Here is a 55,902-nt window from a genome sequence, read left to right as displayed (position 1 = left end):
GAGCTGGGGGCGAACCCTCTTCGAGATCTCGCAGCACCTGCGCAACGGCTGGGCCACCGGCGTCAACGTCGTGCAGATCAACGGCGGCGTGAGCCTCAACCGTCGCCCGGGCACCGCGGCGGCGACCGCCGTCGGCATCGCGCAGAAGGGCGGCGGCAGCGCCACGCTGCTGCCGAGCCCCGCGATCCTCGAGCGCCTCGAGACGAAGCACGCGATCGAGGCCGACCGCGTGGTCGCCGGCGTCATCGACCTCGCCCGCTCCGCCGACGCCTACGTGTTCAGCGCGGGCGCGGCCGATCACAGCTCGGTGCACGTCGAGAGCGGCTACCTCTCCGAGACCGACGTCGACCTGCTCGTGGCCAAGGGCGCCGTCGGCGACGTCGTCGGCCGCTACATCGACTCCGACGGCAACATCGTCGACCCCGCCCTCGATGCGCGAACGGTCGGGCTCACGCTCGACGAGCTGCGCGAGGCAACCCTCGGCATCGCCGTGATCGCAGGCCGTGCCAAGCACGCGGTCGCCGACGCGGTCGTGCGCAGCGGCCTCTGCTCGGTGCTCGTCACCGACGAGGCCACCGCCCTCCACCTCCTCGACGGCTGACGCTCGCGCCCACGCGCACGCAGCCGACCGTCGTTCACCGAAACACCGAAAGCCAGGTCCCCACCATGACAGGCACATCACTCATCTCCGCGAGGGAGCGGGCGCTCGCCGTGCTCGGCGGCGAACCCGACGACGCGACGCTGCGCAGGTACCTGCACGGCATCCCGGGCGTCGACGCGGTCGGCCTCGAGCAGCGTGCGGCCGGTCTCGGCACGCGCAGCATCAAGACGACCTCCAAGCAGTGGGCGCTCGACCGCATCATCGAACTGATCGACCTCACGACGCTCGAGGGCGCAGACACCCCCGGCAAGGTGCGCTCGCTCGTCGCGAAGGCGATGACCCCGGATCCGGCCGACCCCACCACGCCGCGCGTCGCGGCGGTCTGCGTCTACGGCGACATGGTGCCCTACGCCGTCCAGGCGCTCGGCGCCGCGCACGGCGACCCCGACGACGGACTCATCTCGGTCGCGGCCGTGGCCACGGCCTTCCCGAGCGGCCGTGCGTCGCTCGAGATCAAGCTGGCCGACACGGCCGAGGCGGTCGCCGCCGGTGCAGACGAGATCGACATGGTCATCGACCGCGGTGCGTTCCTCGCCGGCCGCTACGGCCTCGTCTTCGACCAGATCGCCGCCGTGAAGGAGGCCTGCCGCCGCAGCGACGGCACGAGCGCCAGCCTCAAGGTGATCCTCGAGACCGGCGAGCTCGTCACGTACGACAACGTGCGCCGGGCGTCGTGGCTCTCGATCCTCGCGGGCGGCGACTTCATCAAGACCTCCACCGGCAAGGTGCCGTCGGCGGCGACCCTGCCCGTGACGCTGCTCATGCTCGAGGTCGTGCGCGACTGGCACCTCGCGACCGGCCAGCGCATCGGCGTGAAGCCCGCGGGCGGCATCCGCACCTCGAAGGACGCGATCAAGTACCTCGTGACCGTCGCCGAGACCGTGGGCGAGGAGTGGCTCGTGCCGCACCTGTTCCGCTTCGGCGCCTCGAGCCTGCTGAACGACGTGCTGCTGCAGCGCCAGAAGCTGGCCACCTCGCACTACTCCGGCCCCGACTACGTCACGATCGACTGAGACGAGCAACGCATGAGCTTCCTCGAATACGCACCGGCCCCCGAATCTACGGCGGTCCTCAACCTGCGCGAGCAGTACGGCCTCTTCATCGACGGCGAGTTCGTCGACGGCCGCGGCACGCCGTTCCAGACCATCTCTCCCGCGACCGAGGCCCGCATCGCGATGATCTCGAACGCGAACGAGGCGGATGTCTCCGACGCCGTCGCCGCCGCCCGTCGCGCCTACGACCGCACCTGGTCGCGCATGAGCGGGCGCGACCGCGGCAAGTACCTGTTCCGCATCGCGCGGCTCGTGCAGGAGCGCGCCCGCGAGCTCGCCGTGGCCGAGTCCCTCGACAACGGCAAGCCCATCAAGGAGTCCCGCGACGTCGACGTTCCGCTCGTCGCGGCCTGGTTCTTCTACTACGCGGGCTGGGCCGACAAGCTCGATCACGCCGGACTCGGCGCGAACCCGCGCGCGCTCGGCGTGGCCGCGCAGGTCATCCCGTGGAACTTCCCGCTGCTGATGCTCGCGTGGAAGATCGCGCCCGCGCTCGCGGCCGGCAACACGGTCGTGCTGAAGCCGGCCGAGACCACGCCGCTCACGGCGCTCATCTTCGCCGAGATCCTGCAGCAGGCCGACCTGCCGCCCGGCGTCGTGAACATCGTCACCGGCGCCGGCGACACGGGCGCGGCACTCGTCGCGCACGAGGGCGTCGACAAGGTGGCGTTCACCGGCTCGACGGCGGTCGGCCGTGCCATCGCGAAGCAGATCGCGGGCACCGACAAGAAGGCCACCCTCGAGCTCGGCGGCAAGGCCGCGAACATCGTGTTCGACGACGCGCCGATCGACCAGGCGATCGAGGGCATCGTCAACGGCATCTTCTTCAACCAGGGCCACGTCTGCTGCGCCGGCTCGCGCCTGCTCGTGCAGGAGAACATCCACGACGAGGTCGTCGACCGGCTGAAGAACCGCCTGTCGACCCTGCGACTCGGCGACCCGCTCGACAAGAACACCGACATCGGCGCCATCAACTCGCGCGAGCAGCTCGAACGCATCCGCGAGCTCTCAGACCTCGGCGAGGCTGAGGGTGCCGAGCGCTGGACCGCGCCGTGCGAGATCCCCGAGAACGGGTTCTGGTTCGCCCCGACGATCTTCACGGGCGTGCAGACCTCGAGCCGCATCGCGCGCGACGAGATCTTCGGCCCGGTGCTCTCGGTGCTCACGTTCCGCACGCCGGCCGAGGCCATCGCCAAGGCGAACAACACGCCCTACGGCCTCTCGGCGGGCATCTGGAGCGACAAGGGCAGCCGCATCCTCGCGGTCGCCGACCAGCTTCGCGCCGGCGTCATCTGGGCGAACACGTTCAACCGGTTCGACCCGGCCTCGCCGTTCGGCGGCTACAAGGAGTCCGGCTACGGCCGCGAGGGCGGCCGCCACGGCCTCGCCGCGTACCTCGCACCGGCGCCGATCGGTGGGCAGGCCTCGGTCGCCCGTTCCGCATCGCGGGCCGCGGTCGAGGCATCCGGTGCGGATGCCACGGCCGTCGGGGCGGAGCCGACGGCCCGTCGCACCCGTGCGACCCGAACAGCCAAGGCCGCGACGAAGGGATCGAAGCGATGAGCCGCCTCGCCGTGCCGAAGACGTACAAGCTCTACATCGGCGGCGCCTTCCCGCGCAGCGAGTCCGGCCGCACCTACGAGGTGCGCTCCGCGACCGGCGCGTTCCTCGCGAACGCCGCGAAGGGCTCCCGCAAGGACGCCCGCGACGCGGTGGTCGCCGCACGATCCGCGGTCGGCGGATGGGCGGGCGCCACCGCCTACAACCGCGGCCAGGTGCTCTACCGCATCGCCGAGCTGCTCGAGGGTCGTCGCGCCCAGTTCATCGCCGAGATCGAGGAGGCCGAGGGCGTCACGCGCGCCGCGGCATCCGCCCAGGTCGACGAGGCGATCGACCGCTGGGTCTGGTACGCCGGCTGGGCCGACAAGTTCGCCCAGGTCGCGGGCAACGCGAACCCGGTCGCGGGGCCGTACTTCAACATCTCGGTGCCAGAGCCGACCGGCGTCGTCGCGATCATCGCGCCGCAGGGCTCGTCGCTGCTCGGATTCGTCTCCGCCGTCGCGCCGGCGCTCGTCGCGGGCAACGCGGTGGTCGTGGTCGCGAGCGAGCGGTTCCCGCTGTCGGCGATCAGCCTCGCCGAGGTGCTCGCCACGAGCGACGTGCCGAAGGGCGTCGTCAACGTGCTCACCGGCTCGCCGGCCGAGATCGCCCCGTGGCTCGCGAGCCACGCCGACGTCAACGCGCTCGACCTCGTCGGCGCCGGCGACCTCGACTGGGTCGACCTCGAGATCGCCGCGGCCGACACGCTGAAGCGCGTGCTGCGGCCCGAGCAGGGTCCGGATGCCGCGGCGCCGGCGCTCGGTCGCATCTCGGCGTTCACCGAGACGAAGACGGTCTGGCACACGAAGAGCATGAAGTAGCGGGCTCGTGTCCGGACGCGACGGTGCCTCCGACGAGCGGGGCCGGCTCGAGTCCGACCCGTTCGACTACCGGCTCACGGGCCGCGGCGGCGTGATCGTGTATCGCGGCGGCCGGCCCGTGATGACGGTGGGCGGCCACGACGCCGCCCGGCTCATCGATGCGCTGCAACGTGCAGACGATTCCCGGGTGCAGCACCTGTTGGCGAGGGCGAGCGGCAACTATCGTCGGGGGAACGAGCGCGGCTGACCGCCGAGCATCTCGACGCGAGGGGGCATCGTGCGAATCCTCGTGACGGGGGCGACCGGGTACATCGGTGGCCGGCTGGTGCCGCGCCTGCTCGCGGCGGGGCATGAGGTGCGCGTTCTCGTGCGCCGGCCCGAACGCCTGCGCGACGTGCCGTGGGCCGCCTCGCTCGACGTCGTCGCCGGTGATCTCGCCGATGCTGCGGCGGTCGACGCCGCGATGTCCGGCATCGAGGCGGTGTACTACCTCGTGCACTCGATGGGCGCGCGCGGCGACTTCGAGGAGGCCGAGCTCGCGATCGCGCGCAACGTCGGCGACGCGGCGTTCCGGCACGGCGTGCGCCGCATCGTGTACCTCGGCGGCCTGCACCCCGAGGGGCGGCCGCTGTCGAGGCACCTGCGCTCGCGCGCCGCGGTCGGCGAGATCCTGCTGGGCTCCGGCGTGCCGACGATCGTGCTGCAGGCGGGCGTCGTCATCGGATCCGGTTCGACGTCGTTCGAGATGATCCGGCACCTGACCGAGGTGCTGCCGTACATGCCGGCCCCGCGCTGGGTGCGCAGCTTCATCCAGCCGATCGCGGTGCGCGACGTGCTGCACTACCTGATCGCGGCGATCGAGGTCCCGTCAGACGTGAATCGGGCGTTCGACATCGGCGGACCCGACGTGTACCGCTACGGCCAGCTCATGAACGGCTACGCGGTCGAGGCCGGCCTGCGGCAGCGGCCGATCGCCGCACTGCCGGTGCTGACGCCTTGGCTGGCGGGCCAGTGGGTCAACCTCGTGACGCCGATCCCGCGCCGCCTCGCGGTGCCCATCATCGAGTCGCTGCAGTTCGACTGCGTCGTGCACGACCACGACATCGACGCCGTGATCCCGCCGCCCGCCGAGGGGCTGCTGCCCTATCGCACCGCGGTCCGCCTGGCGCTCGACCGCGAGCGCGAGGGCGAGGTCGAGACGAGCTGGCGCAACGCCGAGGTCGCCGGCGCGCCCAGCGATCCGCTGCCGAGCGACCCCGACTGGTCGGGGCACACGGTCTACGTCGACGAGCGCGAGCGCGAGACGTCTGCGACGCCCGCGGCGCTGTGGCGGGTCGTCGAGGGCGTGGGCGGCGAGAACGGCTGGTACTCGTTCCCGCTCGCGTGGGCGCTGCGCGGGTGGATCGACAAGCTCACGGGGGGCGTCGGCCTCCGCCGCGGCCGCCTCGATCCCGAGACGCTCCATGTCGGCGACGCGGTCGACTTCTGGCGGGTCGAGGCCATCGAGCGCGGCGCGTTCCTGCGGCTGCGGGCCGAGATGCGGGTGCCGGGCCGGGCCTGGCTCGAGCTGTCGGCGTCCGATGCGCCGGGTGGCTCGCGCTACCGGCAGCGTGCCGTGTTCTTCCCGAAGGGCCTGCCGGGCCGGCTGTACTGGTGGGGGATCCTGCCGTTCCACGGGGTGATCTTCGCCGGCATGGCGAACCGCATCACGGCCGAGGCCGAGGCCGACGAACGCGAGTGACGCGGCATCCGATGCCCGGCGACGCACCCGCCGAAAAAAGGTAACGAAACGGTAACGCTCTTTGCTAGAGTGACGGGCACCGCCGCGCAAAGCCGCGCGAACGGTGGAAAGGCCCGAACCCGTGACTCGCACCATCCGTGCGATCGCCCCGACGATCGCGCTGCGTCAAGACGACCCGAACGACCTCGACGCCCACACGACGAACCCGACCGCATCGCCCGGTGACGCGCCCGGCGCCCGACTGCCGGGCCGGCTCCTGCACCGCCTCGCGCACCCGCCGAGGCGCCCGGTCCGCGTGCTGCTCGGCGCGGTCGGCGTGGCGACGGTCTCGCTGCTGCTCATCATCACCGGCATCCCGACGAGCGCCACGGCCCGCGACGTCTTCGGCGCGCTCCGCGGCCCCGGAGAGCCGGCGTTCATCGTCGGGCACCGCGGCGATCGCGCCTCCGCGCCCGAGAACACGATGACCTCGCTCGAGCTCGCCATGGACCGCCTCGCCTACGTCGAGACCGACGTGCAGCTCAGCCGCGACGGCGTGCCGATGCTCTTCCACGACACCGACCTCGAGCGCATCACGGGCGACCACCGCTCGGTCGGCGACCTCGACGCCGCCGACCTGCGCCGGCTCGACGTCGGCGCCTGGTACGGCGCCGAGTTCGCAGGGGAGCGGATGCCGACGCTCGACGCGTTCTTCACGGCCCTGGCCGAGCGACCCGACGCCAGGGCGCTCGTCGAACTCAAGGCCGACTGGACGGCCGACGAGGTGCGCACGGTCGTGGATCGCATCGAGCGCCACGGCCTGCGCGGGCGCGTGGTGCTGCAGAGCTTCAGCCTCGAGACGCTCTTCGCCCTGCAGCGGGTGTCGCCGTCGACGCCGCGCATCATGCTGATCCGCGAGTTGCCGGCCGACCCGGTGCCGCTCGCGCAACGACTGGGACTCGTCGGCTTCGGCACGACCGCGGCATCCGTCACCGCGCAGCCGCAGGCGCTCGAGGCACTGCACGAGGCCGAGGTCGCGGTGCTCTGCTACACGCTCAACTCGCACGAGCGCTGGCAGGAGGTCGGCGCGCTCGGCGTCGACGGCATCATCACCGACGAGCCGAGCGAGCTCGACGAGTGGCTCGCCGTGACTGCGCCCGGCACCTGAGGTCTCGCGCACCGGCCGGGGGAGTGCCGGCCGGGGGAGTGCCGGCCGGGGGAGCGCCCGTCAGGCGAGCGCCGCGGCGATCGCCGCGATGTCGGCCGGCCCGGTGCGGCAGCATCCGCCGATCAGGTTCGCACCCGCGTCGCGCCAGCTGCGCACGAGGCCCACGTCGAAGCCGGCGGTGCCGTGCCAGGTGCGCGCGACCGCATCCCAGGCCTCGCCGCTGTTCGGGTAGGCCACGACGGGCTTGTCGGTCACCGAGCGGGCGATCTCGACGGCGCCCCGCACCTGGTCGGGCGGGCAGCAGTTGACGCCGACGGCGATCACGTCGGCGGATGCCGCAGCGAGCCCGAACGCGTCGGCGAGCGGCTCGCCCGTGCGCAGGCGCTCGCCGTCGGGCGTCACCGAGACCCAGGCGCGGATGCCGGCGCCCTCGAGTTCGAGCACGAGCGCCTCGACCTCGCGGAGCGAGGGGATCGTCTCGACGGCGATGAGGTCGGCGCCCGCATCGGCCAGCAGCCGCAGCCGGTCGTGGTGCCAGGCTCGCAGCTCGGCGACGTCGAGGCCGTCGTCGCCGCGGTACTCCGAGCCGTCGGCGAGCGAGGCGCCGTATGGCCCGATCGAGGCGGCGACCCAGCCATGACCTGCCTCGTCGCGGGCGCGCGCGGCGAGTTCGACGCTGCGGGCGAGCATGCGCCGCGCCTCACGGGCGTCGCGGCCGGCCGCCGCGAAGCCGGACTCGGACACCTGGTACGACGCCGTGACGGCGACGTCTGCACCCGCCTCGAAGTAGTCGCGGTGTGCGGCGAGGATCGCGTCGGGCTGCTCGAGAAGGGTCTGCGCGCTCCAGAGTGGAGCCGTGACATCCGCCCCTCGATCGGTGAGCAGCGTGCCGAGCCCGCCGTCGACGACGAGGGGACGGCTCGTGAGCAGGCTCAGGAGCGCCGCATCACCCACGGTTGTTCGACAGCTCGAAGATGCGGATCAGCTCCGCGACCGCGGCCTCGCGCTGCTCGCCGCCCGCCTCGTACATCTCGCTCACGTGCGTGCGCAGGTGGTTCTCGACGAGCAGCTTGTTGAGCGACCCGAGCGACTTCTGCACGGCGAGCGAGAGCGTGATGATGTCGACGCAGTAGTCCTCGTTCTCGATCATCTTCTCGATGCCGCGCAGCTGGCCCTCGATGATCTTCGTGCGGTGCAGGGCGCGCTTCTTGATGTCCTCGATCACCCTTCCATCGTAATCCCCGCGCGCAGGTACCCCGGGGGGTACCGGTTACGCTGTGCGCCCGATCGACCAGGGTCGACCCGAGGCGCTAGCGTTGGCGCATGACGACGAGCCTGCTCCGCGGTGCCGCGGCAGCGATGCTCGCACTGCTCGTCGCGGTCGCGCCCGCCGCGGTGGCGACCGCCGTGCCGGTGGACGCGGCATCCGCCTCGGCCGTTCCCGCACCGGTCGCGCTGGTTCCCGCCGGCGTCGACGACTTCACGTTCCAGTCCTTCGACGCGGACTACGAGCTCGGCCGCGGCGAGGGCGGCCGCTCGGTGCTCGACACGACCGAGACGCTCGTCGCACTGTTCCCCGAGTTCGACCAGAACCGCGGCATCCGCCGTGCGATCCCGCTCGACTACGACGGTCACCCCGTCGACGTCCAGGTGCAGTCGGTGACGGATGCCGCGGGTCAGCCGCGCGCGTTCGACACCGAAGAGGACGACGACGGCGAGTTCCTGCTCGTCACGATCGCCGGCTCCGACTACGTGCACGGCGAGCAGACGTACGTCATCTCGTACCGCCAGCACAATGTCACCCTCCAGCCGGACGACGCCGCGATCGACGAGTTCTACTGGGATGTCAACGGCACCGGGTGGGCGCAGCCGTTCGGGGTCGTGCGTGCCGAGCTGCGGGTCGACGCGGCGCTCGCCGCGGCCTTCGCAGGGGATGCCGCGTGCTACCGCGGCGGTGCCGGTGCCGGCACGCCGTGCGAGACGCTGCAGGTCGGCGAGACGGACGAGCAGCCCCTGCTCGTCGCACAGTCGACCGGCATCGGCCCGTACGAGAACCTCACGATCTCCGTCGCCTTCGAGCCCGGCACGTTCGTGCCTCGCGACGAGGCGTTCGCATCGTCGCCGGCCGCGATCACCTCGGCCGTCTGCGCGTTCATCGCCTTCGTGCTGTTCGTGCTCGCGCTCGTGCTGCGCCTGACCCGGTGGCGCAGCGCGCCGCGGGGCACGATCATCGCGCAGTACGAGCCGCCCGAAGGCGTCAGCGCACTGACCGCCGCCGACCTCGTCGGCCAGCCGTCGCGGGGCGTCACGGCGACGATCCTCGAGCGCGCGGTCGCCGGCGAGGTGCGCATCGTCGATCGCGGCGGCACGCAGTACTCCGTGCAGTTCACGGGCGGCCCGCTCGGCGACCTCGACGCGCAGTCCGTCGTGCGCGCCCTCTTCAGCGACCACCCGACCATCGGCCAGGAACGTTCGTTGAGTTCGAAGTCGACGACGCTCGGGCAGCGCCTGCTCTCGATCCGCAAGGCGGTCGCGAGTCGCGCCGTCAGCTCCGGCCTCAGGCGGAGCCCGGCGCTGGGAGGCCGCATCCTCATCGCGGTCTTCGCGTTCGCCGCCGCCGTGCTCGGCTTCATCGCGGCGGTCGTCGCGCTCGAGCAGGTCATGGGCGGGCTCTGGCCGCTGCTCGCGCTCATCGCGGGCGTGCTGTTCGCGCTCGCCGCCGGCGTCGCGGTCGCGGGGGTGAGGCCGCTCACGGTCGAGGGCCGGCGCGTGCGCGACCACCTCGAAGGCCTGCGCCTCTTCATCCGCCTCGCGGAGGCCGACCGCATCCGCATGCTGCAGAGCCCGAGCGGTGCGCTGCGCGACCCCCTTCGCGGTCCGGTGCCGACGTCGACGGATGCCGCGACGACCGCCGCGGCATCCGTCACCGCGACCGACCCCGCCGAGGTGCTGCGACTGACCGAGCGACTACTGCCGTACGCGGCGCTCTTCGGCCTCGAGAAGCAGTGGCTGCGCGAGCTCGCCTCCCTCTACGAGGTGAGCGGACGGGAGCCCGGCTGGTACGCGGGCACCTCGGCGTTCGACGCGGCCCGGTTCTCGGTCGCCGTCTCGTCGTTCACCACGACGTCGACCACCTCGTGGTCGGGCTCGTCGTCGAGTTCGTCGTCGTCGGGCTCCGGTGGCGGCGGCTCGTCGGGCGGCGGTGGCGGCGGTGGTGGCGGCGGCGGTGTCTGAGGCGAGGTCCGAGGCGGAGGTCCGGGCTCATGGGTGACTGGTTCTGGGCCGCGGTCGCCGGCCTCGTCGCGGGCGGCGCGCTGCTCGTCGGCGCCGTCATCGCCTGGAAGGTCAAGGTGCCGACGACGATCGTCGCCTCGGTCATGGCGTTCGGCTCGGGAGTGCTCATCTCGGCACTCGCCTTCGACCTCGTACTCGAGGCGCAGGGCGAGGGCGGGTTCTGGCCCACCGTCGGCGGCTTCGCGGTCGGCGCGATCGTCTACGTGTTCGCGAACAACCTGCTCGACCGGCTCGACCAGCGCAACCGGCGCGGCTCGGGCGAGAACTCCGGAACGGGCATCGGCATCGCGCTCGGCGCCCTGCTCGACGGCATCCCCGAATCGGCCGTGCTCGGCCTCAGCATGGTCGGCGGCAACGGCGTGAGCGTGCCCGTGCTCGTGGCCATCATCATCTCCAACGTGCCCGAGGGGCTCTCGAGCACCGCGGCGCTGAAGGACGAGGGCCGTTCGGCGCGGTACGTGTTCCTCCTCTGGACGGGCATCGCCCTCGCGAGCGCCCTCGCCTCGCTGCTCGGTTTCGTGCTGCTCGACGGCGCGAGCGGCGGCACCACCGCGTTCATCACGGCGCTCGCGGCCGGCGCGATCCTCGCCATGATCTGCGACACGATGATCCCCGAGGCGTTCCGCACGACCCATGCCTACACGGGGCTGCTCGCGACCTCGGGCTTCCTCCTCAGCTACGCCGTGCACGTGGCCGGCTGAGCGTTTCCGCGCGTGTTCTCGCGGCATCCGGCGCTCTGCGGCTAGAATGGGGTCTGCGCCCAGGCGAACCCCGTTCTTCGTCCGACCATGCGAGCTCCGCCCGCATGCTGCTCGGACAGTGTTTCCCCTCGAGCAGTGCTCCTCCTCGAGCAATGGTTCGCCCGTACCGCACCCGGCCGCATCACGCGATGCGCCGAGCGGTGCCGGCCATCGCGATCGGTGACGGGCAGGCGCCCAGAGACGAGCCCCGATACCCCGGAGGATCATGGCCCAGACGAGGCAGCGTCAGCGAACGCGTTCGCGCGACGACGACGCACCCATCATCCCGATCCTCGCCCGCAAGGTGCGCGAGGTCGAGCAGAAGGCCCAGAAGGGCAAGCTCGGGCCGACGAACCGCACGAAGTTCCAGGTCATCGCGCTCCTCATGCGCGAGGAGCGCGCGCGGGTGAAGACCGACTCCGACGTGCCCGACAGCTCGCGCCCCGAGCTGCTGAAGCGCCTCGACGGCATCGCGCAGATCCTCGCGAAGACCGCGGCGCGCGACACGAGCCTCATCACGCTGCTCGAACCGGATGCCTCGATCTCCACGGTCGCGCAGCGCTTCCGTCGCGACTGGCTGCTCGAGTCGGGTGCGGAGCTCAGCCCCGACGAGCTCATCATCACCCGCGAGGCCGAGGTCAAGCCCGTGCTCGCCGAGAACCAGGTGATCCCGGCCTCGGTGCGATCGCGCCAGCTCGCGAACCCGTTCCTCGCGCCCGACCTCTCGACGCCGCCTCCGCCCCCGGCGCCCGTGCGCCGCCTCGCGAACTGGGAGCTGCTCGGCCCGCTCTTCAAGGCGTTCGAGCAGGGCTCCGGCGGCCAGGCGGCCACCATGGAACTGCCAGAGGCGCCGAAGATCGACCGGCTCGCGCCGCGCGGCCTCGAGCTCATGAAGCACCAGGCCCGATTCATCGAGTCCGCTCGCGAGGGGCACCGCACGTTCCTGCTCGCCGACGAGCCCGGACTCGGCAAGACCGCGCAGTCGGTGCTCGCGGCATCCGTCTCCGATGCCTACCCGCTGCTCGCGGTCGTGCCCAACGTCGTGAAGATGAACTGGGCCCGCGAGGTCGAACGGTGGACCCCGCACCGTCGCGCGACGGTGATCCACGGCGACGGCGACACGCTCGACGCGTTCGCCGACGTCGTCGTCGTCAACTACGACGTGCTCGACCGGCACATGGCCTGGCTGTCGACCCTCGGGTTCCGCGGCATGGTCGTCGACGAGGCCCACTTCATCAAGAACCTGCAGTCGCAGCGCTCGAAGAACGTGCTGGCGCTGGCCGACCGCATCCGCCGTGCCACGCCCGGCGGCGACCCGCTGCTGCTCGCCCTCACGGGTACCCCGCTCATCAACGACGTCGACGACTTCCGCGCGATCTGGCAGTTCCTCGGCTGGATCGACGGCGACAAGCCGTCGCCGAGGCTCCTCGGCCTGCTCGAGGAGAACGGCCTCACGCCCGCCGAGGCCGGCTTCTACGCCGCCGCGCGCCGCACGGTCATCGACCTCGGCATCGTGCGCCGCCGCAAGGTCGACGTCGCGGCCGACCTGCCGGCCAAGCGCATCGCCGACCTGCCCGTCGAACTCGACGACGAGCTCGGCCGCTCGGTTCGGGCCGCGGAGCGCGAGCTCGGCAACCGCCTCGTCGGCCGCTTCCGCGCGCTCGTCGAGGCTCGCCACCTGCGCGTCGGCGACCTCGACGACGAGCAGCGCGACCAGTACATCCGGGCCGTCGCGAGCGCCGAGCTCGAGGAGTCGAAGTCCGCGAAGTCGGGCGAGAACGTCTTCACGATGGTGCGCCGCATCGGCCAGGCCAAGGCGGGGCTCGCGGCCGACTACGCCGCCCAGCTCGCCCGCTCGGTCGGCAAGGTCGTCTTCTTCGCCAAGCACATCGACGTCATGGACCAGGCCGAGTCGGCGCTCGCCGCGCGCGACCTGCGCACCGTGTCGCTCCGCGGCGACCAGACCGCGCTGCAGCGCCAGGCCGCGATCGACGCCTTCAACAACGATCCGGATGTCGCGGTGGCGGTCTGCTCGCTCACGGCAGCCGGCGTCGGCGTGAACCTGCAGGCCGCATCGAACGTCGTGCTCGCCGAGCTCAGCTGGACCGCGGCCGAGCAGACGCAGGCCATCGACCGCGTGCACCGCATCGGCCAGGACGAGCCGGTCACCGCGTGGCGCATCATCGCCGCGCACACGATCGACGCGCGCATCGCCGAGCTCATCGACTCCAAGCAGGGTCTCGCCGCCCGCGCACTCGACGGCCAGGACGTCGAGCCGGGCTCGGCCGACTCGGTGCAACTCGACGCCCTGCAGCACCTGCTGCGCGCCGCGCTCGACGGGGCGCTGTAGTCGTCGGCGTTCGGTAGCGGCAGGGCGCCGTCGGCGTCAGGTTGTCGTCAGCGTCAGGCCCGCCGCTCGACGAGTTCGGCGAGCTGGCGGGTAACGGTGCCCCACCCGTCGTGGAAGCCGAGCTGATCGTGCCGGTCGCGATCGGCGGCCGTGCCGTGCATGGCGGTCGCGGTGTACTCGGTGCCGTCGGGGTGGTCGCGCATGCGGATCACGGCGGTCACGAACGACGCCTCGGCCGGCCGCCAGCCCGCGACGAGCGCGTCGGTCCACACGATGCGCTCGAGGTCGTCGACCGCGAGGAAGCACGCGGAGATGTGCGGGCCGAACTCGGCGCCGTCCTGGCTGAACTCGGTGCGGAACGCCCCGCCGGGGCGCAGGTCCATCTCGAGCACGCGGCAGACCTCGGGCGCCGGCACCCACCACTGCTCGAAGGCGCGCGGGTCGGTCCAGGCATTCCAGACCGCGCGGCGCGGGGCTCGGATGATGCGCGAGACGGTCAGGTCGAGTTCGGGGTGCGTCGTGTCGGTCATGCGGGGGAGTCCTCGTCGTTGGTCGTGGCGGTGCCGGCGTTGCCTGCGGTGCTGGCGGTGCCTGCGGTGCCGGCGGCGGTGGCGTGAGCGGTGGTCGTGGTCTCTGCGGGGTCGTCGGCGGCGGTGACGAATCGGTCGAGCCGATCGGTGCGGCCCTCCCAGAGGATTCGCTGCTCATCGAGCCAGGTCTCGATCACGTCGAACCGCTCGCGCTCGAGCACGCACGTGCGCACGCGACCGGTCTTGCGCGTGCTCACCCATCCCGTCTGCTCGAGGTAGCGGATGTGCTTCATGAACGACGGCAGCGCCATGTCGAACGGTGCCGCCAGCTCACCGATGCTCGCCGGCCCCGCACCGAGTCGTCGGACGACGGCGCGCCGGGTCGGATCGGCGAGGGCCTGGAACGTCCCGTCGAGCCCTGAATACTGAGCCATATGGCTAAGTTATACCGTTCCGAACAGGAAGTCGAGGTTCGCTAGACTTCCCGGAGTCGTGCCCCGATGAAGCGGCTCCAGCGACGTTCACCCCAAGCACCAAGGAGTCCCAGGCGTCATGAAGATCGGAATCCTCACCTCTGGCGGCGACTGCCCTGGACTGAACGCGGTCATCCGCGGATCCGTGCTGAAGGGCGTCATCTCGTACGACACCGAGTTCGTCGGCTTTCGCAACGGTTGGCGCGGCGTCGTCGAAGAGGACATCGTGCCCATCGTGCGTCACGACGTGCGCGGCCTCGCGAAGCAGGGCGGCACGATCCTCGGCTCCAGCCGCACCAACCCGTTCGAGGGCGAGGGCGGCGGCCCCGAGAAGATCCAGGCGATGCTCGACCGCAACGGCATCGACGCCATCGTCGCGATCGGCGGCGAGGGCACGCTCACCGCAGCGCGCCGCCTCTACGACGAGGGCGGCATCAAGGTCATCGGCGTGCCGAAGACGATCGACAACGACCTCGCGGCCACCGACTACTCGTTCGGCTTCGACACGGCCGTGCAGATCGCGACCGAGGCCATCGACCGCCTGCGCACCACGGCCGATTCCCACGGGCGCTGCATGGTGCTCGAGGTCATGGGCCGCCACGTCGGGTGGATCGCCCTGCACTCCGGCATGGCCGGCGGCGCGCACGCGATCCTCATCCCCGAGCAGCCGCAGAGCATCGAGCAGATCGCCGAGTGGGTCGAGTCGGTGCGCGAGCGCGGCCGGGCGCCGCTGGTCGTCGTCGCCGAGGGCTTCAAGTTCGACGACATGACCGAGGCGCACTCGCACAAGGGCCTCGACGCGTTCAACCGCCCGCGCCTCGGCGGCATCGCCGAGCTCATCGCGCCCATGATCGAGGAGCGCACGGGCATCGAATCGCGTGCCACGGTGCTCGGACACATCCAGCGCGGCGGCGAGCCGTCGGCCTTCGACCGCGTGCTCGCGACGCGCCTCGGCATGGCCGCGGTCGACGCGGTCTACGACGGCGCCTGGGGCTCCATGGTGACCCTCCATGGCACCGCGATCGAGACCGTCTCGATCGCCGACGCGGTCGGCAGCCTGAACCGTGTCCCGCAGTACCGCTACGACGAGGCGAAGATCCTCTTCGGCTGAGTCCGACGGGTTCGAACGAGCCGGATCGAGGCGAACGGATGCCGCTGCCCCAGGTCTGCGTCTGCTACCTGCTGCGTGAGCGCGACGGCCGCACCGAGGTGCTGCTCGGGCGCAAGCGGCACGGCCTGGGCGTCGGCAACGTCGTCGGCCCCGGCGGCAAGCTCGAGCCGGGGGAGTCGGCGACGGATGCCGCGGCGCGCGAGGTGCTCGAGGAGACCGGCATCCGCGTCGAGGCGTCCGACCTCGAGCCGCGCGGCCTGCTGACCTACCTCTTCCCGCACCGCGAGGCCTGGAGCCAGGAGTCCAGCGTGTTCGTCGCCCGGCGCTGGAGCGGCGAGCCCGCGGCATCCGACGAGCTGGAGCCCGCGTGGTTCGCGCTCGACGACGTGCCGTACGCGTCGATGTGGGACGACGCCAGGTTCTGGCTGCCCGGCGTGCTCGACGGGGGCACGGTTCGCCGCACCTTCGTCTTCGGCGCCGACCTCGCGAGCGTGGTAGAGGAGCGCAACAGCGTCGCGTAGGATTTACCCGGCGTTCGCCAGTTCTTCATCGTCGTCGGCGTTCGCCAGTTCATCCGGTGATTCTTCTACACCGATCCGAGTCCGATCCAAGAAAGACGCCGGTGGATCTCACCCTCATCGTCGTGCTGGTCATCGCACTGGCCCTCTTCTTCGACTTCACCAACGGCTTCCACGACACCGCCAACGCGATGGCCACCCCCATCGCCACCGGCGCGTTGCGGCCGAAGGTCGCCGTCACCCTCGCCGCGATCCTCAACCTCGTCGGCGCGTTCCTGTCGACCGAGGTGGCGAAGACCATCTCGGGCGGCATCATCAACGAGGGCGAGGGCGGCGTGCTGATCACGCCTCAGCTCATCTTCGCGGGCCTGATCGGCGCCATCGTCTGGAACATGGTCACCTGGCTGCTCGGCCTGCCGTCCTCCTCCAGCCACGCCCTGTTCGGTGGCCTCATCGGCGCGGCGATCGTGGGTGCGGGCGTGAACGCGGTCGACTTCTCGGTCGTGCTCTCCAAGGTGATCCTGCCCGCCATCCTCGCGCCGCTCACCGCGGGGCTCGTCGCCTGGCTCGCCACGAAGCTCGCCTATGCGATCACGCGGCGCTACGACGGCAAGCCCGACGGCCGCGACGGTTTCCGCCACGCGCAGATCTTCTCGTCGTCGCTCGTCGCGCTCGCGCACGGCACCAACGACGCCCAGAAGACCATGGGCGTCATCACGCTCATGCTCGTCTCGGCCGGCCTCCAGAGCTCGGGCGACGAGGTGCAGACGTGGGTCATCGTCTCGTGCGCCGTCGCGATCGCACTCGGCACCTACATGGGCGGATGGCGCATCATCCGCACGCTCGGCACCGGGCTCACCGACGTCAAGCCCGCCCAGGGCTTCGCCGCCGAGACGGCGACCGCGGCCACCATCCTCGCCTCGAGCCATGTGGGCTTCGCGCTCTCGACGACGCAGGTCGCCTCGGGCTCGGTCATCGGGTCGGGACTCGGCCGCCGCGGCTCCACGGTGCGGTGGCGCACCGCCGGGCGCATCGGCGTCGGCTGGCTGCTGACCCTGCCGGCGGCGGGAGCCGTCGGCGCGATCACGGCGTTCATCGCCCTCCTCGGCCCGATCGGCGTCATCATCGACGCGATCCTCGGCGCGGGCGTCATCATCACCATCTTCCTGCTGTCGCAGCGCAACGAGGTGTCCGCGAGCAACGTGGTCAGCGAGGTCGCCGACTCGGGCCGCGCGGTCAAGATCAAGCGCAACCCGAAGCCGAAGAAGGGCAAGGTCTCCAAGTGATCGACTGGCTCGCCTTCCTGCTCGTGCTCGTCGCGTCCCTCGTCAGCACGTGCATCGTCGTGTCGGCGTACTCGCTCGGCATCCGGCTCCTCACCATCTCGGGCCGCACGCCCATCGTCACGCCCGCCGAGTTCACCGACGCCATCACGATCGTGACCCCGGCCGAGGTGCAGAAGGCCGAGAAGCGCGCGGCGAAGGCCGCACGCAAGAGCCCGCTGACCGACGGGCAGAAACGGGTCGCACTCGTCGGCGCGTGGGCGTGCTTCGCGATCAGCGCGATCGCCGTGCTGGTCGGCGTCTACCTCATCATCGGCGAGCACCTGTTCAAGATCTTCAGCTGACCCCCGTCCTGCTGCTATAACTCAATTCCCGACAGTCCAACCGTCGGGCGCACCCGAATGCGCCCGTCCCTCAGCGAAGGTTCCCGGATGACCACTGAAACCGCCCAGACCGCGCGACCCGACGGCGAGAAGCCCGTCGGCGCATTCGACCGCTTCTTCCAGATCACCGAACGCGGTTCGACGGTCGGCACCGAGGTGCGCGGCGGCCTCGTGACCTTCATCACGATGGCGTACATCGTCGTCCTGAACCCGATCATCCTGTCGTCGGGCACCGACATCGACGGCAACACCCTCGCGTTCCCCGCGGTGGCAGCCGTGACCGCCCTCACCGCCGGCGTCATGACGATCCTCTTCGGCCTCGTCGCGAGGCTCCCGTTCGCGTTCGCCGCCGGCCTCGGCATCAACTCGTTCCTCGCGTTCAGCGTCGTCGGGCAGGTCACCTGGCCCGAGGCGATGGGCCTCGTGGTCATCAACGGCCTCATCATCGTGCTGCTCGCCGCGACGGGCCTGCGCCGCCTGATCTTCGATGCCGTGCCCTACGAGCTGAAGATCGCGATCACGGTCGGCATCGGCCTCTTCATCGCGTTCATCGGATTCGTCGACGCGGGCCTCGTGACGGCGACCGGCCAGAACTCGCCGCCCGTCGGCCTCGGCATCGGCGGCTCGATCGCGACCGTGCCGACCCTCGTCTTCATCGTCACCCTGCTGCTGACGGGCGTGCTCGTCGCTCGCAAGGTGAAGGGCGCACTGCTCATCGGCCTCGTCACGGGCACCGTGCTCGCCGTCGTCATCGAGGCGATCTGGCACCTGGGCTCCAGCGTCGACAACGCCGGCGGCTGGGGCCTCTCCGTGCCCGCCCTGAACGGCAGCCTGTTCGCGGTGCCCGACCTCAGCCTGGTCGGCGACGTCAGCTTCGACTTCAGCAAGGTCGGCTTCCTGACCGTCGTCATGCTCGTCTTCACGCTCGTCTTCACGAACTTCTTCGACGCGATGGGCACCATGACGGGTCTGTCGAAGGAGGCCGGGCTCGCCGACGCGAAGGGCAACTTCCCGCGCCTGAAGAGCGCGCTCATCGTCGAGGGCGTCGGCGCCGTCGCCGGCGGCTTCACGTCGGGCTCGTCGAACACCGTCTTCATCGAGTCGGGCTCCGGCATCGGCGAGGGCGCGCGCACCGGCTTCGCGAACGTCATCACCGGTGTGCTGTTCCTGCTCGCGATGTTCCTCACGCCGCTCGCGCAGATCGTGCCGAGCGAGGTCGCCGCTGCGGCCCTGGTCATCGTCGGTGCCATGATGATGGCCCAGATCCGCGACCTCGACCTGAGCAACTTCTCGGTGCTGCTGCCCGTGTTCCTCACCGTCGTCGTGATGCCGCTCACGTACTCGATCGCGAACGGCATCGGCGCGGGCTTCGTGGCCTGGGTCGTCGTGCGCTCGCTCTCGGGCAAGGCCAAGACCGTCAGCCCGCTGCTCTGGATCGTCGCGGCAGGCTTCGTGCTGTACTTCGCGCGCGGCCCGATCGAGGCGCTCTTCGGCGCCTGAGCCGGCCGAGAACGACGGATGCCCCGTGGCCGACCGGCCACGGGGCATCCGTGTTCCTGCGTCGTCAATCGGCGCGGTCGGCCGCCTCGGCGTCGTGCACGTCGTCGGTGCCGCGCGCCCGACCGATGGCGCTCATGAGGTGGTAGATCACGATCGCCGCGATCGTGCCGAGCGCGATGCCGTTGAACGAGACGCCGCCGATCGCGAACGTGAAGTCGGCGATGCCGATGATGAGCGCCGTCGCCGCCGTGAACTGGTTGACCGGCCGTGAGAAGTCGACCCGGTTGTCGACCCAGATCTTCACGCCGATGATGCCGATGAGGCCGTAGAGGGCCGTCGTCACCCCGCCGAGCACGCCGGGCGGGATCGTGTTGATGACCGCGCCGAACTTGGGGGAGAGGCCGAGGAGGATCGCGACGACGCCCGCGACCCAGTACGCCGCGGTCGAGTAGACGCGCGTCGCCGCCATGACGCCGATGTTCTCGCCGTACGTGGTCGTGCCCGAGCCGCCGAAGAAGCCCGCGATGGTCGTCGCGAGCCCGTCGGCGAACAGCGCGCGTCCGGTCGAACGGTTGATCGAGGCATCCGTCATCTGCGCGACGCCCTTGATGTGGCCGACGTTCTCGGCCACGAGCACGAGCACGACCGGCAGGAACGCGGGCAGGTAGCCCCAGACCGCGGCATCCGCGAACGGGTTCGACGGGAGGTGGAAGGTCGGGAGCCCCACCCAGGCCGCCGCCTCGATCGGGCCGTAGTCGACCTGGCCGAGCAGCGCAGCGACGACGTATCCGAGCACGACCCCCACGAGGATCGACATGCGTCCGAGCAGCCCGCGGAAGAGCACGCTCGAGACGATCACCGCGGCGAGCGTGACGAACGCCGTCAGCGGCTCCTGCATGAAGTTGTCGCGGGCCGCCGGGGCGAGGTTGAACCCGATCAGCGCGACGATCGCGCCGGCCACGACGGGCGGCATTAGCGCGTCGATCCAGCCGGTGCCGAGCCACTGCACGAGCAGCCCGATCGCGGCGAGCAGCACGCCGACCGCGACGATGCCGAACAGCGCAGCGCCCATCGGATCGGCGACGTTGCCCGCCGCCAGCGCAGCCGTGATCGGGGCGATGAACGCGAACGAGGACCCGAGGTAGCTCGGCACCTTGTTCTGCGTGATGACGAGGAACAGGATCGTGCCGATGCCCGAGAAGAAGACCGTCGTGGCCGGCGGGAATCCGGTGAGGATCGGCACGAGGAACGTCGCCCCGAACATGGCGATCACGTGCTGGGCGCCGAGCCCGATCGTGCGCGGCCAGCTGAGCCGCTCGCCGGGGGCGACGACCTGGCCGGGAAGCACGCGCTTCCCGTCGCCGTGCAGGGTCCAGGTGAGGTTCATGCCGCTCCGTTCGAAGGCACCGTCGGGGATCCCTGAGAGCGTATCGGGGGGTTTCCCCGATGTCGTGCAGTCGGCCCGGCTCGTAGCGTTGAAGCAACACCACGAACAGGAGAGTTCACATGACCACCACCGCCACGACCACCGCCCCGGCCCCGTTCGCCGAGGCCCCAGTCGGCGCATCCGTCGGCGTTCCCGCCGGTGGGTCCGTCGTCGCCCCCGCATCGAACGGCTTCAGCATCTCGAGCCTCGTGCTCGGCATCGTCTCGATCTTCGCGAGCTTCACGTTCTTCGTGCCCGTCGTCGGCCTCGTGCTCGGCATCATGGCGCTCAAGCGCGAGCCGGCCTCGCGCACCATGGCCATCTGGGGCGTCGTACTGAACGGGGTCATGCTCGCGGGCACCGTGATCGCGACGCTCGGGGCGCTCGTCTTCGGCCTCGTGATGCTGCCGTTCGCCTTCATCTGATCCGACCCCGGCGATCCATTGCAGGCGGGAAACGGCCCCGAGCATCTGCTCGGGGCCGTTCCGCGCACTCAGGATGTCGTCGGAAACCGGCGGGTAGGCTCGGTTGCGAACCGACCCGGAGGTGTTCGTGACGACGTCGTCAGACAATCCAACCGCAACCCGCACCGAGACCGACTCGCTCGGAACGGTCGAGGTTCCCGCAGAGGCCTACTGGGGCGTGCACACGCTCCGCGCCCTCGAGAACTTCCCGATCTCGAAGCGCCCGATCTCGGTCTACCCCGAGCTCGTGATCGCGCTCGCCGCGGTCAAGCAGGCCGCGGCGCGCGCCAACCACGACGTCGGCGTGCTGAACGACCAGAAGGCCGCGTGGATCGACGCGGCCTGCCAGCGCATCATCGACGGCGAGTACCACGAGCAGTTCGTGGTCGGCGTGATCCAGGGCGGCGCCGGAACGTCGACCAACATGAACGCGAACGAGGTCATCGCGAACGTGGCGCTCGAGCTCGCAGGGTACGCCAAGGGTCGCTACGACATCCTGCACCCGATCGACGACGTGAACCGCAGTCAGTCGACCAACGACACGTACCCCACGGCCCTCAAGGTCGCGATGACGTTCTCGCTCACGACCATGCTCGACGAGCTCGAGCTGCTCCGCCGCTCGTTCAGCGCGAAGGGGCGCGAGTTCCACGAGGTGCTGAAGGTCGGGCGCACCCAGTTGCAGGATGCCGTGCCGATGACGCTCGGCCAGGAGTTCCACGGGTTCGCGACCACGCTCGGCGAAGACCTCGAGCGGCTGCGCGAGACGATCAAGCTGCTCGGCGAGGTCAACCTCGGCGCCACCGCGATCGGAACCGGCATCACGGCCGACCCCGGCTACGCGTCGCGTGCCGTCGCGCACCTCGGGACCATCACCGGGCACCAGCTCGTCACCGCGCCCGACCTCATCGAGGCCACGAGCGACACCGGCGTGTTCATGACCTTCTCGAGTGCGTTGAAACGCAGCGCGATCAAGCTCTCGAAGATCTGCAACGACCTGCGCCTGCTCTCATCGGGGCCGCAAGCCGGTTTCGGCGAGATCAACCTGCCGCCGAAGCAGGCCGGCTCGTCGATCATGCCGGGCAAGGTGAACCCCGTGATCCCCGAGGCCGTGAGCCAGGTCGCCTACGCGATCGCCGGCGCGGACCTCACCGTGACGATGGCCGCCGAGAGCGGGCAGCTGCAGCTGAACGCGTTCGAACCGGTCATCGCGCACTCCCTGCTGCAGTCGATCACCTGGATGCGCCAGGCCTGCTGGACCCTTCGCGTCAACTGCGTCGACGGCATCACGGCCAACACCGAGCGCCTCGCGGGCATGGTCGCGTCGAGCGTCGGCGTCATCACGGCGCTCATCCCGTTCATCGGCTACGGCGAGGCATCCGCCCTGGCGAAGCTCGCCCTCGTCACCGGCCGACCCGTCGCCGATCTCGTCGTCGAGGCCGGCCTCATGACGCGCGAGGCCGTCGAGGCCCAGCTCGTGCCGTCGAAGCTGTCGGGCATCGGCCCGATCACCCAGGCGATCCCGGTGATCAGGCTGCAGGGCGAGCCCGCCGAGTGAGCGCCGTCGGCGGCCCGAAGGGTCGTCGGCGTCGTCGGCCGCGACGACCGCGGCTCGTGCTCGTGCTCGTGCCGTGCCGTGGGGCCGTGGTCAGATGACGCGGCAGTGCGTCGTGAGCGACCCGATGCCCTCGACGCTCACCGTGACGGTCGAGCCGTCGCGCAGGAAGACCGGCGGCTTGCGCGAGTAGCCTGCGCCGCCCGGGCTGCCGGTCGAGATGAGGGTGCCGGGCGGAATGGTCGCCGAGCGCGAGAGCAGCGAGATGATCTCGGCGACGCTGCGCACCATCTCGGCCGTCGAGGCGTCCTGCATGATGCTGCCGTCGAGGTTCGTCGTGAGCCACAGGTTCTGCGGGTCGGGGATCTCGTCGGCCGTGACGACCACGGGGCCGGTCGGGGTGAAGCCGTCGAACGACTTGCAGCGCGACCACTGGGCCTCGCTGAACTGGATGTCGCGGGCCGTGATGTCGTTGACCACGGTGTAGCCCCAGACGTAGTCGAGGGCGTCGCGCGCGTGCACGCCGCGCGCGGAGCGACCGATGATGACGCCGAGTTCGGCCTCGTAGTCGACCTGGTCGGTCAGGTCGGCCGGCCAAGTGGTCGTCGCGCCGTGCGCGGTCAGGGAGTTCGGCCAGAGCGAGAAGATCGTCATCGCCGTCTCGGATCGCAGCTTCAGCTCCGAGGCGTGGGCGGCGTAGTTCGCGCCGATGGCGATGACCTGCGCGGGCCGGAGCACGGCCGAGGAGTGGCGCAGGTCGGCGACCGGATGCCGCGGCAGGGCGCCTGGACCGTCGGCGACCGCGTCGGCTCCGGTCGTCGCCCCGGTCTCGGCGGCAGGCTCGGCGCGGTTCGTCGACTCGGCGGCGCCGACCGCGGCACGCACGCGGGCGAGGCCCTCAGGGCCCTGTTCGATGAGGTCCTGCAGGTCGCGAGGGGCGCGCCTCATGACCTCGTCGAGGAAGATCGCGGACTCGCCCTCCACCACCGCGAGTCGGGGGGTCGTCTGGCCTTCGACTCTGAGGTGCGCAAATCTCACCTGTCTAGGCTAACGGGCCGGATCCAGGTGAACCTGTGCGAGATGTACAAGATCTTGTGATGCAGACGACACGATGTCGATCTGGCGCACAGCGCGCTGATCTGAAGCTCCGCGGGAAGCGAGCCGACGAACATCCGAACTCTGGGTGATGCTGCGGGGTATTGTGGGCGAATCTTCGACATTTGAAACCCTTGACGGCAGAGACATCCGATGTTTATGCTCATGGTGCCCACGAAAGGACCTCATGAGCACGATCGTCAGCGTTGACACCACGGACATCCGCTTTCCGACCTCCCTGCACCTCGACGGGTCGGACGCGATGAACCCCGATCCCGACTATTCCGCGGCCTATCTGACCGTCGGCACCGATGCGGGCGACGGTCTCGAGGGGCACGCCTTCGTGTTCACCATCGGCCGGGGCAACGACGTGCAGGTCGCAGCGCTCGATGCGCTCAGGGGCCACCTCATCGGACAGGACGCCGAGGCGCTCCTCGACGACATGGGCGCGACCTGGCGTCTGCTGGCCCACGACTCCCAGCTGCGCTGGCTCGGCCCCGAGAAGGGGGTCATGCACATGGCCATCGGCGCGGCCATCGACGCGCTCTGGGACCTCAAGGCCAAGCGCGCCGGCATGCCGCTCTGGCAGCTGCTCTCCCGCATGACGCCCGAGGAGCTGGTCGACGTGGTCGACTTCCGCTACCTCTCCGACGCGCTCACCCGCGACGACGCGCTCGAGATCCTCCGAGCCGCAGAGCCGGGGCGCGCCGCTCGCGAGGCCGAGCTGCTCGCCGTGGGCTACCCCGCCTACACGACGAGTCCCGGCTGGCTCGGGTACTCCGACGAGAAGCTCGAGCGGCTCTGCCGTGAAGCCGTCGCCGATGGCTTCCCGCAGATCAAGCTGAAGGTCGGCAGCGACCTCGACGACGACCGACGCCGCCTCGCGATCGCACGGGCGGCCGTGGGGCCGGAGTTCCCCATCGCCATCGACGCGAACCAGCGCTGGGACGTCGCCGACGCGATCGCCTGGGTCACCGCGCTCGCCGAGTTCGACGTCGCCTGGATCGAGGAGCCGACGAGCCCCGACGACATCCTGGGCCACGCCGCCATCGCGCGCGGCATCGCACCGATCCGGGTGGCGACGGGGGAGCATGTGGCGAACCGGGTGGTCTTCAAGCAGCTGCTGCAGGCCGGCGGCATGGCGGTCATGCAGATCGACGCGACCCGCGTCGGCGGGGTGAACGAGAACATCGCCAACCTGCTGCTCGCGGCGAAGTTCGGCGTGCCGGTCTGCCCGCACGCCGGCGGCGTCGGCTTGTGCGAGGCCGTGCAGCACCTCTCGATGTTCGACTTCGTCGCCGTCTCGGGCACGATGGAGGGCCGCATGGTCGAGTTCGTCGACCACCTGCACGAGCACTTCGTCACTCCGGTCGTCGTCGAGCGCGGGCGCTACCTCGTGCCCGAGGCCCCCGGGGCCGGCACCGAGATGCATCGCGCGTCCATCGAGGAGTACACCTGGCGCGGCGTGCGTATCGGCGAGGTGCCGGTATGACCGCGGCCGAGACATCCGTGCCCCTGCTCGACCTGCGCGGAGTGAGCAAGGGATTCCCCGGCGTGCAGGCGCTCGACGACGTGAGCCTCGAGCTGCACCACGGCGAAGTGCTCGCCCTCGTCGGCGAGAACGGCGCAGGCAAGTCCACCCTCATGAAGCTGCTCGCGGGCATCTACACGCCCGACGCCGGCACCTTCCGCCTGGACGGCGAGGAGATCGCGATCGAAGGGCCGAAGCACGCGCAGGAGCTCGGCATCTCGATCATCCACCAGGAGTTCAATCTCATGCCCGACCTCACGGTCGCGCAGAACATCTTCATCGGGCGCGAGCAGCGCGCCGCCGGGTTCTTCCTCGACGAGCGCAGCCTCAACCGCCGCGCGCGCAAGCTCTTCGAAGGGCTCGGGCTCGCGCTCGACCCGAGCGAGCGGGTCGAGAACCTCACGGTCGCCAAGCAGCAGATGGTCGAGATCGCCAAGGCCCTCTCGTTCGAGGCGAAGGTGCTCATCATGGACGAGCCGACCGCGGCGCTGAACGACGCCGAGGTCGACGTGCTCTTCGAACTCATCGGACGCTTCCGGCGTCCCGATACCGGGGTCATCTACATCTCGCACCGCCTGGAGGAGCTCAACCGCATCTCCGATCGCATCACGGTGCTCCGCGACGGTCGCAACGTCGGCAGCCGCGTGACGACCGAGACCGACCAGCGCGAGGTCATCTCGCTCATGGTCGGCCGTGAGATCTCCGGCGAGCAGCGGCCCTCGGTACGTGCCCACGACGGGGCCCCGGTGCTCGCCGTCGCGGGCCTCTCGACACGGTCGCTCCTGCGCGACGTGAGCTTCGAGGTGCACGCCGGCGAGATCCTCGGCTTCGCCGGGCTCATGGGCGCCGGCCGCACCGAGGTCGCCCGTGCGATCGTGGGCGCCGACGCGCGCGACTCCGGCGAGATCCGGGTGCACGGCCGGCCGGTCTCGATCGGCAATCCCGCCGAGGCGTCCAAGCACGGCATCGGCTACCTCTCCGAGGACCGCAAGCACCTCGGCGTGCTCCTCGAGCGCAGCGTGCGGGAGAACATCGTGCTCTCGGCACTGCGCGACTACACCTCGGCCCTCGGGTTCGTGAGCGACGCCCGCATCGAGGCCACCGGCCGCGAATACATCGACAAGCTCCGCATCAAGACGCCCTCGAGCGCGCAGCTCGTGCAGAACCTCTCCGGCGGCAACCAGCAGAAGGTCGTCATCGCCAAGTGGCTCGCGAAGGACTGCGACGTGCTCATCTTCGACGAGCCGACCCGTGGCATCGACGTGGGCGCGAAGGAGGAGATCTACGCACTGCTCAAGGGCCTCGCCGAGCAGGGCAAGGCCATCATCATGATCTCCTCCGAACTGCCCGAGGTGCTCCGCCTCTCCGACCGCATCGCCGTCATGGCCCAAGGGCGCCTCACGGCGATCCTCGACAATGCGGATGCCACGCAGGAGAACCTCATGGACTACGCAACCCGATTCTCGAGCGAAGGAACGATCGCATGACCAGCCCCACCGTGACGCCGCCGAAGTCGGATCGGTCCCCCTCCACCACCGCGTTCGCGTCGATCGACAAGGGCGCCCCCCGATTCGCGCGCCTGCGCGGGTCGCTGCAGCAGGTGCTCGCGTTCGCCAGCCTCATCCTCATCGTGCTCGTCTTCTCGCTCGCGAGCCCGCACTTCTTCACGACGAACAACCTGGTGTCGATCCTCACTGCGGCGACCGTGACCGGCATCCTCGCGCTCGGAACGACGTTCGTCATCATCACGGGCGGCATCGACCTCTCGATCGGCACCGGGATGGTGCTCTCGGGCGTGATGGCGGGCGTGTTCCTCACCTACCTCGGCTGGCCGCTCTGGGCGGGCGTGCTCGCGACGATCCTGTTCGGCGGGCTCATCGGGCTCGTGAACGGCGTGAACGTCTCGGTGCTCGGCATCCCGCCCTTCATCGCGACGCTCGGCATGATGCTCATCTGCGCCGGGCTCTCGCTCGTGATCTCGGGCACGAAGCCGATCTACTTCTCGGAGACGCCCGACTTCCAGTCGATCATGAACCTGTCGATCATCCCCGGAATCCGATTCCCGATGGGAGTGGCGATCTTCATCGTGATGATCGTGGTCGCCGCGGTGCTGCTCTCCAAGACGATCCTCGGCCGCTACACCTTCTCGATCGGCTCCAACGAGGCGGCGACGGCGCTCTCGGGGGTCAACGTGCGCCGGTGGAAGATCATCATCTACACCCTCGCCGGCCTGTTCGTCGGGCTCGCCGGCGTGCTGAGCGCCTCGCGACTCTCGTCGGCGCAGCCGACCGGCGGCATGGGCCTCGAGCTCGAGGCGATCGCCGCGGTCGTCATCGGCGGCACCTCGCTGCAGGGCGGCAAGGGGTCGATCGTCGGCACCGTCATCGGCGCGCTCATCATGGCCGTGCTGACCAACGGCCTGCGCATCATCTCGGTGCCGCAGGAGTGGCAGTCGGTCGCCGTCGGCATCGTGATCCTCGTCGCCGTGTACCTCGACATGCTGCGGCGTCGGCGGGCCTGAGTCCGCGCGTCCCACCCGCACCACCAACCACTCCGGGCACCCGGAGACCTGCAACACCCGAAACACAGACACAAAGGAGTGAACATGTTCAAGAAGCGCATGGTCGGCGCCGTCGTCGGCGCGGCCATCACGGCACTCGTGCTCGCAGGATGCGCGAGCGACGGGGGCGACAGCGGATCCGGATCAGACGGCGGCAGCGGCGACAAGCCCTACGTCGCCCTCGTCTCGAAGGGGTTCCAGCACCAGTTCTGGCAGGCCGTCAAGGCCGGCGCCGAGCAGGCGGCAGACGAGTTCGACGTGGAGATCACGTTCGAGGGTCCCGACACCGAAGCCGACGTCGACCAGCAGATCCAGATGCTGCAGACCGCCCTCGACAAGAGCCCGGCCGCCATCGGATTCGCCGCGCTCGACAGCCAGGCCGCCGGCCCGCTGCTGCAGCAGGCGAAGGACTCGAACATCCCCGTGATCGCGTTCGACTCCGGCGTCGACAGCGACATCCCGCTGACCACGGCCGCGACCGACAACCTCGCCGCTGCAGCCGAGGCCGCGAAGCACATGGCCGAGGCCGTCGACCACAAGGGCAAGGTCGCCCTGGTCGTGCACGACCAGACGTCGGTCACGGGCCAGGAGCGCCGCGACGGTTTCGTGCAGTACATGGAGGACAACGAGCCCGACATCGAGATCGTCGACATCCAGTACGGCGGCGGCGACCAGGCCAAGTCGGCCGACCTCGCCAAGGCGATCATCGCCGCGAACCCCGACCTCGCCGGCATCTACGGCTCGAACGAGGGATCGGCGATCGGTGTCGTCCAGGCCGTGAAGGAGCTCGGCATCGACCCCGCGACCCTCGCGGTCGTCGGCTTCGACTCCGGCAAGGCCCAGATGGACGCGATCCGCGATGGCCTCATGGTCGGCGCGATCACGCAGAACCCCGTCGGCATCGGCTACGAGACCGTCAAGGCCGCCGTCGAGGCGATCGACGGCAAGGACCTTCCGAAGACCATCGACACGGGCTTCTACTGGTACGACTCGACGAACATCGACGACGACGAGATCCAGGCCGTCCTGTACGAGTAGACCGGCAGGTGAGCGAAGGGGCGTCGACGCGAGTCGGCGCCCCTTCGGCCGTTGCCGTCGCGCCGCGTCGGCCCCGGGTCAGAGGGCCGAACGCAGCCACTGCTCGACGCCGCTGACGTGCACGACGGTGAGCGCCTGCGCGAGGTCGGCGTCGCCCGCCCCGATCGCGTCGAGGATCGCGTGGTGCTCGTGCAGGGTGCGGTCGACCGCGTTCTCTTCGGTGATGCCGCGCCAGACTCGCGCGCGCACGGTGTGCCCCGAGAGCGAGTCGATGAGGCTCGCCAGGTAGGCGTTGCCGGTCGCTTCGGCGATGCCGCGGTGGAACTCGAGGTCGTGCGTCACGAGGCCCTCGACATCGGTCGCCTCGTCGACGCTCGTGACCACCCCGCGCAGGCGTTCGATGGTCTCGGCGTCGGCATTTCGGGCGGCGAGCGACGCTGCGGCGGGCTCGAGGATGCGGCGAACCGCGAAGATCTCGAGCACCGACTGGTCGTCGTGCAGGTCGACGACGAAGGACATCGCCTCGAGGAGCAGGCGCGGCTCGAGGCTCGTGACGTACGTGCCGTCGCCACGGCGCACGTCGAGCACGCGGATGACCTCGAGTGCCTTGACGGCCTCGCGGAGCGACGAGCGGGAGAGTCCGAGCCGGTCGCTGAGCTCCTTCTCGGGTGGGAGGCGATCTCCGGGCGCGAGCTCGCCGGCGAGGATCATCTCCTTGATCTTCAGGATTGCTTCATCGGTGACCGCCATGCGTGCATCGTAGCGCGGCCGACCGTAGACATCCGATCTTTCAGGCGGAGCGCCACAGGTGCATCGATGCATAGCTGCGCCAGGGCGCCCAGCGGGCGCCGTAGGCGGCGAGTTCGCGCGGTTCGCGGGGGAGTCCGAGGTTCGCGGCGCCATTGCGGAGCGCGAGGTCGCCGGTGAGCAGCACATCGGGTGCACCCGTGACGCGCATGGCGACGTAGCCTGCGGTCCACGGGCCGATGCCGGGGATCTCGAGCAGGCGAGCCTCGAGGTCGTGTCGCTCGCGATCGGACGAGACGACGAGGTCGCCCGACGCGAGACGGGCCGCGACGTCGACGATGGTGCGGATGCGTGCCGCCGGCCCGCGCAGCACGTCGGCGCCGTGTTCGGCGATTGCCGCCGCGTCGGGGAACAGCAAGCCCAACGCCTCGTCGCCCGCGACGCGCTCGCCGAGTTCGGTGGCGAGTCGACCGAGGGCGGTGCGCGCCGCGGCGACCGAGATCTGCTGCCCGATGAGCGCCCGGAACACCAGCTCGTGCGGGTCGAGGCATCCGGGCACGCGGATGCCGGGCACGGCGGCGACCGAGGCCGCGAACGCGGGCTCCGCCGCGAGGGCGCCGTCGATCGCGAGGGCATCGGCGTCGAGGTCGAAGAGGCGCCGCACCCTCGCCACGAGCGGCGGAAGGTCGGCGAGGCCCGTGAGGCGGGCCTCGATCTCGATGCTGGGCGAGCCGGCGTCGCCGCCCGGGGCGAACGCGACGAGCGCGGGCCCGCCGGGCAGTCGCAGGGTGCGCCGGAACCTCGGCGCACCGTCAGCCGTCAGGGTCGACGCCTCGACGCCCGTGACCGTGCGCGCCGCGAGCCAACCGAACACGCCGGCCGCGTCGAACGGCGGGCGGGCGGGCAGACGCAGGCGCACGACGCCCGCGCCCGGGTCGGCGCCCGCAGCAGGCTCGGCGCCCGCAACGACGACGATGCCGTTCGGGCCGGGTCTGGTGAGGTCGACGGAGCCAGAGGATGCCGGCCGATCGCCGCCCCCAGCAGCTCGCTCGTGCACGCGCGCCGCCGCCCGCACCTCGAGGGGACTGCGCTCGTAGACCTCGCGGATCGTGTCGTTGAACTGGCGGATGCTGCCGAACCCCGACGCGAACGCGACATCGGCCACCGGCAGCGAGGTCGAGGTGAGCAGCGCCCGCGCGGTCTGCGCCCGGTGCGCGCGGGCGAGGGCGAGCGGGCCAGCGCCGAGTTCGGCGGTGAGCACGCGCGTGAGGTGGCGGGGCGTGTAGCCGAGGCGTGCGGCGAGCCCGGGAACCCCGTCGCGCTCGACGACGCCGTCGGCGATGAGTCGCATGGCGCGCGCCGCGAGGTCGTCGCGCAGATTCCACTCGGGGGAGCCAGGCACGGCGTCGGGCAGGCAGCGCTTGCACGCGCGGAGGCCCGCCTCGTGCGCCGCGGCCGCGGTGAGGTAGAAGGTCACGTTCGTGGGCTTCGGCGCGACCGCGGGGCAGCTCGGACGGCAGTAGATGCCGGTGGAGTGCACGCCGGTGATGAACTGCCCGTCGAACCGGGCGTCGCGGGCCTGCATGGCGCGGTAGCGCTCGGAGAACTCGGGGTCGGCGACCGACGTGTGGCTGAGCGGCCGCGGGGCGACGGTGGAACTGGGCATGCCCCAACCCTCGCACGCCCGACCGACATCGATCGGCGGGAATCGGACATCAGCGGGTGCCAATAGGCTGGGCCGCATGCCGCTCGACGTCCTCTCCGCGCTCACCGACGCCCTCGGCGCCCGGGTCTCGACGGCGCCCGCCGACCTCGATGCCGTGCGCGAAGACCGTTCGGGCTGGCGCGGCGCGAGCCGGGCGCTCGCCGTCGTGCACGCGGCATCCGTCGACGACGTGCAGGCCGTCATGCGCATCGCGCACTCGACGTCGACGCCGGTGGTCGTGCGCGGCGCGGGCACCGGCCTCGCGGGCGGCGCGATCGCGAGTGCGGGATGCCTCGTGCTCGACCTCTCGGGCCTGAACCGCATCCTCGAGGTCTCGGAGGCCGACGAGTTCGCGGTCGTCGAGGCCGGCGTGCTGAACGGCGACCTCGCCGACACCGTCGCGCCCCTCGGCCTCTGGTATGCGCCAGACCCCGCGAGCCGCGCGATCTCGTCGATCGGCGGCAACATCGCGACGAACGCCGGCGGACTGCTCTGCGCGAAGTACGGCGTCACGCGCGAGTCGGTGCTCGCGCTCGCCGTGGTGCTCGCCGACGGGCGGCTGCTGCGCACCGGCCATCGCACGGTCAAGGGAGTCACCGGCTACGACCTCACGGCACTGCTCACCGGCTCCGAGGGCACGCTCGGCATCATCGTCGAGGCCACGGTGCGCCTGAGGCCGCTTCCTGGCGGCGAGGTCGTCACGATCGCGGCGGCGTTCCCCGACGTCGAGGCGGCGGCCGCGGCATCCGCCGCCGTCACGGCCTCGCGCGTGCGGCCCGCGATGCTCGAGCTCATGGATTCCGCCGGCATCGCGCGCGTGGCCGACCACCTCGGTGCCGACGCCCTCGCCGGAACCCCGCTCGCGACCCTCGCTCCGGGCGAGGCATTCCTGCTGGCCCAGACCGACCAGGCCGGCGCCGGCGCCGAGGCCGACTCGATCGCCACGACCTTCGCCGAGGCCGGCGGTCGCGTGAGCCGGTCGACGGATGCCGCGTCGGGCGAGCGGCTCGTCGCGATCCGTCGTGCGTGGCACGGCGCGCTCGCTGCGCGTGGGCGGGTGCTCATCGAAGACGTGGCGGTGCCGCGCTCGCGCCTGCCCGAGATGTTCCGGGCGATCGAGCGCATCGGCGCCGAGCACGGTCTCGAGATCCCGACCCTGGCGCACGCCGGCGACGGAAACCTGCACCCGAACTTCGTGTTCGACGGCGACCCCGGCGAGGTGCCCGAGCACGTGTGGGCCGCGGCCGACGCGATGTTCCGCGAGGCGGTGGCGCTCGGCGGCACGCTCACGGGCGAGCACGGCGTCGGCGTGCTGAAGCGGCGCTGGCTCGCCGACGAACTGGGCGAAGACCAGTACGACCTGCAGCGCGGCATCAAGGCGCTGTTCGACCCGACCGGCATCCTGAATCCCGGCGTGATGTTCGAGGAGACCGAGATGACGCCCACGACCCCCGAGGAGCGCCGATGACCCAGCCAGTGCCCGGCTCGTCGCAGCCAGGACCCGTGCTGAACCCGGGGCCGTCGCCCCAGACGTTCCTGCCGTCGTCGGCCCCGCCGCCGCGTCGCGGCGCCGGGCTGTTCGCGCCGATCGGCATCACCGTCGCCGTGCTCGTCGGCGTGCTCGTGATCGCCTACTTCGCGACCGCGCTCGGCATCTCCACGCTCGTGATCGGCAGCCTGCTCGCACTGGTACCGCTCACGATCGTGCTGCTCGCCGTGCGCTGGATCGACCGCTGGGAGCCCGAGCCGCGCTGGGCCCTGTGGTTCGCGTTCCTCTGGGGCGCGGCCGTCTCGGTCGCGATCGCGCTCATCGTCGACTCGGGCGTGCAGCTGGCCATGGCGTTCGCGCTCTCGACGGGCCCCGACGAGGCGATGCAGGCGGTCGTGCAGGCGCCCCTCGTCGAGGAGGTCGCGAAGGGCCTCGGCGTGCTGCTGCTCTTCACCTTCTCGCGCAGCCACTTCGACGGGCCGGTCGACGGGCTCGTCTACGCCGCGACCGTCGCGGCCGGGTTCGCGTTCACCGAGAACATCCTCTACTTCGGCTCGGCGCTCATCGAGGGCGGGGGAGCCGCACTCGGGGCGACCTTCGTCGTGCGCGGCCTGTTCTCGCCCTTCGCGCATGTGCTGTTCACCGCGTGCACCGGCCTCGCGATCGGCCTCGGCGCGCGGCGCACGCGCGGCCCCGGCATCCTGCTGTGGTTCCTCGGCGGCCTCGCCTGCGCGATCGCGTTGCACGCGCTCTGGAACGGCTCGCTCACGTTCGCCTCCGACGCCGTGGCGCTCTACCTGCTCGTGCAGGTGCCGATCTTCGTCGCGGCGATCGTCGTCACCGTGGTGCTGCGCCGCCAGGAGCGTCGCATCACCCGCGACCGGCTGCTCGACTACGCGGCCGCGGGCTGGTTCAACCCCGACGAGGTCGAGGGACTCGCCTCGCCCGCGGGGCGCAGCGCCGCACTGGCGTGGGCTCGCGCGCAGGTTCCGCCGCGCACCGAGCAGGTCGAGCGCTTCATCGCCGATTCCACGCGCCTGGCGTTCACCCGACAGGCCATCGTCACCGGTCGGGCCGACGCCCGACGCATCGCCGACGAGCGCGAGCTGCTCGACCTCGTCGCCGCCGATCGACGGGCGATCGCAGGTCAGCGGTACTGAACGCCGGACGAGGCGAGGGTGCTCGCCGGGGCCTGCCGTTCGGCGGCATGGCGACGTAGGATTGCCGCATCCTGATTGACGGCGATCGGAGTCGGCATGCCCGTGCCGCAGTACCCGCAGAGTTCGTTGCTGCGCGATCGGCTGCTGCACCTGCAGGACGACGCGATCGCGGCCGGCTCCGTGTCGCCCGTGCTGCGGCCCGTCGTGCGGGAGTCGTGGGAGCGAGCCATCCGCGGTGCCATCGATCCCGACCGGGCGTTGCCGCGCATCGACCTCGATGAGGGCGCGTTCAGCGACTACCGTTCCGCGCACGCGCTCGCACCGGTGATGCCCGTCATCCGTCGCCTGCTCATCGAGGGCGCCGACGAGTCTGGGCTGGTCGTCGCGATCGGCGACGCCCACGGCCGGCTGCTCTGGGTCGAGGGCGACGCCGGCCTGCGTCGCCGTGCCGAGGACATGCTCTTTGTCGCGGGCGCCGACTGGTCGGAGGCGAGCGTCGGCACGAGCGCGCCCGGCACGGCGCTCGCGCTCGACCGCGCCGTGCAGATCCGCGGCGCCGAGCACTACAACCGTATGGTGCACCCCTGGAGCTGCACTGCGGCGCCCGTGCACGACCCCGCGACGGGCGAACTGCTCGGCGTCATCGACATCACCGGCACCGACCTCGCGGTCGCGCCCCACACGCTCTCGCTCGTCTCGGCGACGGTCGCCGCCGTCGAGGCCGAGCTGCGCATCGCCCGCCTCGAGTCGAGTGCGCGGGCCACGATCCGCCGGCCGCGCCCGCGTGCGGTCGCGCCGCAGCCGGCTCGCACGGCCCTCTCCGTGCTCGGTCAGCGCCGCCCTCGCCTCGGCGCGGTCGAGCTCAGCCCGCGTCACGCCGAGATCCTCACCCTGCTCGCGTGGCATCCGCGCGGACTCGGCGCCGAACGGCTCGCAACGCTGCTGTCCGACCGTGACGTGTCGCCCGTGACCGTGCGCGCCGAACTCGTGCGCCTCCGCCGCGTGCTCGAGGCGGCCGGCGAACCGCCGCTCGAGTCGCGCCCCTATCGCCTCGCCCGCGAGGTCGACCTCGACGCCATCGCGGTCGCCGACCTGCTCGCGCGCGGGTCGCTGCGGCGCGCGGCCGAACGGTACGCGGGACCCGTGCTGCCATCCTCGACGGCGCCCGGCATCGTCGAGATCCGCGATGAGCTCGCGGGGCGGCTCCGCGAATCCATGCTGTCGGATGCCGCGGCCGACGTCCTCGCCACCTACGCCGACCGCGACGAGAACCGTCAGGACGCCGCCGTCTGGCGGGCACTCCTCGGCGTGCTGCCCCCGCGCTCGCCGCGCCGGGCGTCGGTCGTGGCGCACCTCGAGCGCCTCGAAGCCGCCCAAAGCTGAGCCCGCGGCATCCGCTCGCCCGACGACGGGAGTTGCAACGCACCTGCAACCCTCGGGCAACCCGGTCGCAACGGGCGCGCGCGTAGCGTGACGCGCACTCGGCACGAACGACCACGCCGGGCACGACAACGACGTCACGAGGAGACACGATGACCGTGTACGCCGCGCCGGGCACTGCCGGCGCTTTGATCGAATTCAAGCCGCGATACGAGCACTTCATCGGCGGCGAGTGGGTCAAGCCCAAGGAGGGCGCCTACTTCGAGAACATCTCGCCCGTGAACGGACGCCCGTTCACCGAGGTCGCCCGCGGCACGGCAGCCGACATCGACGCCGCGCTCGACGCCGCGCACAAGGCCGCGCCGGCCTGGGGCCGAACGAGCACCACGAAGCGCGCAGAGGTGCTGAACGCGATCGCCGACCGCATCGACGCGAACCTCGAGCTGCTCGCCGTCGCCGAGACGTGGGACAACGGCAAGTCGATCCGCGAGCCGCTGAACGCCGACCTTCCGCTCGCGAGCGACCACTTCCGGTACTTCGCGAGCCTGATCCGTGCCCAGGAGGGCAGCTTCACGCAGCTCGACGAGGACACCGTGGCTTACCACTTCCACGAGCCGCTCGGCGTGGTCGGGCAGATCATCCCGTGGAACTTCCCGCTGCTCATGGCCGTGTGGAAACTCGCGCCGGCGCTCGCCGCGGGCAACGCCGTCGTGCTGAAGCCCGCCGAGCAGACGCCGACCTCGATCCTCGTGCTCATGGAGCTCATCGCCGACATCCTGCCGCCGGGCGTCGTCAACGTCGTGAACGGCTTCGGCGTCGAGGCCGGCAAGCCGCTCGCCTCGTCGAACCGCATCCGCAAGATCGCGTTCACGGGCGAGACCACGACCGGCCGCCTCATCCTGCAGTACGCGTCGAACAACATCATCCCCTCGACCGTGGAGCTCGGCGGCAAGAGCCCGAACATCGTGTTCGAGTCCGTCGCCGACAAGCGCGACACCTTCTACGACAAGGCCCTCGAGGGCTTCAGCCTGTTCGCGTTCAACCAGGGCGAGGTGTGCACCTGCCCGAGCCGATCGCTCATCCAGAAGTCGATCTACGACTCGTTCCTCGACGACGCGATCGAGCGCACGAAGCTCGCCAAGCAGGGCAACCCGCTCGACACCGAGACGCAGGTCGGCGCGCAGGCGTCGAACGACCAGCTCGAGAAGATCCTCAGCTACATCGACATCGGCAAGCAGGAGGGCGCGAAGCTGCTGCTCGGCGGCGAGCGGGCCCATCTCGGCGGCGACCTCAGCGAGGGCTACTACGTGCAGCCCACGATCTTCGAGGGCCAGAACCGCATGCGGCTGTTCCAGGAGGAGATCTTCGGCCCGGTCGTCGCCGTGACGAGCTTCACCGACTACGCCGACGCCATCGAGATCGCGAACGACACGCTCTACGGGCTCGGCGCGGGTGTCTGGAGCCGCAACGGCAACGAGGCGTACCGGGCCGGCCGCGACATCCAGGCCGGTCGCGTCTGGGTGAACAACTACCACGCGTACCCCGCCGGCGCGGCGTTCGGCGGCTACAAGTCGTCGGGCATCGGCCGCGAGAACAACAAGGCCGCGCTCGACCACTACCAGCAGACGAAGAACCTCCTCGTCAGCTACAACGAGAACCCGCTCGGGTTCTTCTGATCCGGGTGCCGTGATGAGTGCTGAGACGCCGGGGCTCAAGCCCCTTGGCAGGATCGTCGCCTCGATCACGGTGGCGGGGGAGCGGATGCCGCGGGTCGAACTCTCGCCCGCGGCATCCGACCTGCTCGTGATGCTGTGGGGCAGGTACGGCCCGCTCATGTTCCACCAGTCGGGCGGATGCTGCGACGGCAGTTCGCCCATGTGCTACCCGGCCGGCGACTTCATCACGAGCGACGCCGATGTGCTGCTCGGCGAGCTCGACCTCGGGGCGGTGGATGCCGGCGGCTCGGGCGAGCCGCGCGTGGTGCCGTTCTGGATGTCGACCGAGCAGTTCGCCTACTGGCGGCACACCTACCTCACGGTCGACGTCGTGAAGGGGCGCGGCAGCGGGTTCTCGGTCGAGGCGCCGGAGGGCGTGCGGTTCCTGATCAGATCGCGGCTCATGGGGTCGTGACGCGGATGCCGCCGGCGCCCCGTCAGCAGAGCCGGACATAGAGAAACTCGCCGCCCTGCGGTGTGGCAATGCCGACGACTCTGCGGGGCGACGAGTTCTCAGGCATCCAGAGTGCGACATGTTCGCAGTCAGCGCAAGAGGGGGGTGGACGCTTGTCCGGACTCGTCGCCTCCGATTGGATGGATGCATGACTGACACGAACAGCAAGCCCGAGATCGACGCGCCCGAGGGCCCGGCCCCCGCAGACCTCGTCATCGAGGACATCGTCATCGGCGACGGCGCCGAGGCCACCCCCGGCTCCACGGTCGACGTGCACTACCTCGGGGTCGAGTACGACACCGGCGACGAGTTCGACTCCTCATGGAGCCGCAACCAGTCGGTCAACTTCCCCCTGCAGGCGCTCATCGCCGGCTGGCAGGAGGGCATCCCCGGCATGAAGGTCGGCGGTCGCCGCAAGCTCGTCGTGCCGCCGCACAAGGCCTACGGTCCCGCCGGCGGCGGACACCGCCTCTCGGGCCAGACCCTGATCTTCGTGATCGACCTGCTCGGCGTGAGCTGAGCCGAGCGACACCGCACCACCCGCACCACCCGAAGGCCGTCGGCGCTCGCCGACGGCCTTCGTCGTGCGCGCGCCGGACGGGGCGGATCTCCGCGGCGTTTGTGCGAAAGCGCTGATCGCGAGCCCTCGCGGAGCCGAACGGGTGTCGCTCTCGAACCGAACGGTCGGCGTGCGGCATCCGCGCGGCTACGATCGCCGGGTGCCGATGACGTTCACTCCCTACCTCGTGCTGTGCGCCGTTCACCTCCTGCTCCTCGAGACCGGGCCGGACTGGTCGGTCACGGCGACCAAGGCGCTGCTCATGCCGCTGCTCGCGTTGGGCGTCGTGCTCGCCGCCCGCCGGTCGGCGCTCAGGGTGCCATGGCTGCTGCTGCTCGCGATCGGGCTCTCGTGGGCCGGCGACGTGGCGTTGTCGTTCCCGGGCATGTTCGTCGTCGGGCTCGGGGCGTTCCTGCTCGCCCACGTCGCCTACATCACCGTGTTCCTGCGGATGCCGGGCCGCCGGTCGCCCGGAGGCAGGCGCCGGCCTCCGCTGTGGACGCTCGTCTACGCGGCCTGGTTCGTCGGCTTCGTCGCGCTGCTCGGCCCGCACACCGGTGGGCTGCTCGTGCCGGTCGCGCTGTACGGACTCGTGCTCGGCCTCATGGCGACGTTCGCCGCGAGTCACGGCCGCATCATGGCGGTCGGCGGCGCGCTCTTCGTCGCGTCGGACTCGGTGCTCGGCCTCGGCAGGTTCCTGCCCGGATACGAGTTCGCGCTGCACGACGTCACGGTCATGGCCACCTACCTCGCGGCGCAGCTGCTCATCTCGATCGGGGTGCTCGCGGCGCTTCGCGCTTCGGCTCCGTCGTCTCGCGAACCCGGTCGACCAGTTGGCGCCACGGCCCCGTGAGCTGACGCTCGGCGAGGGTGACCTCGGCCGCCTTCTGCGTGGTGGTGCTCGCCGCGGGCGGCTGCTCGTCGGCGGGCTCGCACCGGATGTCCCAGGTGAATCGATCGGGTTCGGCCGGAGCCGGAGGCACGTCGTCCCACGGGATCTCCTCGATGAGCACGAACCAGTCGTCGGCATCGGGCTGATCGTCGACCCGCACATGCCACGTCAGGCGGATGCCGGCAAGGCCACCGCTGCGGGCCACGAAGACGTCCATGCGTCGAAGGCTACCCCTGTGCGGTCGCTGCCAGCACCCCCACCTGCTGCCAGCCCTCGCGCACCGCGTCGGCCTCGCGGGACTCCTCGCCGAAGCGGAGCCCGGCCTGCCGGAGCGTCTCGTCGGCGAACTGCTCGAACGTCGCGTCTTGCGTGAGCCGACCCGACGTCAGGGTGTCGTACCAGATGCGGCCGACGTGCTCCCAGGCGAACCCGCCCAGCTGCCGTGCGGCGAGCGCGAACGCGCGATTGGGGATGCCCGAGTTCAGGTGCACGCCGCCGTTGTCTTCGGCCGTCTCGATGTAGTCGCGCATGTGCGCCGGCTGCGGGTCGCGGCCGAGCACGTCGTCGTCGTAGGCCGTGCCGGGTTCGAGCATAGAGCGCAGCGCGCGACCCTGCACCGCCTCGGTGAAGATGCCCTCGCCGATGAGCCAGGTCGCGGCCTCGGCGTCCTGCCCGAGGGCGTACTGCTCGACGAGTGCCCCGAAGGCATCGGAGACGTGCTCGTTCAGCGCGCCCGACTGCCCCTGGTAGCGCAGCTTCGCGGTGTGCTCGGTGACGCCGTGCGCGAGCTCGTGCCCGATGACGCTCAGCGAGTCGGTGAAGCCACGGAAGATCTCGCCGTCGCCGTCGCCGAACACCATGCGCTCGCCGTCCCAGAAGGCGTTGTCGTACGCCTCGCCGAAGTGCACGGTGGCCTCGAGGGGCATGCCCTGGGCATCGATCGAGTCGCGCGAGAACACGCGGTCGAACATGCGATGGGTGTCGCCGAGGCCGTCGTAGGCGTCGTCGACGGCTTCGTCGCCCGTCGCACGCTCGCCCTCGCGGCGCACGAGGCGCCCGGGCAGCACCTCGCGCCCCTCGGCGTCGGAGATGCGTCGGTCTGGCTGCGACGGCGCATCGGGCAGGGCGCTCGGCAGGTCGGGCAGGTCGGGCGCGACCAGCGGCCCGAGGTGCGCCGGAGGTTCGCGCAGCAGCGCCCTGCGGGCGGCCTCGGCGGCGAGCGGGTACCGCGCGCCGGCGGTCTCGGCGATGCGGTCGAGCAGGTAGGGCGGAACGATCGTCGGCATGCGTCGATGCTCGCACCTGCCTGCGACATCTCGGCGAAACGGCGCGCGGGTCGCGAAAGGGTCGGGCGCTCAGCGTCCGGCCGCGGGGCGTGCGGTGCGACGGCCGCATAGGCTGGACAGGTGACCTCGACCTCGACCTCGACCCCGCACCCGACCCCGCTGCTCGGACTCCTGCTCGACGTCGACGGGCCGATCGCCAGCCCGGTGACGCGCTCGATCGCCATCCCGTCGATCGCTCGCGACCTCGCCGCGCTCGCGAACGCCGGCATCCCCGTGATCTTCAACACGGGCCGCTCCGACGCGTTCATCGCCGAGCAGGTCGTGCCGCCGATGCTCGCGGCGGGCATCGAGCCGGGCGCCCCGATCTGGGCGATCTGCGAGAAGGGCGCGGTCTGGGCGGCGATCGACCGAAACGGCCTCGGCGAGGTCTTCGTCGACCTCGACCTCGCGATGCCGACCGAGTTCTCCGACGCGATGCGCGACTACGTCGGCGACCACTTCGACGAGTTCGGGTTCTTCGACGAGACGAAGCGGGCCATGGTGTCGGTCGAGCAGCACGTGCACGTGGCATCCGATGCCTACCTCGCGGCGCAGCCGGGCTTCGACGACCATGCCCACGACGCGCTCGCGGCACGCGGGTTCGGCACGGTGCGCGAGGGGCGTGAGCGACCGGATGCCGCGGGGCGCGTGCAGTGGCGCATCGACCCCACGATCATCTCCACCGACATCGAATCGGTGCGCCTCGGCAAGGACCTCGGCGCCGAGCGGGCCGTCGCACTCCTCGAGGAGCGCGGCATCCGCCCGCAGCACTGGCGCACCGTCGGCGACTCGCGCGGCGACTACGCCATGGCCGACTGGCTGCACGAGCGGGGTGAGTCCGTGCGCCACGTCGACGTGCGCCCGGCCGACGGCATCCCCGCCACCGGCTACCCCGTGCTGACGGCGGGCGACCTGATCCACGACGAGGCCGGCGCGGTCTTCCTCACGCGATGGGTCGAGGCCGTGCGCCGCGGCGCGCTCGCCGACGACGAGTAGGGCCGACGGATGCCGCGCACCACCGTCGCCGACACCGCCGACGTCGCCGCGCTGCGGACGCATCCGATCGCCCTCGTGCCGGCGCTGCTCGTGTGCGGCGCCGCGGTGCTGCTGTTCGGGTTCCTGCTGCCGATCGCGGGATACGCGATGCTCGCCGTCGGACTCGTGGTCGCGTGGCTCTGCGACCGCTCGGGGCGCACCGAGCGCCTGCTCGCCGACCTCGCGCTCATCGCCGTCGGCCAGGTGATCATCTCGACGGCGTCGATGAAGGCCGACCTCAGCGACGCCGGCATGGTGCGCTTCGCCGTCGTGCTGGGCCTCGCGGTGCTCGTGCCGTTCCTGATCTCGCGGTTCCTGTACCGCGAGCGCACGATCCGCTTCCCCTGGCGCACCGGGCGGCGCTGGAACCGCACGCAGTGGCTCTACCTCATCTTCGTGACCCTCGCCGGCTGGCTGATCCTGCCGTTCTACTTCATCACCTCGGGCGTCTACCGCAACTGGCCGACCGTGACCGAGCCCGACGAGATCGGGCGCCTGCTCGTCGGCGTCATCGCGGTCGGCACCTGGGACGAGCTGTTCTTCATCTGCACCGTGTTCGTGCTGCTGCGCCGGCACTTCCCGTCGTGGCAGGCGAACCTGCTGCAGTCGATCGTGTTCGTGTCGTTCCTGTGGGAGCTCGGCTACCAGTCGTGGGGGCCGCTGCTCACGATCCCGTTCGCGCTGATCCAGGGCTACACGTTCAAGCTCACGAAGTCGCTCGGCTACGTGTTCACGGTGCACATGCTCTTCGACGCCGTCGTGTTCGCCGTCATCGTCTACGCGCACACGGGCTGGCCGCCGATCTTCCTGCTCGCGCCGTAGCCGGGCGGCGCTCCGTCGGCTTGTGGCGTGGCGCAGTCTCCGTCGCGCGACGGGGTCATCTCCGCCCCGCGGCTGATGCGAACGGATGCCGCGAGCCGCTGTCATGGAGTCATGACCCTTCCAGCCGCAGCCCACGTGAACGCCGCGCCTCCGCCCGCGCCCGACCTGTCGCCGGCGTCGCGCAGGCTCGCGGCCGCCGACCGCCAGCGCGCCAAGAACGCCGCAGCGGCCCCGATCATCCCGACGCGCGTGCCGTGGCTCGCCGTCGGCGTGTTTGTCGTCATCGCGTTCGTCGGGGCGTGGCTCGTCGCGCTGCCGCTCTGGACCACGGGCGAGGGGCTCGCGCATCCGCTCTTCGGACTGCTCGCGCTCGCCATGATGTTCACCCCGGCCCTCGCGACGCTGGTGGTCGTGCTGTGGGTGCGGCGGCCGGCGAGCATCCCGCGCTCGCTCGGCCTCTCGCCGATCCGCCCGGCGGGGCGCACCTGGCTGTTCATCGGGCTCGCGTTCGCGTTCTTCACGGCGTTGCCGTTCCTCGCGATGCTGCTCGGGCACGCGATGGGCATCATCCGCGTCGACCTGGTGGGACTCAGTGGCGTGCAGGCCGTGATCGACGGACTGAACGAGGCCGCGGGTGCCGAGGCGGTGCCCATCGATGCATCCGTCGTCGTGGTGATGACCCTCGTGTCGCTGCCGTTCCTCACCGCGCTCAACAGCGTCGCCGCGTTCGGTGAGGAGATCGGATGGCGCGGCTGGCTGCTGCCGGCGCTGCGACCGCTCGGCACGGTGTGGGCGCTGCTCGCCTCGGGCGTGATCTGGGGCCTCTGGCATGCGCCGCTGATCCTGCTCGGCTACAACTACCAGCGCACCGACCTGCTCGGCGTGCTCGCCATGGTCGCCTTCTGCGTGCTCACCGGCGTCGTCATCGGATGGATGCGCCTGCGCTCGGCCTCGGTCTGGCCCGCCGTCATCGCGCACGGGGCGATCAACACGGCGACGACCCAGTTCCTGATCTTCGCCGACGCCGACTCGCTCGCCGACGGCGCCGGCATCTGGGGGAGCGTGCTCGGCTGGCCGGGCTGGATCCTACTCGCCGCGACAGTGCTGGTGCTCGTCGTCACGCGACAGCTTTGGAAGCAGCCCGCGCCGGGCCTCACGCTCGCGGAGTCGCGCGTCGCGCTCTCCTCGCCGGTCGAGGAGGCGCGCCGGCCCGAGTCGCCGGTCGAGTAGGCACGCCGGCGCCGTATCGAGACCTGCAAGAGGGCGGGTCTCGAGAGGCTGCGCTACCCGACCGGCGGTTCGACGGATGCCCCGTGCCCGGCCAGCCAGTCGAGCAGCACGAGAGCGTGGTTGGCGTGCTCGTCGCGCGCACCGTAGAGCAGCGTGACGCGTTCGTGCGCGCGGCCGAGGGCGAGCAGCGCCTCGGCGGCCGGATTCTCGTCGAGCTCGTGCCGGTACCGCGCGGCGAACCCGTCGAAGGTCGCCTCACGGTCGGCCGACTGATGCCATTCGGTGCGCAGCTCGGGTGACGGCGCGACATCCTTCGCCCACTCGTCGAGCTCGGCGCGCACCTTGCTCACCCCGCGCGGCCAGAGCCGGTCGACGAGCACGCGGCAGCCGTCGGATGCCTCGGGCTGGTCGTAGATGCGCTTGGTCGTGAACGCCATGCGGTCAGTCTGGCAGTGGGGTCGCGACGTCACTAGGCTCCGGTTCAGGGTCCGGCATCGGCCCTGTTCCGTGCGATCAGGGGAGAACGATGACGGATGCGACGATCGACGACTCGTCGGCCGAGCCGGTTCGCGGCTTCGCGGCGTTCGAGTCCGAGGGGCGCGGCGCGATCGCCTCGCGGGCGGCGCAGCTCATGTGCATGGCCGCATTCGCCAGCGATGCCGACGTCTCCGACCTGCAGGACGACGCGGCCCTGCTCGAGGTTCCGATGGTTCCGGTCGCGCCGTCGCCCGAGCCGTTCAGCGACGAGCTCGCCCTCGACCGGTTGACCGAGTCCGCCCTGGCCTCACGGGTGCCGGGGCTGTGGACCGCGGACAGTGCCGAGGCGCCGCCCGTCGAGGCGAAGCAGATCGCGTGGGAGGACATCGAGAGAATGCAGTCGGTGCTCCCGTTGTCGGTGCTGCTCAACGTGTGCCTCCGCAGCGAGCACCCGCTCGAACGGGTCGCCGCGGCCGCGGCGCTCCATCGCCTCTCGGAGAGCGTGCTCGCGACGGCGACCGGAGCGCTCCTCGAGGCGACCGACTCCGAGGACCCGCTCGTGCGTGCGATCGCGAACGCGACGCTCGGAATCGAGCAGGCGACCGGCGAGGGCTCCGGCACGGCTGCGGCCGGTGCGGGCGACGGCGAACCGGTCAGCGTCACCGTGCACGGCACGTGGGGCATGGTCGGAACCGACCCGTGGTATCGGCCGGGAGCCCTGCTGCACGACCACATCCGCGATGAGGTCTCGGCGAACCTGTTCGACGCGCCCGGGTACTTCATCTGGACGGGCGGATTCTCGGAGGCCGACCGCGACGCCGGCGCGCGCGACCTGTCGGTGTGGCGCACCCGGCAGGGCTTCACCGAGTTCGACTCGGTGTACGCGCACAGCCACGGCGGCAACGTCGCCCTCACCGCGGCGGCCGACGGCGAGCGGATCCGCCTGCTCGTGCTCATGCACACGCCCGCGATCCCGCGAGCCGACGAGGAGTGGGCTGTGATCCGGCGCAACGTCGGGCGAGTGGTCGTCATGCGCACGCGCATGGACCTCGTCGTGCTCGCCGACCGGCTGCGCACGGGCAGCCGCCAGCGGTTCGATGCGCGGCTCCTGCCGCACTTCCACGTCGAACTGCATTGGGCCAAGGGCGACGGATGGTTCTCGCACGACTTCTTCGTGACGAAGCAGAAGTGGGATCAGTACCGCATCGCCGAGATCGTGCGGAGCCAGCACGCGCTCGCGTAGGGCGTGCTCGGCCTACTTCGCGGCGTAGTGGAACTCGGCCTGCCAGCCGACGTTGACGAGCCAGGTTCCGTCATCGACGGCGTCATCGGGTACGACGAACGCCATGTTGCCCGTTCCCGTCTCGCCCGGCTGCAGGTCGGGGAGGTCGAAGAACGGCTGGGGGATCACCGAGAAGTCCTCGTCGACCAGCAGCCCGTCGGACGTCTCGAACGAGACGACCACGTCGCTCCACGGCGATGCGGCGGCGCCGGGGGCGCTCGCGTCATCGTGGTAGACGACGGTGACCGGAACGAGCACGTACGAGGAGCCCTCGGGGGCGGCCTCGTTGAACTCGTTCTCGGCCTCGATGATCGCATCGGCGTCGTAATCGGGCTCGTCGATCGTGATCGACAGGTACGGCTCGCCGAGGTTCGTCACCTCGACCGTCTCGCCGATCGGGAACGGGTCGGCACGGTATCCCTCGGTCGTGCCGGGCACGACCTGCATGTCCTGGGCGGCGCCCTCGTCGTAGGGCTCGCCGGACGCGTCGAAGCCCGCGCCCTCGACCGCCGCCTCGATCGAGGAGGTGGCCCACCAGATCGCCGAGACGACGCTCATGATGAGCGCCAGCAGGAACGCGACGATGCCGAGCACGAGGCCGGCGACGCCCTGACCTCTGCGCTTCGAGCGCTTCGAGACGAGAGCCGCGACGCCGAGGCCCACCGCGCCGAGCGCGGGCAGCCACGCGACGAACGCCGCGAAGGGGATCGCCGCGAGCACGATCGCGACGAGGCCGACGATGAGCGCGGCCAGCCCGAGGGTGTTGCGCGGCTCGTCGGCGCCGGGGCCTGATGCCCCGGGGCCTGCTGCGCCGGGGGGAGTGGGGGAGTCGGGCTGTCCGTACGGCGCGGCAGCCACCGACGATCCGGCGGACGGCTGCCCGGGGGCCGGTGCTGTGGGTGCCGGCCCGTAGGGCGAGGTTGCCGCCGGTGCTCCGTACGACGATCGTGCCGCGTAGGGCGAGGGTGCCACGGGTGCGCCCGCGGGCGGCGGGGCGAGGGGGGCTCCGTACGGCGTGGAAGTCGGAGCCGGAGCGGCCTCGGCGGGCGGCACCGGCGCGGCCACGGGGTCGACCAGGCCGAGCTCGGCCGGGGTCGGGATGGGCGGGAGTTCCGGCGGTTCTGCCCGGTTCCGATCGGGTTCGGTCGGTGACTCTGGCACGTCGGTGCTCTCCCCTCCCGGGCGCGGCGCATGGCCCGGTGCGATGATGGTGGCGGATGTCGCGGCGACCGTGAGTGGGCCTGGTGCGCGGCGGGTGCTCGAACGTATCGTACGCGGCGCCCCGGTCGAGCGGCGTTCGCAGCACCGGCGGCCGCGAGGCATCCGCTCTGGTAGACTCTTCAGGTTGCCGTGAAACGGCCGCGCATCAAGAGAGCCCAGGCATTCTGCCCCGGGCAGCGCGCAACGAAGAGAAAGGGGATCCCATCTATGGCACTCGAAGCAGACGTCAAGAAGGCGATCATCGAAGAGTACGCGACCCACCCCGGTGACACTGGATCCCCCGAGGTCCAGATCGCGCTCCTCACGAAGCGAATCAAGGACCTCACCGAGCACCTGAAGGAGCACAAGCACGACCACCACTCGCGTCGTGGCCTGCTCCTCCTCGTCGGTCAGCGCCGTCGTCTCCTCGGCTACCTCGCCGATGTCGAGATCAACCGCTACCGCAAGCTCATCGAGCGTCTCGGCCTGCGCCGCTAAGCAGCACCATGCCGCATTCGTGCGGCGCTGCGGCTCTCGTTGATACCGCGAGCTTCTTGCGAAAGCCCCCCGCCAGCTCTTCGGAGCAGGCCGGGGGCTTTCGTCATGTCCGGGCACGGATGGCGCTGCTCGCGTCTCTGCCCACGGACGGCGACTCCCGGCATCCGGGCGAACTCGAACCCTGGAGCGCCTATGGCGCCGAGTGGTGTCGAACTCGCACCCAGTTCGGGGGTGAAAACGGGTGGTGGGGCGCGATCGGTGCTTTTCGATGCATTTGCATCCGTATGCTGACCGGAGCTCCCGAACGATTCGTGGTTTTGCGCGGTCGGCTCGAGCGAGGCGCCCGCCGGCAGAGATTCGAGCCGCGCTGCCCCGAAACCCATCCCGAACGTACACCCGGCCCAGTGAGGTGCCTCCCGATCCGGTGACGTCGTGCTTGCCCGCGCCGTCGACCCGCTGGAGACACCCATGCTCGACGAGCTTGTGCACGCGCGCCCGCGCGCTGTGCGACCCCTGCCCATGCACGACCGCGCCGTGCACGGTTCGACGCGCACGATCGACCCGACGAGCGCCGCCGCCACCGTCGCTGCCACCGCCGCAGCCGTGGCCGAGCTGGACGTCATCATCCCGGCCTACAACGAGGAGCTGCGCATCGGCGCGGCGCTCGAAGCGCTGTGCACGCAGTTCGCCGGGCATCCAGACCGCATCCGGGTGCTGGTGGTGGACAACGGCAGCGTCGACGGCACGGTCGAGGTCGTCGATCGCGTGCGCAGCCGAGGTGTGCGGATCGAGATCGTCAACTGCCGTACCCCGGGCAAGGGCGCCGCGGTGCGCGCCGGTGTCGCACACGCGACCGCTCCCTACATCGCCTACGTCGACGCCGACACCTCGGTGCCCCCGCACGTGCTGGCCACGGGACTCGCGCTGCTCGAGCACGGCTGGGAGGGCATCGTCGGGTCGCGTCGAGCGCTCGGCGGCGAGTACGCGGTCGCCCAGCCGCTGCTGCGCAGGGTCGGGAGCCGGGCGTTCAACCTCGCCGCACGAACCGTGGTGGGGCCGTTGAGCGACACCCAGTGCGGCATGAAGATGTTCCGTCGCGAGCTCGCGACGGCCCTGTTCGCCGAGTCCAAGATCGACGGCTTCGCGTTCGACGTCGAGATCCTCGCTCGCGCGCGGGCCGCCGGAATGCGGCTGATGGAGCTGCCGATCACGTGGACCGACAGCGCGGGCTCCTCCTTCGCCCCGGTGAAGGACGGCATCGCCTCGTTCCGCGAGATCGCCCGCGTGCGACTGCTGACCCGGGGGCTGTCCCGTGCCGCCTGAGCCCGCGCGCGACGTCTCGACCGGCACGCTCGTCATCGCCAACTGGCGCGACCTCGATCATCCCGAGGCGGGTGGCGCCGAGCTCGTCTGCCAGGAGCTCGCCGAGCGCTACGCCGCTCGCGGGTGGGATGTCGTGCTGCTCGCGGCCGCCGTCACGGGGCGTCCGCGGCTCGAGCAGCGCGACGGCTACCGGATCGTCCGCGGCGGCGGCCGCTTCACGGTGTACGTGCACGCCCTGTGGTGGCTGCTGCGCCATCGCCGCGAGGTCGGCGGCGTCATCGATTCGCAGAACGGCATCCCGTTCTTCACGCCGCTCGCCGTCCCGGCCGGCACCCCGGTCGTGATGCTGTTGCACCACGTGCACCAGGAGCAGTTCGCCGGGTACTTCCCCGCGCCGGTGGCCGCGCTCGGACGCTGGCTCGAGAGCACGGCGAGCCGTCGCGTGTACGGCCGACGCAGCGTGGTCGCCGTCTCGCCGTCGACCCGCACGGACGCGCGCCGCCGGCTCGGCCTGCGCGGCAGCCTCTGGGTCGCGCCCCCCGGGCTCTCGGCGACACCGGCCGTCGACGTCGACCGCTCCGAGCGACCGGCGATCGTGACGGTGGGACGTCTCGTGCACCACAAGCAGGTGGCGCAGGTCGTCTCCGCGCTGCCGGCCGTGCTGGAGCGCCACCCCGACCTCACCATGACGTTCATCGGTCGCGGACCGGAGCGCGACGCGCTCGTCGAGCTCGCGACGTCCCTGCAGGTGGCCCACGCCGTCCACATCCGCGGCGACCTCGACGACACGGCACGCGATCGTGCCCTGGCCGGTGCATGGATGTCGGTCAATGCCTCCCAGGGCGAAGGCTGGGGGCTCTCCGTCCTCGAGGCGAACGCGCAGGGTGTTCCCGTGCTCGCCTACCGCCGACGGGGCCTGCGCGACTCGATCGTCGACGGTGAGACCGGCTGGCTCCTCGAAGAGGGAGACGATCTCGCCGAGGCGATCATCGATCGGATCGACGAGCTCGCGCACGCCGACGAGGCTGCCCGCTACGCGAGGAACGCCCGCGCCTGGGCGTCGCAGTTCACCTGGGACTCGATGGCCGACCGCATCGAGGGTGCGCTCGAGTTCGAACGACAGCGGCTCGGTGCCCGAGGCGACCAGGCGGCCCCGTTGTCCGACACGGCGACGGTGTTGACCATGCACGTCGATGCGCTGCCCGACGACTGGCGCGACCATCTGAGGCCCTCCGACCTGTGGATCCGGGACGGTGACCTCATCCGGGTGCTCTGCCTGGACACCGACGTGACCGCGGCCGAGGCCCTTCTCGCGCGATTCGGGTTGGGCGCGGACTCGCCGTGTCGCGAGCAGGTGCGGGTCGAGGTTGCGCGCACCCGCGACCACCTCAGCCTGCGTCGGCCCGCCGAGCGCAGCACCGAGGCGGCCCGATGAGCGCGACGACCCTTCCCCGCCAGGCGGAAGCCGCCCAGCGCGACGACGTCGCCACCGACGAACGTGGTGGAGCCACCCGATCCGAGTCCCGCAGGGTGGCGCGCGCCCGCAGTTCGCGCCGGACGGCGATCCTCGTCGCGATCGCCCTCGCGGTGGTCGCCGCCCTGCTTCGGCTGATCGACATCACGACGTCGTACGACATCTTCATTGACGAGGCGACCTACGCCGCCATCGCACGGGACACGACGCTGCTCGTCGGCCCTACGCTGCACGGCCTCTCGTTCGTGCTGCATCCGCCCATCGCCCTGCTGCTGCTCGCGGGCCCCGCCCAGTTCCTCGGATCGCATGACGTGGCGGCCCTCATCGTCGGGCTCCGGCCGGTGGCCGCGGTGTTCGGTTCACTGACGGTCGCCGTGCTGTACCTCGCGCTGCGCCGGGCAGGGCTGCGCAAGGCGGCGTTGGCGGCTGCCGCCCTCGTCGCCCTCGACCCGTTCATCATCAGCTTCGACAGCCGGGTGATGCTCGAGGCGTTCGCGCAGCTGTTCGCCGTGCTCACGGTCGCCGCGGCGATCCGCACCGCGACCGCCGACCCGCGCACGCGATGGCGATGGGCGGTCGTGACCGCCGTGGCCGGCGCCGCGACCTTCGGCACCAAGGAGACGTTCGGGCTCGTCATCCTCGCGACGCTCGTGCTCGTCGCGTGCACCGCCCCGCGCGGCGAGCGGCGCGGGCCGATGATCGCCGTGGCCGGAACGTTCTTCGGGTACGCGTTGGTCAACCTCGCCATGATCTCGTGGGCCGGTGTCGGCGTGTGGTGGCACATGCGCACCGACGGCCTGTCGCGGCTCCTCGGCACCCAGCAGTCGACGGGGTTCAAGGCGGAGGGCGTGCAGGTCTCGCTGTGGGACCGGCTGCTCCCGAACGGCGTCGAGCTCGCTGCGACCTACACGATCCTGACGATCGGGGGGTTGTGCGCGATCTCATTGCTGTGGGGCCTGCTTCGCCGCCGCGCTTGGGCGGTCGACCTGGCACCGGGCGCCGCGGCGGCCGTGCGCATCGTCGCGATCTGGGCCGTCTGCGCATGCGGCTACGTCGCGTACGCGGTGGTCTTCGGCTCGCTCGAGGAGCAGATGTTCTATATCGCGGTCGTTCCCTGCGCCGCGGCGCTCTCGATCCGCGTCTTCGTGATCGGCCGACGCGTACTGCGGCGCGCCGGCATCGTGGGCGTCGTCGCGATCCTCTGCCTGCAGGGCGTCGCGTGGGTGCAGGTGCACACGGTGTCCGACGACGTGTACGCCCAGCTGCTCGAGCGCGTCGCCGACGTCGCACCGGCGGGAAGCACACTTGCTGTCACCGAGGAGACCGGCCAGTTCGTCATCTCCGGCTACGAGCTGGGCCAGTGGGCCACGGCGCCCGAGCTCATCGAGCACGACGTCGACTTCGTGCTGTTGTCGGATCGTCTCGTCGAGCACGGCTACGGCCTCGCCGACCAGGAGTTCGCCGACGCCGTCAGGGAGCACGGCGAGCTCGTGCTCTCGGTGCAGGGGCGTGAGAACGACCTGCAGCTCTACGACGTTCGGGACTGGACGCACCCGGCCGGCAGCGACATCGCGACGACGGGGGACGGCTCATGACCGCCCGCCCGCGCGTGCTGCACCTCGGCTACGAGGATCCGCGAAAGCCCGGCGCCGGCGGCGGCTCGGTGCGCACGCACGAGATCAACACCCGCTTGGCCGAGGACTTCGACCTGGTCGTCGCGTGTGCGAGGTTCCCCGGGTGCGAGCCGTACACGCAGGACGGCGTGCGCTACGTGCACCTGGGTGCCGGCACGGGTCGCGACCTGAGCGCCGCGACGTACTTCGCCGCGCAGCGTGGTGCGGTTCGCCGGTACGCGCCCGATCTCGTCGTCGAGGACTTCGGCGCTCCGATCTCGACCTGGGGCCTGCCTCGAACGACATCGGTGCCGGTCGTCGGGGTCGTGCAGTGGCTCTTCGCCGCGGAGAAGTCGCGTCAGTACCACCTCCCGTTCGACCGGATCGAGCAGTTCGGCCTGGCGGCGCACCGCACCCTCATCGCCGTGTCCGACGACCTCGGTGCCCGGTTGCGCGAACGCAACCCGCGCGCCGAGGTGCACGTGGTGCCGAATGCCCTGCCGCCGCAGGCGTTCGCGACTCCCCATGACGGCCCGCGCACCGGCATCCGCTATCTCGGTCGCATCGAAGACGCCCAGAAGGGGCTCAGCCTGCTGCTGCACGCGTACGCGAGTGCGACCCGATCGCCCGCCGGGATCGCGCAGGACGTGCTCATCGCCGGCGAGGGCCCCGACCGGGGTGCACTCGAATCGCTCGCGGTGGAACTCGGCATCGACGACCGGGTGCGCTTCGTCGGACCGGTGGCACTGACCGACCGGTTCGAGTGGCTGGCCGCCGCGGAGCTCGTCGCGATGCCGAGCCGGTACGAGACGTTCGGCATGGTCGCCGCCGAATCGATGGCCGTGCACACGCCGGTCGTCGCCTTCGACATCGACTGCCTGCGCAACCTCGTCGATGAGGCGAACGGACGTCGCGTGCCGGCGTTCGACGTCGAGGCCTACGCTCGGGCGTTGCTCGAGGTCGGAGCCGACTCGGGACTCCGTTCCTCGCTGGGCCGGCACGGCGCGGCCGATGTCGCCCACCTCACCTGGGACAACGCGGCCGAGCACCAGGGCCGCGTGTATCGGGCGGCCATGCAGGGCCGCTCGTCGGAGGCCGCACGATGAGCGCGACGACGACCTCGGTGCCGATCGGCGAGCCCACGATGGTCGACGACGCGAAGCAGGTCCAACGGCACGCCGCCGTGGTCTCCGCGACCACGCTGGTCGTGTCGATCGCGAACTACGCCTTCTCGCTCGTGCTCATTCGGCTGCTGGCCGCGCCGGACTACGTGGCCTATGCGTCGATCCAGAGCCTGCTCCTCGTGCTCGGCTCGGGGGGCATGGCGGCGATCCCGTGGGCCGTCGCCCGCCACGTCGCGCTGACCCGCACGGCGCACGCCGCGGGGGAGGCGCTCGGGTTCGGGCTCGTCGCGTCCGTCGTGCAGGGGGTCGCGTTCGCGGTGCTCTCCTTCGCGCTCGTCGCTCCGGCATCTGGTCTCCGACTCGGCGTGGCCGCCGGCGTGGCCGCCTTCGCGCTGTCGGTCGTCGCCGCCCCGATCGGGCTCCTGCAGGGGCAGGGACGACTCGTGGCGATCTCCGTGCTTCGGCTGGTCGAGATGGTGGTGCGGATCGGCCTGTCCCTCGTGCTCGTCGTCGCGGTCGCCGCCGACCCGCTGGCGCCGATCACCGGCTTCATCGTGGCCAGCGCCATCCTGACGGCGGCGGGGCTCGCCGTCTGCCGCGGCGCATTCCCGCTGCGTCGGGCCGCGCGCAGCACCTACCGGGGCCTGCTCCGGCACAGCGCCCTGCTCGGCGTCGCGCAACTCGCGCTCGCCGCGCTCGGCACCATCGACACGGTCGTGATCGCGATGACCCACATGGCCGCGACCGACGCGCGCGACTACCAGGTCGCCGCGCTGCTCGGGCGCGTGCCGCTCTTCGTCGGCACGGCGATCGCCATGACCTACTACCCGCAGATCGCGAGCGCGGCATCGGCCGGGTTGGCACGACTGCAGCAGGCGCGAGCGGCGCGACTGATGTTCGTGCTCGGGATGCCGGTGGCGATCCTGCTGGCCACAGTGCCGAACTGGGCGCTCGAGATCGTCGCCCCCGGTAACGCGACTCAGGTGGGTCAGCTGCTGCCTCTGACCGCGATCACGGGGGTGACCGTCGCGACCGCGACGGTGCTCGCCTGCGCCCGTCAGGCCCGCGAGCACTACACGCGCCTCTTCGCGCTGCTCCTGCCCTTCGCCGTCGTGCAACCGATCGTGCTCGTCGGCGTCGGCGCCGGCGACCTCGGCACGGTGACGACGTTCGCCGTCTGCGCCGCCGGGATCGGCGTGCTCCTGCTGGCCGTGCTCCTGATCGACCTGCGCCGGTGGCGGCCGTGGTCGCTCGTGCGGGTGTTCGACGTCGCCGGCATCGCGGTCGTCCTCGTGCTCGCCGTCGTCGGACGCGACGTGCCGTTCGTGTGGTGGGTGGCCGCGGTCGGGGGAGCTGCGCTGTGCATCCGGGCGCTGCTGCGGCATGGGTCGGAGGCGCCGAGCGAGCCCGCGGCGCCCGCAGATGCCGTGGACGCCTCCCGCTGAGGTCCCGAGGGCCGTCACTATGCTGGAGCGATGGGGGCTCCGCGGGGGTGGCAGCGACCGCTCGCCACAGTCGCGGTCGGGCTCGTCGCGGCGCTCCTGACCGCAGCGGCCGCTCGGGTCGAGGCCGCCTCGCCGGTCGAGATCGAGCTGCTGCAGCCGATTCCGGGTTCAGCCACCTCATACGCCGCTGCGGGGGTCGACCTCGTCACGCTCGAGTTGGGCTGGGACGCCTACCAGCCGACGGCGACGACGACGAACCGCTCGTATGTGGCGGGGCGACTGGCCGAGGCCGCCGCCTACGCCGCCGCCGGCCTCGATGTCGTGCTCGATCTCGGGCTCCAGTACCCGCCGGCCTGGGCGTGGAACCTGCCGGGTGAGACCCGCTTCGTCAACCAGTACGGCGAGGAGTGGCATGGCGGCATCGGCGCCGATGCCCTCGACGGCGTCTGGAACTCCGCCGTCCGTCAGGCGCAGAAGCGATACGTGCAGGCGGTCGCACGCGACTTCGCCGGCGTGGTGGACCGCGTGCGCGTCGGTGGCCTGCTCTCGGGGGAGATCCGGCTCCCGCCCGCGCATTCGGGCGGTCGGGTCGACAGCCTGTGGGCGTTCGGCGGGGGAGCCCTCGCCGCGTCACCAGATCCCGCGTGGCAACCCGGATCCGGGTCGGTCGCGCAGTCGCGCAGATGGTTGGAGTTCTACCTGTCCTCGGTGAGCGGCTACGCGGCGTGGCTCACCCGCACCGTCGGCACCTCGTTCCCCGCGGCACCGATCGACGTGCTGCTGCCCGGCTGGGGCGTGCGGCCCGGAGACGTCGACCGGGTCGCGAACGCACGGGTCTCGTCGGCGGCCGTCGCCGGCACCGGCGACGACCTCGCGGGCGGACTCGACTGGCCCAGGCAGGTGCGCGCGCTCGACCGACTCGGACTCGACGTCACCGCGGTGACGACGTGGCTCGATGCGCCGTCGTACGGCACGGCGCCCCGCGACCTCGCACCCGTCGAGTACCTCGCCACGCTGACCGGACCGCTGGCGATGCCCCTGAGCGGCGAGAACACCGGCGGCGGGGGAGCCGCCGCGCTCGAGCGGGTTCGCGCACAGGCCGATCGTCTGGGTCTCGAGCGCATCACCTGGATGTCCGGCCGCACGTTGGGCGCTCCCGGCGAGGTCTCACTCGAGACGCTGGGCGCGGCGTTCCCCGGTTGATCGGTCGAGCGGCGCCGGATGCCGCGGGCCGGCGTGACGGCTCCGCAGCCGCATGCCCGGTCTGGCGCCCGAACGCGGGTGGCCGAACGGTCGGGCGAGGGCCCAGGAGCACGCCAGAATGATCGGATGCCCCGTCGCCGACGCTCCCGCCGAATCTCCCTGCCCGCCCTGCTCGTCGTGCTGCTCGCGGTCGCCGTCTGGGTGTACCTCTACGGACCCGAGGGCACGAGCTCGCAGGCGGGCGGCGGCTTCGAACTGCCGACGTTCGCGCCGGCATCCGAAGACCCGAACGGTCGTGCGCCGATCGACCCGGCGACGCTCGACCCCGAGCTCGCGGACCTCGTGGTCGCCGCGCCCGGCTCGTCGTCGCGGTACGATCGCGACCTGTTCGGCGAGGCCTGGCTCGACGTCGACGGCAACGGCTGCGACACCCGCAACGACGTGCTCATCCGCGATCTCGCCGACGTGCGATTCCGCGCCGACAGTGCCGACTGCATCGTGCGCACGGGCACGCTGACCGATCCCTACACGAACACGGTGATCTCGTTCGTGCGCGGCCCCGACACCTCGGAGGCCGTGCAGATCGACCACGTCGTGCCGCTTTCATACGCGTGGCAGCACGGTGCATCCGAGTGGACCGATGCGCAGCGCGCGGCGTTCGCCAACGACCCGGCGAACCTGTCGGCCGTCGACGGGCCCGCCAACCAGGCGAAGTCCGACTCCGGCCCGGCCGAATGGATGCCGCCGGCGAGCGGCTACGCCTGCACCTACGTCGACCGGTTCGCCGACGTGCTGCTCTCGTACGGACTCACCGTCTCGCCAGAGGACTTCGACGCGATCGCAGCCGTCGACTCCGGCTGCCCCTGACCCGAGTCGCCGAG

General features: G+C 71.2%; 52 protein-coding genes (1 of these 52 cut by a window edge). 40 read left to right on the top strand and 12 right to left on the bottom strand.

What is annotated here, in order from left to right:
• From ASE68_RS12830 to ASE68_RS12800, 7 genes are all read left to right on the top strand, one after another.
• A protein-coding gene (locus ASE68_RS12830) for a sugar-binding transcriptional regulator (RefSeq protein WP_055859251.1) crosses the window boundary here: on the top strand, window positions 1-601 show its 3' portion. It extends 344 nt beyond the left edge of the window; 601 of the gene's 945 nt are visible here — the last part of the coding sequence; its start codon lies beyond the left edge, outside the window; its stop codon occupies window positions 599-601.
• A gap of 65 nt (window positions 602-666) precedes the next feature.
• On the top strand, window positions 667-1,674 hold the full coding sequence (deoC, locus tag ASE68_RS12825; RefSeq protein ID WP_055859247.1) for a deoxyribose-phosphate aldolase: 1,008 nt from the start codon (window positions 667-669) through the stop codon (window positions 1,672-1,674).
• Between the two features lie 12 nt (window positions 1,675-1,686).
• Complete coding sequence (locus ASE68_RS12820; protein WP_082462229.1) at window positions 1,687-3,276, top strand: aldehyde dehydrogenase family protein; 1,590 nt, start codon at window positions 1,687-1,689, stop codon at window positions 3,274-3,276.
• Window positions 3,273-4,133: an aldehyde dehydrogenase family protein gene (locus ASE68_RS12815; RefSeq protein WP_055859242.1), complete on the top strand. Its 861-nt coding sequence runs from the start codon at window positions 3,273-3,275 to the stop codon at window positions 4,131-4,133. The genes ASE68_RS12820 and ASE68_RS12815 overlap by 4 nt, the downstream gene beginning before the upstream one ends.
• 7 nt (window positions 4,134-4,140) lie before the next feature.
• Complete coding sequence (locus tag ASE68_RS12810; RefSeq protein ID WP_055859237.1) at window positions 4,141-4,380, top strand: hypothetical protein; 240 nt, start codon at window positions 4,141-4,143, stop codon at window positions 4,378-4,380.
• 30 nt (window positions 4,381-4,410) lie between these two features.
• Complete coding sequence (locus ASE68_RS12805; protein ID WP_082462228.1) at window positions 4,411-5,874, top strand: SDR family oxidoreductase; 1,464 nt, start codon at window positions 4,411-4,413, stop codon at window positions 5,872-5,874.
• Window positions 5,875-5,995: 121 nt separating this feature from the next.
• Entirely contained in the window at window positions 5,996-7,021 is a 1,026-nt protein-coding gene (locus tag ASE68_RS12800; protein WP_055859232.1) for a glycerophosphodiester phosphodiesterase family protein, read from the top strand.
• A 60-nt stretch (window positions 7,022-7,081) separates the two neighbouring features.
• Here the strand turns inward: ASE68_RS12800 and mmuM are convergent, their stop codons facing one another.
• Together mmuM and ASE68_RS12790 are read right to left on the bottom strand one after the other, a co-directional pair.
• The gene (gene mmuM, locus ASE68_RS12795) at window positions 7,082-7,975 is read right to left on the bottom strand and encodes a homocysteine S-methyltransferase (RefSeq protein ID WP_235480853.1); all 894 of its coding nucleotides are present in this window, start codon (window positions 7,973-7,975) and stop codon (window positions 7,082-7,084) included.
• Complete coding sequence (locus ASE68_RS12790) at window positions 7,968-8,246, bottom strand: metal-sensitive transcriptional regulator (RefSeq protein WP_055859231.1); 279 nt, start codon at window positions 8,244-8,246, stop codon at window positions 7,968-7,970. The genes mmuM and ASE68_RS12790 overlap by 8 nt, the downstream gene beginning before the upstream one ends.
• Window positions 8,247-8,344: 98 nt before the next feature.
• Between ASE68_RS12790 and ASE68_RS12785 the strand changes: the two genes are divergently transcribed.
• From ASE68_RS12785 to ASE68_RS12775, 3 genes are all read left to right on the top strand, one after another.
• Entirely contained in the window at window positions 8,345-10,255 is a 1,911-nt protein-coding gene (locus ASE68_RS12785) for a DUF2207 domain-containing protein (protein ID WP_055859227.1), read from the top strand.
• Between the two features lie 29 nt (window positions 10,256-10,284).
• Entirely contained in the window at window positions 10,285-11,016 is a 732-nt protein-coding gene (locus ASE68_RS12780) for a ZIP family metal transporter (RefSeq protein WP_055859224.1), read from the top strand.
• A 265-nt stretch (window positions 11,017-11,281) separates the two neighbouring features.
• Window positions 11,282-13,405: a DEAD/DEAH box helicase gene (locus tag ASE68_RS12775; protein WP_055859221.1), complete on the top strand. Its 2,124-nt coding sequence runs from the start codon at window positions 11,282-11,284 to the stop codon at window positions 13,403-13,405.
• A gap of 53 nt (window positions 13,406-13,458) precedes the next feature.
• Here the strand turns inward: ASE68_RS12775 and ASE68_RS12770 are convergent, their stop codons facing one another.
• Together ASE68_RS12770 and ASE68_RS12765 are read right to left on the bottom strand one after the other, a co-directional pair.
• Window positions 13,459-13,935: an SRPBCC family protein gene (locus ASE68_RS12770; protein WP_055859217.1), complete on the bottom strand. Its 477-nt coding sequence runs from the start codon at window positions 13,933-13,935 to the stop codon at window positions 13,459-13,461.
• Window positions 13,932-14,369, bottom strand: a complete 438-nt coding sequence (locus ASE68_RS12765) for a helix-turn-helix transcriptional regulator (RefSeq protein WP_082462227.1) — start codon at window positions 14,367-14,369, stop codon at window positions 13,932-13,934. Before ASE68_RS12765 ends, ASE68_RS12770 begins: the two co-directional genes overlap by 4 nt.
• 118 nt (window positions 14,370-14,487) lie before the next feature.
• On the opposite strand from ASE68_RS12765, the gene ASE68_RS12760 reads away from it, so the two are divergent.
• The 5 genes from ASE68_RS12760 to ASE68_RS12740 all read left to right on the top strand — a co-directional run bounded on the left by ASE68_RS12760 (window position 14,488) and on the right by ASE68_RS12740 (window position 19,203).
• Window positions 14,488-15,519, top strand: a complete 1,032-nt coding sequence (locus ASE68_RS12760; protein WP_055859215.1) for a 6-phosphofructokinase — start codon at window positions 14,488-14,490, stop codon at window positions 15,517-15,519.
• A 38-nt stretch (window positions 15,520-15,557) separates the two neighbouring features.
• Entirely contained in the window at window positions 15,558-16,040 is a 483-nt protein-coding gene (locus ASE68_RS12755; RefSeq protein ID WP_055859212.1) for an 8-oxo-dGTP diphosphatase, read from the top strand.
• 101 nt (window positions 16,041-16,141) lie between these two features.
• Entirely contained in the window at window positions 16,142-17,323 is a 1,182-nt protein-coding gene (locus ASE68_RS12750) for an inorganic phosphate transporter (protein WP_055859209.1), read from the top strand.
• Entirely contained in the window at window positions 17,320-17,664 is a 345-nt protein-coding gene (locus ASE68_RS12745; protein WP_055859206.1) for a hypothetical protein, read from the top strand. The genes ASE68_RS12750 and ASE68_RS12745 overlap by 4 nt, the downstream gene beginning before the upstream one ends.
• An 87-nt stretch (window positions 17,665-17,751) precedes the next feature.
• Window positions 17,752-19,203, top strand: coding sequence for an NCS2 family permease (locus ASE68_RS12740; protein WP_055859204.1), 1,452 nt, complete (start codon window positions 17,752-17,754; stop codon window positions 19,201-19,203).
• A gap of 64 nt (window positions 19,204-19,267) precedes the next feature.
• Here the strand turns inward: ASE68_RS12740 and ASE68_RS12735 are convergent, their stop codons facing one another.
• Window positions 19,268-20,590 (bottom strand): uracil-xanthine permease family protein, encoded by a 1,323-nt coding sequence (locus ASE68_RS12735; protein WP_055859201.1) that lies wholly within the window; start codon window positions 20,588-20,590, stop codon window positions 19,268-19,270.
• Between the two features lie 119 nt (window positions 20,591-20,709).
• Here ASE68_RS12735 and ASE68_RS12730 point away from each other — a divergent pair, with 119 nt between their 5' ends.
• Together ASE68_RS12730 and ASE68_RS12725 are read left to right on the top strand one after the other, a co-directional pair.
• On the top strand, window positions 20,710-21,054 hold the full coding sequence (locus tag ASE68_RS12730) for a DUF4190 domain-containing protein (RefSeq protein WP_157421639.1): 345 nt from the start codon (window positions 20,710-20,712) through the stop codon (window positions 21,052-21,054).
• Between the two features lie 127 nt (window positions 21,055-21,181).
• Window positions 21,182-22,648 (top strand): aspartate ammonia-lyase, encoded by a 1,467-nt coding sequence (locus ASE68_RS12725; protein WP_200921710.1) that lies wholly within the window; start codon window positions 21,182-21,184, stop codon window positions 22,646-22,648.
• Window positions 22,649-22,738: 90 nt separating this feature from the next.
• On the opposite strand, the gene ASE68_RS12720 is transcribed toward ASE68_RS12725, so the two are convergent.
• Window positions 22,739-23,683, bottom strand: a complete 945-nt coding sequence (locus tag ASE68_RS12720) for a fumarylacetoacetate hydrolase family protein (protein WP_055859195.1) — start codon at window positions 23,681-23,683, stop codon at window positions 22,739-22,741.
• A gap of 244 nt (window positions 23,684-23,927) precedes the next feature.
• Between ASE68_RS12720 and ASE68_RS12715 the strand changes: the two genes are divergently transcribed.
• From ASE68_RS12715 to ASE68_RS12700, 4 genes are all read left to right on the top strand, one after another.
• A complete protein-coding gene (locus ASE68_RS12715) occupies window positions 23,928-25,232 on the top strand; it encodes an enolase C-terminal domain-like protein (protein WP_055859192.1) in 1,305 nt (434 codons plus the stop codon).
• Window positions 25,229-26,758 (top strand): sugar ABC transporter ATP-binding protein, encoded by a 1,530-nt coding sequence (locus ASE68_RS12710; RefSeq protein ID WP_055859189.1) that lies wholly within the window; start codon window positions 25,229-25,231, stop codon window positions 26,756-26,758. The genes ASE68_RS12715 and ASE68_RS12710 overlap by 4 nt, the downstream gene beginning before the upstream one ends.
• Window positions 26,755-27,792 carry an ABC transporter permease gene (locus tag ASE68_RS12705; protein ID WP_082462226.1) on the top strand — a complete coding sequence of 346 codons (1,038 nt, stop codon included), beginning with the start codon at window positions 26,755-26,757 and terminating at the stop codon, window positions 27,790-27,792. Before ASE68_RS12710 ends, ASE68_RS12705 begins: the two co-directional genes overlap by 4 nt.
• 84 nt (window positions 27,793-27,876) lie before the next feature.
• Entirely contained in the window at window positions 27,877-28,869 is a 993-nt protein-coding gene (locus ASE68_RS12700; protein WP_055859185.1) for an ABC transporter substrate-binding protein, read from the top strand.
• Between the two features lie 78 nt (window positions 28,870-28,947).
• Here the strand turns inward: ASE68_RS12700 and ASE68_RS12695 are convergent, their stop codons facing one another.
• Both ASE68_RS12695 and ASE68_RS12690 read right to left on the bottom strand, forming a co-directional pair.
• Entirely contained in the window at window positions 28,948-29,619 is a 672-nt protein-coding gene (locus tag ASE68_RS12695; protein ID WP_055859182.1) for a FadR/GntR family transcriptional regulator, read from the bottom strand.
• Between the two features lie 40 nt (window positions 29,620-29,659).
• Window positions 29,660-31,282 (bottom strand): AlkA N-terminal domain-containing protein, encoded by a 1,623-nt coding sequence (locus ASE68_RS12690; protein ID WP_055859179.1) that lies wholly within the window; start codon window positions 31,280-31,282, stop codon window positions 29,660-29,662.
• 76 nt (window positions 31,283-31,358) lie between these two features.
• Between ASE68_RS12690 and ASE68_RS12685 the strand changes: the two genes are divergently transcribed.
• From ASE68_RS12685 to ASE68_RS12655, 7 genes are all read left to right on the top strand, one after another.
• The gene (locus tag ASE68_RS12685) at window positions 31,359-32,789 is read left to right on the top strand and encodes an FAD-binding oxidoreductase (RefSeq protein WP_055859175.1); all 1,431 of its coding nucleotides are present in this window, start codon (window positions 31,359-31,361) and stop codon (window positions 32,787-32,789) included.
• On the top strand, window positions 32,786-33,970 hold the full coding sequence (locus tag ASE68_RS12680; protein ID WP_082462224.1) for a PrsW family intramembrane metalloprotease: 1,185 nt from the start codon (window positions 32,786-32,788) through the stop codon (window positions 33,968-33,970). The genes ASE68_RS12685 and ASE68_RS12680 overlap by 4 nt, the downstream gene beginning before the upstream one ends.
• A 75-nt stretch (window positions 33,971-34,045) precedes the next feature.
• On the top strand, window positions 34,046-35,353 hold the full coding sequence (locus ASE68_RS12675; protein ID WP_235480852.1) for a GAF domain-containing protein: 1,308 nt from the start codon (window positions 34,046-34,048) through the stop codon (window positions 35,351-35,353).
• A gap of 149 nt (window positions 35,354-35,502) precedes the next feature.
• Window positions 35,503-37,026 (top strand): aldehyde dehydrogenase family protein, encoded by a 1,524-nt coding sequence (locus tag ASE68_RS12670; protein ID WP_055859171.1) that lies wholly within the window; start codon window positions 35,503-35,505, stop codon window positions 37,024-37,026.
• A 13-nt stretch (window positions 37,027-37,039) separates the two neighbouring features.
• Window positions 37,040-37,480, top strand: a complete 441-nt coding sequence (locus ASE68_RS12665) for a DUF779 domain-containing protein (protein WP_055859168.1) — start codon at window positions 37,040-37,042, stop codon at window positions 37,478-37,480.
• 187 nt (window positions 37,481-37,667) lie between these two features.
• Window positions 37,668-38,039, top strand: a complete 372-nt coding sequence (locus tag ASE68_RS12660; protein WP_055859165.1) for an FKBP-type peptidyl-prolyl cis-trans isomerase — start codon at window positions 37,668-37,670, stop codon at window positions 38,037-38,039.
• A gap of 205 nt (window positions 38,040-38,244) precedes the next feature.
• Window positions 38,245-38,931: a lysoplasmalogenase gene (locus ASE68_RS12655; protein ID WP_157421638.1), complete on the top strand. Its 687-nt coding sequence runs from the start codon at window positions 38,245-38,247 to the stop codon at window positions 38,929-38,931.
• On the opposite strand, the gene ASE68_RS19895 is transcribed toward ASE68_RS12655, so the two are convergent.
• Window positions 38,843-39,187, bottom strand: a complete 345-nt coding sequence (locus tag ASE68_RS19895) for a protealysin inhibitor emfourin (protein WP_082462223.1) — start codon at window positions 39,185-39,187, stop codon at window positions 38,843-38,845. The two genes, ASE68_RS12655 and ASE68_RS19895, sit on opposite strands and share 89 nt — an antisense overlap.
• A gap of 10 nt (window positions 39,188-39,197) precedes the next feature.
• A complete protein-coding gene (locus ASE68_RS12650) occupies window positions 39,198-40,256 on the bottom strand; it encodes a M4 family metallopeptidase (RefSeq protein ID WP_055859160.1) in 1,059 nt (352 codons plus the stop codon).
• Between the two features lie 120 nt (window positions 40,257-40,376).
• Here ASE68_RS12650 and ASE68_RS12645 point away from each other — a divergent pair, with 120 nt between their 5' ends.
• The 3 genes from ASE68_RS12645 (at window position 40,377) to ASE68_RS12635 (ending at window position 43,382) form a co-directional block, all read left to right on the top strand.
• On the top strand, window positions 40,377-41,291 hold the full coding sequence (locus ASE68_RS12645) for a hypothetical protein (RefSeq protein WP_055859157.1): 915 nt from the start codon (window positions 40,377-40,379) through the stop codon (window positions 41,289-41,291).
• Window positions 41,292-41,300: 9 nt separating this feature from the next.
• A complete protein-coding gene (locus ASE68_RS12640) occupies window positions 41,301-42,152 on the top strand; it encodes a CPBP family intramembrane glutamic endopeptidase (RefSeq protein ID WP_055859154.1) in 852 nt (283 codons plus the stop codon).
• Between the two features lie 111 nt (window positions 42,153-42,263).
• The gene (locus ASE68_RS12635; protein ID WP_082462222.1) at window positions 42,264-43,382 is read left to right on the top strand and encodes a CPBP family intramembrane glutamic endopeptidase; all 1,119 of its coding nucleotides are present in this window, start codon (window positions 42,264-42,266) and stop codon (window positions 43,380-43,382) included.
• 53 nt (window positions 43,383-43,435) lie between these two features.
• On the opposite strand, the gene ASE68_RS12630 is transcribed toward ASE68_RS12635, so the two are convergent.
• On the bottom strand, window positions 43,436-43,819 hold the full coding sequence (locus ASE68_RS12630) for a DUF488 domain-containing protein (protein WP_055859148.1): 384 nt from the start codon (window positions 43,817-43,819) through the stop codon (window positions 43,436-43,438).
• Window positions 43,820-43,908: 89 nt separating this feature from the next.
• On the opposite strand from ASE68_RS12630, the gene ASE68_RS12625 reads away from it, so the two are divergent.
• Window positions 43,909-45,102: a hypothetical protein gene (locus tag ASE68_RS12625; protein ID WP_055859145.1), complete on the top strand. Its 1,194-nt coding sequence runs from the start codon at window positions 43,909-43,911 to the stop codon at window positions 45,100-45,102.
• Between the two features lie 12 nt (window positions 45,103-45,114).
• Here ASE68_RS12625 and ASE68_RS12620 read toward each other — a convergent pair whose 3' ends face one another.
• The gene (locus ASE68_RS12620; RefSeq protein WP_055859142.1) at window positions 45,115-45,999 is read right to left on the bottom strand and encodes a DUF4190 domain-containing protein; all 885 of its coding nucleotides are present in this window, start codon (window positions 45,997-45,999) and stop codon (window positions 45,115-45,117) included.
• Between the two features lie 570 nt (window positions 46,000-46,569).
• Here ASE68_RS12620 and rpsO point away from each other — a divergent pair.
• The 8 genes from rpsO to ASE68_RS12580 all read left to right on the top strand — a co-directional run bounded on the left by rpsO (window position 46,570) and on the right by ASE68_RS12580 (window position 55,888).
• Window positions 46,570-46,839, top strand: coding sequence for a 30S ribosomal protein S15 (rpsO, locus tag ASE68_RS12615; protein ID WP_022893496.1), 270 nt, complete (start codon window positions 46,570-46,572; stop codon window positions 46,837-46,839).
• Between the two features lie 468 nt (window positions 46,840-47,307).
• Entirely contained in the window at window positions 47,308-48,162 is an 855-nt protein-coding gene (locus ASE68_RS12610) for a glycosyltransferase (RefSeq protein ID WP_055859140.1), read from the top strand.
• A complete protein-coding gene (locus tag ASE68_RS12605; RefSeq protein ID WP_055859137.1) occupies window positions 48,152-49,597 on the top strand; it encodes a glycosyltransferase family 4 protein in 1,446 nt (481 codons plus the stop codon). The genes ASE68_RS12610 and ASE68_RS12605 overlap by 11 nt, the downstream gene beginning before the upstream one ends.
• Window positions 49,594-51,231 carry a glycosyltransferase family 39 protein gene (locus ASE68_RS12600; protein WP_055859134.1) on the top strand — a complete coding sequence of 546 codons (1,638 nt, stop codon included), beginning with the start codon at window positions 49,594-49,596 and terminating at the stop codon, window positions 51,229-51,231. The genes ASE68_RS12605 and ASE68_RS12600 overlap by 4 nt, the downstream gene beginning before the upstream one ends.
• A complete protein-coding gene (locus ASE68_RS12595; protein ID WP_055859132.1) occupies window positions 51,228-52,355 on the top strand; it encodes a glycosyltransferase family 4 protein in 1,128 nt (375 codons plus the stop codon). The genes ASE68_RS12600 and ASE68_RS12595 overlap by 4 nt, the downstream gene beginning before the upstream one ends.
• The gene (locus ASE68_RS12590; RefSeq protein WP_055859129.1) at window positions 52,352-53,818 is read left to right on the top strand and encodes a hypothetical protein; all 1,467 of its coding nucleotides are present in this window, start codon (window positions 52,352-52,354) and stop codon (window positions 53,816-53,818) included. Before ASE68_RS12595 ends, ASE68_RS12590 begins: the two co-directional genes overlap by 4 nt.
• A 30-nt stretch (window positions 53,819-53,848) precedes the next feature.
• Window positions 53,849-55,021 (top strand): hypothetical protein, encoded by a 1,173-nt coding sequence (locus ASE68_RS12585; RefSeq protein ID WP_055859125.1) that lies wholly within the window; start codon window positions 53,849-53,851, stop codon window positions 55,019-55,021.
• A gap of 126 nt (window positions 55,022-55,147) precedes the next feature.
• Entirely contained in the window at window positions 55,148-55,888 is a 741-nt protein-coding gene (locus ASE68_RS12580; RefSeq protein WP_055859122.1) for an HNH endonuclease family protein, read from the top strand.
• Window positions 55,889-55,902 lie beyond the last annotated feature (14 nt).

The sequence above is a fragment of the Agromyces sp. Leaf222 genome (assembly GCF_001421565.1).
Classification (GTDB): domain Bacteria; phylum Actinomycetota; class Actinomycetes; order Actinomycetales; family Microbacteriaceae; genus Agromyces.
Note: the sequence above shows the minus strand (reverse complement) of the source record. Positions and strands in the feature narration are given on the sequence as shown.

What these genes read in the sequence shown, in the direction of transcription:
- ASE68_RS12630 (WP_055859148.1), bottom strand. Translation starts at nt 43,819, where the DNA reads ATGGCGTTCACGACCAAGCGCATCTACGACCAGCCCGAGGCATCCGAC.
- ASE68_RS12730 (WP_157421639.1), top strand. Translation starts at nt 20,710, where the DNA reads ATGACCACCACCGCCACGACCACCGCCCCGGCCCCGTTCGCCGAGGCC.
- ASE68_RS12740 (WP_055859204.1), top strand. Translation starts at nt 17,752, where the DNA reads ATGACCACTGAAACCGCCCAGACCGCGCGACCCGACGGCGAGAAGCCC.
- ASE68_RS12775 (WP_055859221.1), top strand. Translation starts at nt 11,282, where the DNA reads ATGGCCCAGACGAGGCAGCGTCAGCGAACGCGTTCGCGCGACGACGAC.
- ASE68_RS12655 (WP_157421638.1), top strand. Translation starts at nt 38,245, where the DNA reads ATGACGTTCACTCCCTACCTCGTGCTGTGCGCCGTTCACCTCCTGCTC.
- ASE68_RS12650 (WP_055859160.1), bottom strand. Translation starts at nt 40,256, where the DNA reads ATGCCGACGATCGTTCCGCCCTACCTGCTCGACCGCATCGCCGAGACC.
- ASE68_RS12595 (WP_055859132.1), top strand. Translation starts at nt 51,228, where the DNA reads ATGACCGCCCGCCCGCGCGTGCTGCACCTCGGCTACGAGGATCCGCGA.
- deoC (WP_055859247.1), top strand. Translation starts at nt 667, where the DNA reads ATGACAGGCACATCACTCATCTCCGCGAGGGAGCGGGCGCTCGCCGTG.
- ASE68_RS12610 (WP_055859140.1), top strand. Translation starts at nt 47,308, where the DNA reads ATGCTCGACGAGCTTGTGCACGCGCGCCCGCGCGCTGTGCGACCCCTG.
- ASE68_RS12815 (WP_055859242.1), top strand. Translation starts at nt 3,273, where the DNA reads ATGAGCCGCCTCGCCGTGCCGAAGACGTACAAGCTCTACATCGGCGGC.
- ASE68_RS12640 (WP_055859154.1), top strand. Translation starts at nt 41,301, where the DNA reads ATGCCGCGCACCACCGTCGCCGACACCGCCGACGTCGCCGCGCTGCGG.
- ASE68_RS12695 (WP_055859182.1), bottom strand. Translation starts at nt 29,619, where the DNA reads ATGGCGGTCACCGATGAAGCAATCCTGAAGATCAAGGAGATGATCCTC.
- ASE68_RS12635 (WP_082462222.1), top strand. Translation starts at nt 42,264, where the DNA reads ATGACCCTTCCAGCCGCAGCCCACGTGAACGCCGCGCCTCCGCCCGCG.
- ASE68_RS12735 (WP_055859201.1), bottom strand. Translation starts at nt 20,590, where the DNA reads ATGAACCTCACCTGGACCCTGCACGGCGACGGGAAGCGCGTGCTTCCC.
- ASE68_RS12585 (WP_055859125.1), top strand. Translation starts at nt 53,849, where the DNA reads ATGGGGGCTCCGCGGGGGTGGCAGCGACCGCTCGCCACAGTCGCGGTC.
- ASE68_RS12680 (WP_082462224.1), top strand. Translation starts at nt 32,786, where the DNA reads ATGACCCAGCCAGTGCCCGGCTCGTCGCAGCCAGGACCCGTGCTGAAC.
- ASE68_RS12690 (WP_055859179.1), bottom strand. Translation starts at nt 31,282, where the DNA reads ATGCCCAGTTCCACCGTCGCCCCGCGGCCGCTCAGCCACACGTCGGTC.
- ASE68_RS12665 (WP_055859168.1), top strand. Translation starts at nt 37,040, where the DNA reads ATGAGTGCTGAGACGCCGGGGCTCAAGCCCCTTGGCAGGATCGTCGCC.
- ASE68_RS12780 (WP_055859224.1), top strand. Translation starts at nt 10,285, where the DNA reads ATGGGTGACTGGTTCTGGGCCGCGGTCGCCGGCCTCGTCGCGGGCGGC.
- ASE68_RS12580 (WP_055859122.1), top strand. Translation starts at nt 55,148, where the DNA reads ATGCCCCGTCGCCGACGCTCCCGCCGAATCTCCCTGCCCGCCCTGCTC.
- ASE68_RS12765 (WP_082462227.1), bottom strand. Translation starts at nt 14,369, where the DNA reads ATGGCTCAGTATTCAGGGCTCGACGGGACGTTCCAGGCCCTCGCCGAT.
- ASE68_RS12710 (WP_055859189.1), top strand. Translation starts at nt 25,229, where the DNA reads ATGACCGCGGCCGAGACATCCGTGCCCCTGCTCGACCTGCGCGGAGTG.
- ASE68_RS12660 (WP_055859165.1), top strand. Translation starts at nt 37,668, where the DNA reads ATGACTGACACGAACAGCAAGCCCGAGATCGACGCGCCCGAGGGCCCG.
- ASE68_RS12760 (WP_055859215.1), top strand. Translation starts at nt 14,488, where the DNA reads ATGAAGATCGGAATCCTCACCTCTGGCGGCGACTGCCCTGGACTGAAC.
- ASE68_RS12755 (WP_055859212.1), top strand. Translation starts at nt 15,558, where the DNA reads ATGCCGCTGCCCCAGGTCTGCGTCTGCTACCTGCTGCGTGAGCGCGAC.
- ASE68_RS19895 (WP_082462223.1), bottom strand. Translation starts at nt 39,187, where the DNA reads ATGGACGTCTTCGTGGCCCGCAGCGGTGGCCTTGCCGGCATCCGCCTG.
- ASE68_RS12670 (WP_055859171.1), top strand. Translation starts at nt 35,503, where the DNA reads ATGACCGTGTACGCCGCGCCGGGCACTGCCGGCGCTTTGATCGAATTC.
- ASE68_RS12625 (WP_055859145.1), top strand. Translation starts at nt 43,909, where the DNA reads ATGACGGATGCGACGATCGACGACTCGTCGGCCGAGCCGGTTCGCGGC.
- ASE68_RS12785 (WP_055859227.1), top strand. Translation starts at nt 8,345, where the DNA reads ATGACGACGAGCCTGCTCCGCGGTGCCGCGGCAGCGATGCTCGCACTG.
- ASE68_RS12600 (WP_055859134.1), top strand. Translation starts at nt 49,594, where the DNA reads ATGAGCGCGACGACCCTTCCCCGCCAGGCGGAAGCCGCCCAGCGCGAC.
- ASE68_RS12715 (WP_055859192.1), top strand. Translation starts at nt 23,928, where the DNA reads ATGAGCACGATCGTCAGCGTTGACACCACGGACATCCGCTTTCCGACC.
- ASE68_RS12820 (WP_082462229.1), top strand. Translation starts at nt 1,687, where the DNA reads ATGAGCTTCCTCGAATACGCACCGGCCCCCGAATCTACGGCGGTCCTC.
- ASE68_RS12590 (WP_055859129.1), top strand. Translation starts at nt 52,352, where the DNA reads ATGAGCGCGACGACGACCTCGGTGCCGATCGGCGAGCCCACGATGGTC.
- ASE68_RS12685 (WP_055859175.1), top strand. Translation starts at nt 31,359, where the DNA reads ATGCCGCTCGACGTCCTCTCCGCGCTCACCGACGCCCTCGGCGCCCGG.
- ASE68_RS12700 (WP_055859185.1), top strand. Translation starts at nt 27,877, where the DNA reads ATGTTCAAGAAGCGCATGGTCGGCGCCGTCGTCGGCGCGGCCATCACG.
- ASE68_RS12705 (WP_082462226.1), top strand. Translation starts at nt 26,755, where the DNA reads ATGACCAGCCCCACCGTGACGCCGCCGAAGTCGGATCGGTCCCCCTCC.
- rpsO (WP_022893496.1), top strand. Translation starts at nt 46,570, where the DNA reads ATGGCACTCGAAGCAGACGTCAAGAAGGCGATCATCGAAGAGTACGCG.
- ASE68_RS12770 (WP_055859217.1), bottom strand. Translation starts at nt 13,935, where the DNA reads ATGACCGACACGACGCACCCCGAACTCGACCTGACCGTCTCGCGCATC.